The sequence below is a fragment of the Barnesiella sp. An22 genome, assembly GCF_002159975.1.
GTDB lineage: Bacteria > Bacteroidota > Bacteroidia > Bacteroidales > Barnesiellaceae > Barnesiella > Barnesiella merdigallinarum.
Map to the genome: position 1 here is coordinate 1 of NZ_NFJR01000014.1, position 56,806 is coordinate 56,806.

A 56,806-nucleotide genomic window follows, 5' to 3' on the forward strand; every position below is an offset into this window, starting at 1 on the left:
GGCGCGACGTCTTCATGGCCGACTCGAGCTATGTGCTGCAAATGGCCCAGACCGATTTCCCCAAAATCAAGTTCCACTTCACCTCCGAGTTCTAAGTCCGGGGGGAGGCACGGCATCTGCCCCGGGCGGGAAAAGCACAGGGGGCCGTGCCGAAGCACAGCCCCCTGTGTGGAGTGGAGTATCGTTCTTTCCGCCTCCCCCCGGACTTAGAACTCGGAGGTGAAGTGGAACTTGATTTTGGGGAAATCGGTCTGGGCCATTTGCAGCACATAGCTCGAGTCGGCCATGAAGACGTCGCGCCCGTCGCGGTCGACACTCATGAACTGGTGCTTGCGTTTCTTGAAGGCCTCGAGGGCCTCGGGGTCGTCGCTCTCGATCCAGCAGGCCTTGTAGAGGCTGATGGGCTCCCAGCGGCACTGGGCGCCATACTCGTGGAGCAGTCGGTACTGAATGACCTCGAACTGCAGCTGCCCCACGGTGCCGATGATCTTGCGGCCGTTGAACTGGCTGATGAAGAGCTGGGCCACGCCCTCGTCCATGAGCTGGTCGATGCCCTTGTTGAGCTGTTTCGACTTCATGGGGTCGTCGTTTTCGATATACTTGAACATCTCGGGCGAGAAGCTGGGGAGCCCCTTGAAGTGGAGCTCTTCGCCGCAGGTGAGGGTGTCGCCGATCTTGAAGTTGCCGGTATCGGGCAGACCCACGATGTCGCCGGGGTATGCCTCGTCGACGACCGATTTCTTCTGGGCCATGAAGGCGGTGGGGCTCGAGAATCGCATCATCTTGTTGTTGCGCACGTGCTTGTAGTTGGCGTTGCGCTCGAACTTGCCCGAGCATACCTTGACGAAGGCGATGCAGCTGCGGTGGTTGGGGTCCATGTTGGCGTGAATCTTGAAGACGAAACCGGTGAAGTTCTCCTCCTCGGGACGCACCAGCCGCTCCACGGCCTGGACGGGGCGGGGCGAGGGGGCAATCTTCACGAAGCAGTCGAGCAACTCCTTGACACCGAACATGTTGAGGGCCGAGCCGAAGAAGACGGGCGCCGTGCGGGCGGCCAGGTAGTCGTCGACGTTGAACTCGGGGTATACCCCCTCGATGAGCTCGAGGTCGGCCCGCAGCTTCTCGGCATCCTGCTCGCCGATGTAGGCTTCGAGTTCGGGGCTGTTCACGTCGTCGAGCTCGATGCGCTCGGTCACCACCTGCTTGTTGGGGGTGAAGAGGTTGAGGTTCTGCTCGTAGATGTTGTATACGCCCTTGAACTTCTGGCCGATGTTGATGGGCCAGCTGAGCGGGCGGACGTTGATTTTGAGCTCCGACTCCAGCTCGTCGAGGATGTCGAAGGGGTCGCGCCCCTCGCGGTCGAGCTTGTTGACAAAGACGATAACGGGCGTGTTGCGCATGCGGCACACCTCCATGAGCTTGCGGGTCTGGGTCTCCACGCCCTTGGCCACGTCGACGACGATGATGACGCTGTCGACCGCCGTGAGGGTGCGGTAGGTGTCCTCGGCAAAATCCTGGTGGCCGGGGGTGTCGAGAATGTTTATCTTGTAGTCGCCGTAGTTGAAGCCCATGACCGAGGTGGCTACCGAGATGCCACGCTGTTTCTCGATCTCCATCCAGTCGGATGTAGCGGTCTTTTTGATTTTGTTCGACTTGACCGCCCCGGCAATGTGGATGGCACCGCCGAAAAGCAGCAGCTTTTCGGTGAGGGTGGTTTTACCGGCATCGGGGTGGCTGATGATGGCGAATGTTCTGCGTTTACTGATTTCCTCTGTAAGTGTACTCACGATGTTAACGGGTTTCTTGTAAAATTTCTATGCAATGCGACAGGCTCTCGTACCAGTGGGGGATGGTGATGCCGTAGGTCTGTTTGATTTTGCTCTTGTCGAGCACGCTGTAGAAGGGGCGGTGTGCCCGGCTGGGGTACTCGTCGCTGCGGATGGGTTTCACCCGGCAGGTGATGCCGGCCAGACGGTGGATGGCGACGGTGAAGTCGTACCAGCTGCAGGCCCCTTCGTCGGAGAAGTGGTAGATGCCCGGCACGAAGGTCTCGGCCGTGAGCACGGCGAGGATGGCGCGGGCCAGGTCGGCGGCACAGGTGGGGGTGCCTATCTGGTCGGCTACGACCGAGAGCTCGTCGCGTTCGGTGCCCAGCCGCATCATGGTCTTCACGAAGTTGTTGCCGTAGGGCGAGTAGAGCCAGGCGGTGCGGATGATGGCGCTCTGGGGGCAGAGGCGCATCAGGGCCTGTTCGCCCTCGAGTTTGGTGGAGCCGTAGACCGATTGGGGGTCGGGCGTCATATCCTCGGTGTAGGGGCGGTATCCCCGTCCGTTGAATACGTAGTCGGTCGAGACGTGTATCATGCGGGCCCCGCAGGCTGCGGCGGCACGGGCCAGGTTCTCGACGGCCGTGGCGTTGATTTTGCGGCACAGCTCCACGTTGTCTTCGGCCTTGTCGACCTGGGTATAGGCGGCACAGTTCACGATGTAGTCCACGCGGTTGTCGGCGACAGCCCGGTTCACGGCTTCGGCATCGCAGATGTCGAGTTCGGCTACGTCGGTGAAGATGGCTTCGAAGCGGTCGTCGCCATCCAGTACGTTGCGCATCTCGTGGCCCAGTTGGCCGTTTGCGCCGGTAATAAGAACTCTTTTTGTCATGGTTCGTATCTGTTTTTTAATCGTTTTCGAGTTTCAGTTCGCCCGCCTTGTCCTGCTTGTATTTTTCGGCCAGGAGCGAGAGGAACGACGATATTTGCTGGATGGCCTTCAAGGTGTCGGGCTTGATCTCCTTCTTCTGCAGCCGCAGCAGCAACACGCCGTAGAGGGCGTTGAAGCAGGTCTCCAGCTCGCCGGCTTTCTCGTCGCCCGACTTGGCCCGCAGCTCGACGATGTAGGGGAGGGTCTTGAAGAAGGCCGCGCCGTAGAAGGGCTCGCGGGGCGACTTGAGCAGCCGCAGGTGCAGGTCGGTGAGGTCGATGAGCACGTTTTTGTTCAGTTGCAGGTGGCCCTTCTGTTCCACCCCCTCGGCGTGCATCATGTCGATGAGCGACTCGTACCACTCGCGCATCGCCTTCTTCTGTTCGGGCGAGATGTCGTAGGGGTCGATAATCTGTTGCTGTATGCGGTCTATGTCCAGCCCGTAAGCCCGTATGAGGTCTTCGATCTGCCACATGTACAACAGGTATTCGGCGATATTCTCTTTTTTCTTTTGGCTGGCGATAATCATGTTGTTGCCTTTCTTTGCAAGTTGACCCTTCGGGGGGGGGGTGAGCGGCAGCCCCGCGGCAATGGCCGGAGAGTCGTCCCCGAAATTGGCTGCAAAGTTAATACAAATCGTTTGCTGTCGCAATGTTACCGGGTAAAAATAAACGATAGTCCGCTCGCCAGCGCGTGCACGCGAGCGCGAGGGTGGGGTATGCGAAAAAAAAGAAAACCGCCGTTGAACAAAAATGTACAGCGGCGGTTTTTGATTATTGACGAATAAGTTTTGTCAAATGTTCCGGATTCGGGTCTTTGGCGATGATAACACCCTCGGGCGAAATCAGATAACTGGCGAATCCTTTGCTCAGACGGTAATTGTCGAATATATCCGACCGTGAGCCGTCTTTGTCATAGAATTGGGTAGCTGCGTTCAAGCCGTCTCGTTTGATGGTCTCTTCGAAGACCTTGCGGTTGGTATCGAACGATACCGACACGAGGCTGATGTTTTCGAGTCCGCTCTTGTCGATTTCCCGGGCGTAGCGTATGTTCTCCATACGCGAGGGGGCGTCGTAGCCTGCCCAGAAGTTCAACAGTACGTACCGGCCTTTCAACGATTGGAGCGAGACGCTGTCATCGGCGTTTTGCAGGCTCAGCTGCGGGGCTCGCTCACCCTCTTTCAGACCCGTTTTGTTCGGGTTGAAGGCCGAAGAAAACAACAAAATCAACGCCAGCATACCAATAACTGACTTGGTTTTCTTCATACTGAAGTGTTATGGTTCATACTAAATCTGACGTTGGGGGCATCACACCGAAACGGCAGACCCCGCTGATTTTCAGCGGTTAGTTCCTCTTGCTCGGGACGCTTCCTTTGCTGACGGGAACCCATAAATTCGACGGCAAAGTTGAAGGTTTTTAGGGAATTAACCAAATATTCTCGGGTATTTAACATAGTATAATTCGTAGTGTATTGATATACAGTGTTGTATGGGCTGTTAACAACACTCGCTCGTGCTTGAAAAATCTCTTTTTTGAACTTCGTTTTTCTTCAGGGAACATCTGGCTGCACCGATTGGTCGGTCGAGGGGGATGGGAGGGAGCTGTTCCGTTTTTCTTCAGGGGTGGTAAAAGATGGGTTGTCGCCGCGAAGTCTGGGAGAAAACTCTTTGTTTCTGCCGCCGATTGCATTATCTTTGTGGCTTGGATCGATAGTCGGCAGTGCGGTCCCGGGTAGCCCGTTGGTCGGGCTTCGGTTTTTGCGGAGGGGACTGCTCTGCTTAATCTAAACAGATGTAGTAAAAAAGATGATGAAACCAAAGGCAGAAATTATTCTTATCAACATATCGGGCGATGACAAGCCGGGTGTAACCACGGCATTGACCGAAGTATTGGCGCGTTACGACGCATTCATTCTGGACATCGGCCAAGCCGATATTCACCACACCCTCTCGCTGGGTATCCTCTTCAAGACCGACGAGACCAAGTCGGGCGACATTCTCAAAGACCTCTTGTTCAAGGCTTATGAGCTCGACGTGAATATCCGCTTCTCGCCCATCAGCGAGGAGGAGTACAACAGCTGGGTAGGGCTGCAGGGCAAGAACCGCTACATTATTACCATCCTGGGGCGTTGCATCACGGCCCGCCAGATAGGCGAGGTGACCCGCATCGTGGCCGAGCAGGGGTTGAACATCGACGCCATCCAGCGGCTTACGGGGCGTATCCCCCTCGACGAGAATGTGCGGCCGCCCAAGTCGTGCATCGAGCTGTCGGTGCGCGGTACGCCTAAAAACAAGGTGGCCATGCAGTCGTCGTTCATGCAGCTCTCGTCGCAGTTGGGTATCGACATCTCGCTGCAGGAGGACAGTATCTACCGCCGCTGCCGCCGCTTGATATGCTTCGATATGGATTCGACCCTGATCGAGACCGAGGTAATCGACGAGCTGGCTATGCGCGCCGGGGTAGGCGACGAGGTGAAGGCGATTACCGAGTCGGCCATGCGGGGCGAGATAGACTTCTGCGAGAGCTTTACCCGCCGGGTGAGCCTGCTCAAGGGTCTGGACGAGTCGGTGATGAAAGAGATCGCCGAGTCGCTGCCGGTGACCGAGGGGGTAGACCGCCTGATGCAGGTGCTGAAACGGGCCGGATTCAAGATTGCCATCCTCTCGGGTGGATTCACCTACTTCGGCAACTACCTGAAACAACGCTATGGCATCGACTATGTCTATGCCAACGAGCTGGAGATTGTCGACGGGAAACTGACCGGCCGCTACGTGGGCGATATTGTCGACGGCCGCCGCAAGGCCGAGCTGCTGAAACTCATCGCTCAGGTCGAGCATGTAGATATTGCCCAGACCATAGCCGTGGGCGACGGTGCCAACGACCTGCCCATGCTCAGCACCGCCGGACTGGGCATTGCCTATCATGCCAAACCCAAGGTGAAAGAGAATGCCAGCCAGTCGATTTCGACCATCGGGCTCGACGGTGTGCTCTACTTTATCGGATTTAAGGATTCGTTTATCTCCGAAACGAAATAACGTATAATATTGTCGCATCTCGAAATTGTTGCGATTGGCTATGAAACGAATTTGGTTGCTACTGTTAGTCTCGTTGTATGTCTGGGTGCATGTGCCGGCCCAGACGGTTGGTTTGGTGTTGAGTGGTGGCGGAGCCAAGGGTATAGCGCATATCGGTATCATCAAGGCGCTCGAAGAGAACAATGTGCCTATTGACTATGTAGCCGGTACGTCGATGGGGGCTATCGTGGGTGCCTGGTATGCCATGGGCTACACGCCCGACGATATGCTGAACCTGATTCTCTCCGACGACTTCAACCTGTGGTCGCGGGGTATCTTCGACGAGCGCTATGTCTACTACTTCAAGAAACCCGACCCGACGCCCGAAATCGTTACGTTCAACGTCGCTTTGCAAGACTCCACCAAGTTCGAGCCGCATTTCCTGCCCAACAGCCTCATCAATCCGTTCCCCATGAACTACGCCTTTATGAGCCTGTTTGCCCCCTATTCGGCCCAGTGCGACGGGAATTTCGACAACCTTTTCGTACCTTTCCGGGCTGTGGCTTCCGATGTCTATCACAAGCGCGAGCTGGTGCTGCGCGATGGCGATTTGGGCGATGCCGTGCGGGCTTCGATGAGTTTTCCCTTCGTTTTCAAGCCCATCGAGATTGACAGTGTGCTGGTTTACGACGGGGGTATCTACAACAATTTCCCGGTCGATGTGATGAAGTCGGACTTCAATCCCGATATTATTATCGGCAGCATCGTAGCCTCTAAAATAGATAAACCCAAGGAAGACGACCTCATCAACCAAATCGAGAATATGGTTATGCAGAAGAGTGACTATACACTCGATCCCGAGGATGGTATTCTGATGCGGTTCAATCTGAGTGATGTGGGACTGCTCGATTTTCCCAAAGCCCGGCAGATTGCCAAAATCGGGTATGACTATGCCATGGAGCTGATGGACTCGATCAAGAGTCGTATTCCCCGAGAGTTGTCGCAGGAGACCCGGCAGTTGCAGCGCATGGTATTCAAGAGCAAGACTCCCGACCTGGTGTTCGACAGCGTCTCGGTCGAGGGGGGAAATCACCAGCAGAAGGAGTATATCAGGCGTCAATTCGAGACCGGCAATCGTTTTACCGACGAGGATGCCAAGGCGGCTTACTACAAGACTATCTCCGACGGGAAAATATCCGACCTCATACCCCACGCTCGCTACGACAAGGCGAGCGGCCTCTTCAATCTCGACCTCAAGGCCAAGGTGCACGACCAGTTGTCGGTGGGGATGGGAGGCTTTATCTCGTCGACCAGTTCGAACCAGATTTGCATCGGAGCCCATTACCGCACCGTGAGCCTCAACTCGCTCGATGTCGACCTCACGGGGCAGATAGGTCAGTCGTATACGTCGGGGATACTCTCGGCCCGGTTCGACCTGAAGACCGCCATTCCCATGTACCTCAAGATGCAGGCCGTCGCGTCGAAACAGAAGTTCTACCAGAACGAGACCCTTTTCTACTCCGACCGCATGCCCTCGTTTGTCACGCAGTCCGAGCAGTACGTGAAGCTGCGTTTGGGGTTGCCCTTCCTCACCAGTTCCAAGGCCGTCGTGTCGGTAGGCTATGGCTCGATGACCGACAAGTATTACCAGTCCAATACCGTAGACTTCTCGACCAACGAGCAGGACCGCAGCCTCTACAATCTGTTTGTGGCCTCGATGAAGTTCGACCGCAACAACCTCGACAGCTACATGTATCCCACGGCCGGCACCGACTGTTCGGTGCTGGGGCTGCTTGCCTATGGCAAAGAGCGGTTCCGCCCCTACGACACCACTTTGCAGTCCAACTCGACACAAACCCTCTCGTGGCTGCAGCTCGAGGGCAACATACACACCTATCTCCCGATAAGCAATAAATTCGTGCTGGGCCTTCGCGGTAAGGCTGTCGTCTCGAGCAAGGGGCTCCTGAGCAACTATACCTCGACCATAGCCCAAGCTCCGGCCTTTACCCCTACGCCGCACAGCCAGACCATCTTCAACCCGGCCTTCCGCTCCACGCAATATCTGGCCGCAGGTGTCATTCCCATCTGGAAGATTATGAACAACCTGCAATTCCGCAACGAGTTCTACCTTTTTGCTCCTTTCCGACAGATATACGAAGGGGCCAATTACGAGCCCTATTACGGGCGGGCTTTCTCCAAATATCACTTTATGGGCGAGAGCTCGGTGGTGCTGAATCTCTCGTTTGCCTCGATAGCTCTCTATGCCAACTACTACGATTATCCTGCTCGCAACTGGAATTTCGGTATCAATATAGGTTTGTTGGTATTCAGTCCCAAGTTCCTCGAGTAAAAAAAATGGAGTTCTATGCGCCTGAAAATAGGACCGATAGCAGTTTCTGCAAAAAAAAGCGATAAAAAAACTCGAAAAAAAGATACACGCGAATAAAATTATACTTATCTTTGCATCCGCAAACGGCTCCATAGCTTAACTGAATAGAGCATCTGACTACGGATCAGAAGGTTACAGGTTTGAATCCTGTTGGAGTCACTCAGAGCAAAGCCGTCCGAGCGAGGGCGGTCGATATGAAAAAACAAAATTAAGGATTGGCTCCATAGCTTAACTGAATAGAGCATCTGACTACGGATCAGAAGGTTACAGGTTTGAATCCTGTTGGAGTCACTCAAGAGATAGTCGCTCTCACGGGTGACTATCTCTTTTTTTATACCTGTCGTTTCCCGCTCTCCTCTGTTTGCAAAATCACACCTCCCGATTATTTCGGGCTTCATATCTGCCTCTACTGGCTTTCCCGCCCGTTTCTGGTCTTGACGCAAGCGGCGAGATAGACTTCTCGTCGGCGAGTTCTTATGTATATCCGGGTCACCCGGTATCGGTCGGCTTCATTTTTTACAGAAGCTGTCGAGCTGGGAGCGTGAAGAGGCTTATAGTTTCAAATGGAATTATTATAATAGTATATAAACTATTTTATTAGTTTGCTTTCATAAGTCGGCTTGATGTCGACTGACCCGTAAAGAGCAAGGGCTGCATCCGATGTTTCGGGTGCAGCCCTTGGGAATAGACTCTTTTTTTAGTTTCCTTAGAATACGATAACCTTAACACCGTTCACCAGATAGATACCGGCCGGCAGGGCAATAGGTGTGCTGCCGGCAGCCACAGTGGTGCGGAGTACCTGGGCTCCGGTGAGGGCATAGACCGCAATCTCGGTCTCCTGGTCGGTGAGAAGCGTGATTTCGCCTCGACCGCTGATTACCTTCAGACCCGAGAGGGTAGTCTCGTCGACCGAGCCGGGAGTCTGGTTCGACAGAATCAAGTCGGTGAGCGACCATTGCGAAGCTTCTTCGCCACAGGTATATTTGAAGGCGACACGAACGGGAGCCGTCAAGCCCGAGAGCGTGATGGTACCCGAGGCTACGGTTTCGCCCGAACCTTCGGCCGGCCAGTTGGCCTGGTCGGTGATTTCGGTCCAGGTTGCCTCGGCGGGGCTATCCATGGCGTTGGGGTCGAAGTTTGTCGAGTAGAGCAGGAAAAGGCCGGTGCCTTCGCTGCCGGTATACTTCGTGTAGGCCGAGAAAGCCAGGTATACCGTCTCGTTCGATACAGCGGGCGATACCAGCCAGGTTTCGCTGGTTCCCTTGTTGTAGCCGTTGATTTGGGCACCGTAGTTCTCGTGCGACTCCCAGGGCAGGGTGCCGGTTGCGCAGTAGTTGAGCCAGTCGCCCAGACCGTTTTTGAAACTGGTCACATAGGGCAGTTCGGCCGACGGGTTGACTACGGTCAGTTTGTAGCTGACGGCGGCACCTTCGTAGGTGTCGTTGGCGGCCACTTCGGCTTTGATTTCGGTCTCACCCACACCTTTGAGGGTCACGGTGCCGCTGTTGTCGATGGTGGCGACAGCCGTGTTGGAGCTGCTGTATGCGATGGGGCTTGCCGATTTTGAAGAGGCTGTGCTGCTGAAGGTATACCCCTCGGCAAAAGTTTTGTAGCGGTCTTTCCCGTTGTCAAAGGCCAATTCGGGCGAGATGCCGTTGTCGGCCTTCTTGAACAAGGTGAGGGTGAAGTAGTCCGAGCTGTTTTCGTTCGAGCTGGCATAGACACCGAAGGTACCCGACGATTCGCGCAACATGATGTAGCGGGTGTTGGTGTTTACGTTTTTCACGATGATACCTTTCGTGCCATCTGCGGCCGTCCACTGTTCCAGTGTGGCATCCTGAGCGTGGCTGGTGTTGAAGGTAAACTCGGTACCGTCGCCCTTGTAGGCCACGATGCGGTCGCCGTTGGTGATGGTGAGGGTACCGTTATCGGCTACGATGTCGAAGACGATGCTGGCATCGGGGTCGGTAATCGATGTTTTGGTACCGTCGGCATAAGTGAGAGCTACGGCTGTGAAGCGTTTGTTGAAGTCGTTGCTCATGGCTTGATCGTTGGCCATGAATACGTATGACCCCGTAGTGATTTCACTGGCCGAAGCAATCTTGTTGAAGGTGCCCACCCCCGAATAGGCGGCTTGCAGACTGAATGAGCCGGTAGAGAGAGCGGCCAACAGGAGAAGAGTAGAAATTTTTTTCATAAGCAGTTATTTTATTTAAGGTGAATATGCAGGACTGACACTGATACAATCGAGAAGTGAAGGATTAGGGTTCAATGAAAGATTGTGTTTTTCATCATTCGATTCCTTCTGGTTTTTCTGTCTTTTACAAGGATAGCGAGAGTTGAGTGCAGAGGCCAACCGGAACAGGGGTCTGGGTTGGGCAATGTCGAACCGCCTCCTATCTTTTACAAAGATACGAAAAAAAGGAAACAAATGCACCTTTCGAGGGCATTTATTTCCTGTGACAAAACAATTTCTTGGATGGGTTTGGCCCGATTAAAGTCCCTTCTCGAGGGTGATGAGGGGGGTATCGGGGTGTTGGTAGAGCACGGCGTGGGTGTCGTCTATCGGGTAGAAGCCGGTCACCAGCTCGAGAGCCGCGAGCAACTGGGTCTCGGTTTCCATCTCGGGGCAGCTCTTGCGGGTAGAGGCCACCTGCGTGAAGGCAATGCCACAGGGAGTCCCGTCCAGTGCGATGTGCCCGAATATGCGGTTGCAGCCGGCAAAGCCCGAGAGTTTGGCCTCGGGTATGTCGATAACCAGTTTGGGCTGCTTTTCGGCGATGGCGGTTCCCTCGATGGCTGTCACTCGCCAGGCCCCGTTCAGCAGGTCGACCTGTCGCTTCTCGAGTGTCATTACGGTGCGGCCCCGACGATCGCACAGTCTGATGCGCAACTCGTCGCCGTGAGCCCGCTTGTAGGAGCGGGTATTGTTCAGGGCGCGGAGTACGGCGCGGTCGGTCACTTCGGGTCCGCAATCCTTTTGGGTCGAGATGAGCGACCCGAACTCCAGCTCGTTCTCGTCGCCGAGGGCGAAAGTGCCGTTCACTACGTTGCAGCCGTCGTTGCCATAGATGCGGCCGGTGGCCAGGTCGAAGGTGATTTCGGCCGGTGTTTCGCCCACCACGTCGTGGCGTTCGGCCGTGGCGATAATCCACGTCCCGCCGAACTCTTCGCGGGGGATGGTCGGTATCTTGCGGGGCTCTTGCGTTTCGGTCTCCTCCTTTTCGACGACAGCGCTCTTCTGGGTCGTTTTGCAGGCTGTAAACGACAGCAGCAACAGCACGCCCAGCGGGGTAAGCAACTTGTATCTCATGGTTCCGTATTTTATCTGTTTACAAAAAAAAGTATCGGTGTGTGACCGGGCGGTTACTCCTCGTTCCGTTTCGGGAATCGGGTAGGACGTATCAGCAGCCGCAGCGTGGCGTTATAGGTGAAGTAGTACCAGCACCAGTTGAGCAGCGTGATAATCTTGTTTTTCATACCCAGTATGGATACGAGGTGTACTCCCATCCAGGTGAACCAGGCGGGACGGCCGTAGAGCTTCAGGTGAGGCAGGTCGGCTACCGCCTTGTTGCGGCCGATGGTGGCCATGTTGCCCTTGTCCTTGTAGTGGAAGGGGGTGTCGAAGCTCCCCTTGTTCAGATTCTGGGCCAGCAGTTCGCTCTGTTGGATGGCCACCTGGGCCACCTGCGGGTGGCCTTTGGGGTAATTCTTCTCGGTAAGCAGGGCAATATCGCCGATGGCAAAGATGCGGTCGCACCCTTTCACCCGGTTGTATTCGTCGGTGATGATGCGTTTTCCTCTGGCGATAGATTCGGCCGGGATACCCTCCAGCGGTTGGCCGGTGATACCGGCGGTCCAGATGAGGGTATGGCTTTTGATTTGCTCTCCGTTGTCGAGGCTTGCCACATAGTTCTCGAACGATTTCATGGTATGGCCCGTCATCACCTCGACCTCGAGCTCTTCGAGGTATTGGCGCGACTTGGTAGAGGCTTCGGTACTCATATTCTGCAAGAGGCGGTCTGAACCTTCGACGATAACGACGCGCATATCGCTAGGACTGATCTCGGGGTATTCCCGAGCCAGAATGTACTTCTTCATTTCACCCAAAGCACCCGCAATCTCTACTCCGGTAGGACCTCCGCCCACGACGGTAAAGCAGAGCAGCGTGCGGCGCGATTCGGCATCGGCGCAGGTACAGGCCCGCTCCAAGCAGAACAATATCTCGTTTCTCAGTCTGATAGCTTCGGCAGTTGATTTAAGGGTATAGACCCGTTCCCGCAATTCGGGCATGTTGAAAAAGTTGTTGGTCGTACCCGTGGCCAGCACCAGATAGTCGTACGGGATGGTCCCGGTGTTGGTGATGAGTTCTCGTTTTTCGGTATCGACCGAGAGGGCTTCGCCCATGTGGAACCGCACGTGACGCAGTTTGCGCAACTCTTTTCGGAAGGGGAAGCAGATGGCCGCCGGCTCGAGACCCGATGAGGCTATCTGGTAAAACAGAGGCGGGAAAGCATGAAAGTTTTTCCGGTCTACCAGTGTCACCCGGTATTGTCGGTGGTCGATTTTTTTCGACAGCAGGAAGCCTGCAAACCCGCCACCCACGATGACGAGGTGCTTCAACTCATTTTCGTTATGTTTGTCTGTTGTCATGTCTGTGTAAATTTTTGGGGGTGTAAAGATAATAAAAAAGTTTGGTCTGTTCCCTATAAGACAGCCGGCTGTAAAAAATGTTCATGGCGGTGGCGAGAAAAGAAAAAACTTATAAAATTTTCACGCCCTTGCGATGATTTCTCATTATTTGCGTACATTTGTCTGATAATCATGTTACGCGTTTAATGAAACTTACAATCAAGTCCTACACCATACTATTGTTGTTCTCGCTCTCTTCTCTCTGGTCTGTGGCTCAGATCAACACCGACCGGGTGATGAATATCGGGCGCAACGCTCTCTACTTCGAGGATTACATCTTGTCGATGCAATATTTCAATCAGGTAATCAAGGTGAAACCCTATATGGCCGAGCCCTATTTCTACCGGGGTATCGCCAAGCTCAGCCTCGACGACTACAAGGGTGCCGAGGAGGATTGCACGCTCTGTATCGAGCGCAACCCCTTTATCGTGAACGCTTACCAGGTGAGGGGTATCGCCCGGCAGAATCTGGGTAATTATCAAGGGGCCATCGATGACTATACCGAGGGGCTTCGCTATGCTCCCGAAGATCGTACTTTCCTGAACAACAAGGCGATTGCTGAGGTACAGCTGAAAAAATACGACGAGGCCGAAAAGAGTTTCGACAAGCTTATCGCTCTGCATCCCAACTACTACAACGGCTACATGAGCCGGGCGCAGTTCTACCTCGAGAAGGGCGACACCATCAAGGCCATGGCCGACATCGACAAGGCTATCTCGATAGACAAGTACATGTCGGGGGCATACGCCCAGCGGGCCATCATCAAGGTGTTGCACGATGCCGACTACGACTCGGCGCTGGCCGATATGAACGAGGCCCTGCGGCTCGACCCCAAGGAGGTTTCGTACTACTTCAACCGGGCCCGTATCAAGTATCATCAGGACGATCTGCAAGGTGCCATGGCCGACTATGACCACATACTCCAGCTCGACCCCGGCAACACCATGACCCACTACAACCGCGGTCTCTTGCGCATGCAGGTGGGTGAGCGCAACAAGGCCATATCGGACTTTACAGAGGTAATCAAGGCCGAGCCCGACAACTACTTTGCCATCTACAACCGGGCCCTGCTCTACGATATGATAGGCAGTTACGGCAAAGCCATTGCCGACTTCGACGTGGTGCTGAAGCAGTACCCCGACTTTGCCGCCGGTTTCTTTGCCCGCTCCGAGGCCAAGCGTAAAATGGGCGATATGAAGGGGGGCGAGAAAGATTTCATGCTGGCCCTCGACCTGCAGAAGAAGACCAAGTACGAACCCATCGACGAGGCTACGGCTGCCGCCGGTACCACGAGCAAATCGGGACAGGCTGCCGACGAGCGTTCCGAGTCGGACAAGAACATCAACAAGTTCAACCAGATACTCGTGGCCGATGCCCAAACCGAGTACAAACCCGAGTATGAGAACAAGATACGCGGCCGGGTGCAAGACCAAAACGTGCAGGTGTCGATACAACCCATGTATGTGCTCACCTACTACGAGCGCCCCGATGCCGTGCGCCAGAACATCTACTATGTCAAGGAGCTGGAAGAGCTCAACGATACCCATGTTTTCGCCAAGAAACTGCTGCTTACCAACTCCGAGGCCGCTTTGCTCTCCGACCAGATCAACTACCATTTCTCTTCGATCAACGACTTCTCGCGTCTGATCGAGATCAACCCCTCCAACCCGTTGGCCTACTTCGGCCGGGCGGTCGACTTCATGCTCGTGCAAGACTTTGCCAGTGCGCTCGACGACCTCAACCGGGCCATTATGACCAGCCGCAACTTCACCATGGCCTACTTCCTGCGGGCTGTCGTGCGGGCCAAGCAGATTGAGTATGAAATCTCTTCGGCATCGGCTCAGAATCTCGACTTCCAGGCCCAGCGCAAGAAAGAGGGCAACGACTTTACCCCGATGGGCTTTGCGGCACTGGGGAACGAAAACCTGAAGATGGAGTACGAAATGGTATTGCGCGACTACGAAAAAGTGATTGAAGATTCGCCCCGATTCATCTATGCCTACTACAATCGCGGCAACCTGCGCTGCTCGCAACAAGACTATCGGGGAGCTATTGCCGACTACACCCGGGCCATAGAGTTGCGTCCCGACTTTGGCGACGCCTACTACAATCGCGGTCTCGTCTACTTGAGGCAGGGCAACACCGCTGCCGGTACTGCCGATTTGAGTAAAGCCGGCGAATTGGGCGTGGTGGCAGCCTACAATCTGTTGAAACGGTTGAGTGACTAAAAGATTTTTATAAATATCCGTTTCCGTAATGAAATAATTATTACTTTTGTGCCTTGGTATAAAGGTACACACCGGATGCCACCATATATGGAATAAAATTTGCGTATCAATATAGAGACGTTTTTCAAGAATTGTTGAAAAGATAAAGGAAAGAAAAGATGATTAAGATTACATTTCCCGATAATTCGGTAAAGGAATTTGAGTCTGGCATTACCCCTTTACAGATTGCCGAGAGCATCAGCCCCCGGTTGGCACAGGAAGTTCTTGCCGCAACTGTCAATGGTCAGGAGTGGGACCTTACCCGTCCCGTTACTGCCGATGCGGCCATCAAACTCTTCAAATGGGACGATCCCGAAGGCAAGCATGCCTTTTGGCACTCGTCGGCTCACTTGCTGGCCGAGGCCCTGCAAGAGCTCTATCCCGGTATCAAATTCGGTATCGGTCCGGCTGTTGAAAATGGTTTCTACTACGATGTAGACCCGGGCGAAGCTACCATTACCGCTGCCGATTTCCCCACCATCGAGGCCAAGATGCTCGAGCTGGCCGGTCACAAAGACCCCATCGTACGGAAAGAAATTTCCAAAGCCGATGCCCTCGACATGTTTGGCAAACGCGGCGAAGAGTATAAGGTCGAACTCATCAGCGAACTTGAAGACGGAACTATCACCACCTATACGCAAGGCGCATTTACCGACTTGTGCCGTGGCCCGCACTTGCCCAACACCGGGCTCATCAAGGCCGTGAAGATTACTTCGCTGGCCGGTGCCTACTGGCGCGGCGACGAAACGCGCAAACAGCTGGTGCGCGTCTACGGTATCTCCTTCCCCAAGAAGAAGATGCTCGACGAATACCTCGTATTGCTCGAAGAGGCCAAGAAACGCGACCACCGCAAGATTGGCAAGGAGATGGAGCTCTTTGCCTTCTCGCCCAACGTAGGTCCCGGTCTGCCTTTGTGGTTGCCCCGCGGTACCCAGTTACGCGATCGCCTCGAGGCCATGCTGCGCAAGGTGCAGAAACGCTTCGGCTACCTGCAGGTAATCACGCCGCACATCGGTAACAAGATGCTCTATGTAACATCGGGCCACTATGCCAAATACGGCAAAGACTCGTTCCAGCCCATCCACACTCCCGAGGAGGGCGAAGAGTATCTGCTCAAACCCATGAACTGCCCGCACCACTGCGAGATATATAAAGTATCGCCCCGTTCGTACAAAGACCTGCCGCTGCGTTTCGCCGAGTTCGGTACGGTATACCGTTACGAACAGAGCGGCGAGCTGCACGGCTTGACCCGTGTACGTTGCTTTACGCAAGACGATGCCCACATCTTCTGCCGTCCCGACCAGTTGAAAGAGGAGTTCCTCAAGGTGATGGATATTATCTTCATTATCTTCAAGGCCCTGAAGTTCGACAACTTCGAAGCTCAGATTTCGCTGCGTGACCCCGTTCACCGCGAGAAATATATCGGTAGCGACGAGAACTGGGAGAAGGCCGAACGTGCCATCGTAGAGGCTTGCGAGGAAAAAGGGTTGAAAGCCCGTGTAGAGTATGGCGAAGCCGCCTTCTACGGACCGAAGCTCGACTTCATGGTCAAGGATGCTCTGGGCCGTCGCTGGCAGCTGGGTACGATTCAGGTCGACTACAACCTGCCCGAGCGTTTCGAACTTGAATACACCGGCAGCGACAACCAGAAACACCGCCCCGTCATGATTCACCGTGCCCCCTTCGGTTCGATGGAGCGTTTCGTGGCCGTGCTCATCGAGCACACCGGCGGTAAATTCCCCTTGTGGCTCACCCCCGACCAGGTAGCTATCCTGCCCATCAGTGCCAAGTACAACGACTATGCACAACAGGTAGCCAGCCAGTTGGCCGAGCAAGATATTCGTGCCATCGTCGACGATCGTAACGAAAAGATTGGCCGTAAGATTCGCGACAACGAGATGAAACGGATTCCCTATTTGCTCATTGTTGGTGAAAAAGAGGCCGAAAATGGTGAAGTTTCTGTAAGAAAACAGGGCGAAGGTGATAAAGGTTCGATGAAAATTGCTACCTTTGCCGCAAATTTAAATGCAGAAGTAGAAGAATTACTCAAAGAATGGTAATCTGAATGGAGAAAAAACCACAACCACAACCGCAGTCCGGTAGGCCTAACAGACCTATGCCTGCAAAAAAGAATGACATTAAAGATCAATATCGTGTCAACGAACGCATCCGTGCCAAAGAGGTGCGTCTGGTCGGCGATAATGTAGAGCAGGGTGTTTACACCATACAGGAAGCTATGCACATGGCCGACGAGCAAGGTCTCGATTTGATCGAGATTTCTCCCAATGCAGTGCCGCCTGTATGCAAGATTCTGGATTATCAGAAATTCCTCTATCAGCAGAAGAAACGGCAGAAGGAGCAGAAGGCCAAATCGACCAAGATTGTGGTGAAGGAGATTCGTTTCGGACCGCAAACCGACGATCACGACTACAACTTCAAGTTGAAGCATGCCATCGGCTTCCTCAACGAAGGTGCCAAGGTGAAAGCCTACGTATTCTTCAAAGGCCGCTCGATTCTTTTCAAGGAGCAGGGCGAGGTGCTGTTGCTGCGTTTTGCCAACGACCTGGAAGACTATGGCAAGGTAGAGATGATGCCGGTTCTCGAGGGGAAGCGCATGATTATCATGATAAGCCCCAAGAAAAAGTAAGAAGAGATAGGACAGACTATTCATTCAATTATAAAATTAAAATTTAGTAAAATGCCAAAGATTAAAACTAATTCCGGTGCCAAAAAGAGGTTCGCCCTTACCGGAACAGGAAAAATCAAGAGAAAACATGCTTACAAAAGCCACATTCTGACGAAGAAGACGAAAAAGCAAAAAAGAAACCTCACTCACATGACTACGCTGAAGACGGTCGATGTGAACAATGTAAAAGCATTGCTGGGCTTGAAATAATGCTCGACGGGTTTCCGAAAAATTTTCTCACACAAAAGAGTAGTTTCAAAATTTATTAACCGAATGTTTTTAGCTTGAAGTTTACCTTGAACGGTAGCGCTAACATTCAAAACAAAAAAAACTATGCCAAGATCAGTAAATCACGTTGCTTCAAGAGCAAAAAGAAAAAAGATTCTTAAACTTACCCGCGGTTACTATGGTTCGCGCAAAAACGTCTGGACCGTTGCCAAAAATACTTGGGAAAAAGGTTTGACCTATGCTTACCGTGACCGCAAAAACAATAAGCGTAATTTCCGTGCATTGTGGATTCAACGTATCAATGCAGCCGCTCGCCTCGAAGGCATGTCCTACTCGAAACTGATGGGCGCCCTTCACAAAGCCGGCATCGAAATCAACCGCAAGGTTCTCGCCGACCTGGCCATGAACAACCCCGAGGCTTTCAAGGCTATCGTCGAGAAAGTGAAATAAGAGAGACGCATAATCTTCTTTTATTATAGCTGTTTAGGGATTCCCGCACAGGGGGTCCCTAAATTTTTTTATCGAAATATTTTGTTTATTCAAAGGAATTGTATAGCTTTGTATCAAAGAGAAAGAGAAAGCCCGGTCGTATCAGAGTAGATTGGGAAACTCATCAAAAATTATGAAATGCCGAGACACGCTTTCCGTTCCAATGGCGGGCCACAACCTTTCGAGGTTTGCTTTGCACGGTGGATTACAAAGGAGCGGGGGCCCTCAAATCCTGTCTATCGGAGTTTCATCGCATCCTTTGATACGACCCCTTATATAGTCCGGTTCCCTGCACGGAGTCGGGCTTTTTTATAGGGGACTATTATTCGTTGAATATCATAATTATAAAGGGAAATGAAACGTATGTTTGCAAGCCTCGTACTCGCTCTCCTCTTGAGTACGGCAACGGCTTGGGCCGAGTCGCTGGCTACTCTCCAGCAACAGGCCGAAAGCGGAAACAGTGATGCACAGTACGATTTGGCCATGTGCTACTGGAAGGGGGAAAAGGGGGCCCCGAAAGATGACAGCAAGGCTTTTTATTGGGCCAAGAAATCGGCCGAGCAAGGCGATGCCTATGCCCAGTCGTGGGTAGGCTATTTCTATGAAAATGGTTACGGCACCGCACGGGATTTCGGTGAAGCGGCGTACTGGTATCGCCGCAGCGCCGACCAGGGCAACCGCTTCTCGCAGAACAATCTGGGCGAGTGCTACTACTACGGACGGGGTGTCGAGCGGAACTACGAAAAGGCGGCCTCGTGGTACAAGAAGGCGGCCGACCAGGAGTTCCCTTCGGCCTGCTACAACCTGGGCTGGTGTTACGAAAATGGGGAGGGGGTTGCCTCCAACCGGTCGCTGGCCATCAGTTACTATCGCAAGGCGGCTGCGAGCGGCAATGAGGATGCCCGCCAGCGGCTGTCCAAGCTGGGCCTGTCGGCCGACGGCAGTTCCACAACGTCGGCCTCGACGGCATCCACTTCTTCGTCATCGTCGGGCTCGCATGTCGACCCCTCGACGTTGGCCAATGCCCAGTCGGGAATCGATGTGTCGCAGTATGTGCTGGGGCAGCAGTATTTTGACGATGGGAACTACGAGCAAGCCGTGTACTGGTGGCGTCAAGCCGCAAAACAGGGATATGGCAAAGCCTCGTTGCAATTGGGCGAGTGCTACTACAACAGTTTGGGTGTGGACCGCAACTATAAGACAGCTGCCTACTGGTATACCGAGGCTGCCGAGCAGGGCGAGAACGATGCCTGTTTCAAACTGGGCGTCTGTTATGAAGAGGGTATTGGTGTAATCCGGGATTACCAGATAGCCTTCAAGTATTACGAGAAGGGCAATTTCATGCTGGCGGCAGCCCACTGTTGCCGCAAGTGGCTGCAGCAGCAGAACCGTACGGATCTCAACTACCTCACGCTTTCGATTGCCGAGCTGCTGTTGATGTCGAGCAAGGGCGATGCTTTGGCACAATGCTATATGGGCCTTTCGGCATATATCGATAGCGACCTCTCCAAAGCCAAGGCCTGGTTCCAGAAGTGTGTGGACAATGCCAACGCCACCTCTTTGAGTCGGACGATAGCCCGCAAGTATATCGCTTCGATCGAAGAGGGCGAGGAGGAGACCGATGCGCTGATGGAGTTCTTCGGCTTTTAGCGCGGAGTGGGTGGGGGAGAGAGCACCCTCTCCCTCGGACTAAATATCAATCGCCATTTGAGTGCAAGTTTTAGGAATAAATTGTAACTTTGCAGGGATAAAAACCGCACATGCCGGCCGAGGTGTAAGGTTCTCGTGTTCGAGGCTTTGGATACTGGTGCCGGGGTGAGTTAAAAAAAAAGATTAGTTATGGCCGATACGGTAGCGCAATTTGAGCATGTAATATCTATTTGTCGGGATCTGTTCGTCAAAAAGCTGAAAGACTATGGCGCTTCGTGGCGCATCCTGCGTCCGCAGTCGCTCACCGACCAGATTTTTATCAAGGCAAAACGCATCAGAAGCATCGAGACGAAGGGCGAAAGCAAAATCGATGAAGGCATTCGCTCCGAGTTTATCGGCATTGTCAACTACGGTATCATCGGGCTCATCCAGCTGCATCTCGGCTATGCCGATACCGAGGACATCAGCAACGACGAGGCCCTGGCCCTCTACGACAAGTACATGACCGAGACCAAGACCCTCATGTATGCCAAGAACCACGACTACGACGAGGCGTGGCGCAGCATGCGCATCAGCTCCTATACCGACCTGATTCTGACCAAAATCTGCCGGACCAAGCAAATCGAAGACAACGAAGGCAAGACTCTCGTCTCGGAGGGTATCGATGCCAACTACATGGATATGATCAACTACTCGCTGTTTGGCCTTATAAAGATAGAGTATGGAGAGCAAGACGATTAACGAGAAACGCAAAGCCCTTCTGATACAGTGGCTTGTTTTTCTCTCCCGTCTGATTGTCGGGGGAACATTCGTCTTTTCGGGCTTTGTAAAAGCCATCGACCCGTACGGTACCGCCTATAAGTTTGAAGACTATCTCGCCGCATTTCACCTCGAGTTTCTCTCGTCGTTCACTCTGCTCTTCTCGGTAGCCCTCTCGGTGGTCGAGTTTTTGCTGGGTGTTCATCTGCTGTTCGGGTCGTACCGCAAGTCCACGCCGCGGCTGGTCTTCCTTTTCCTCTGCGTGATGACTCCCCTCACGCTCTATCTGGCCATTGCCAACCCCATATCCGATTGCGGCTGTTTCGGCGATGCCGTCCATCTGAGCAACTGGGCCACCTTCTTCAAGAATGTCGTTCTGTTGGGTGGTGCCATATTTCTGCTCTATACCAACAAGCGGTTGCGAGCCCTCTACAACAAGGAGGTGCAGTGGCTCACGGGGCTCTATTCGCTGGTCTTTGTCCTCTTCTTTGCCTATGTCGGCATCAATTACCAGCCCTATCTCGATTTCCGTCCCTACAAGATTGGGGTCAACATACCCGAAGCTCTTGCCGCCAGCGAGCCTCAGCACGAGTTTATCTTCATCTATGAAAAGGATGGGCAGCAACAAGAGTTTTCCCTCGACAGTCTCCCCAGCGAAGAGGAGGGGTGGACCTTTGTCGACCGGCGCGAAAAGGTGATTGAGAGCACCCGGCCGCAGGCTCCCGCCATCGACGAATTTACCATCTATCGGGGAGCCGACGATATTACCGACGAAATCCTCGGCGACGACAACTACCGCATCCTGTTGCTTTCGCCCGACCTCGAGCGGGCCGACGACAGCGAGGTAGACCGCATAAACGAGCTCTACGACTACTGTGTGGAGCGGGGTTACGCCTTTGCCTGCGTCACCGCCTCGAGTCCGCGGGGCATAGTGACCTGGCTCGAGAATACCGGGGCCGAGTACCCCTTCTACTTCATGGACCGAACCACCATTCGCACCATAGCGCGGGGCAACCCTTGCGTGCTGTTGCTCAAGGGGGGAACCATCTTGCGCAAGACCGCACCCTCGCAATTGCCCGACGAGACCCAGCTCACCCAGCCGCTCGACCAGCTCGACTACGGTCACCCCGAGGTATACCGTCCTCAACGCCGCATCGGCTTCATCGTGCTGCTCTATGTCATACCCATGCTCTTCTTGCTGTTGACCGAGAGAACCGTGGCCATGATTATCGGGCGGGTGAAGCTGTGGCGGCTCAATCGCATACGCCGCCGGCGCAGGGCCGAGCACGAAGCTCTGAAGGCCGCAGAAGCTAAAGCGGCAGGGGCATCGCCTCGACCCGAAGAGACCGACCCAACCCCGACCGACGTAGCCGCTGCAAACGAAGAGCCTGAGGACAATAGCGGGAAGCCGGTGGCCGATGAGGAGGCAGCCCCGGCAGCAGAATCGTCTGAGCCTGCGAGCGAACCGAAAAACGAGAATAAGAAACAAAACGAAATACAATAATTTTTTTAACCTCTAAAAAAGATTTGTTATGAGAAAAAACATTGTTGCAGGAAACTGGAAAATGAACACGACCGTACAAGAGGGCGTGGCTTTGGCTAAAGAAATCGATGCCGCTCTGGCCGGTGTAACCACCAAATGCGATGTAATCATCGCCACTCCGTTCACTCACCTGGTATCGGTTGTAAATGCTATCGACACCAAACGTATCGGTGTAGGTGCCGAGAACTGTGCCGACAAGACCGAAGGCGCATTCACGGGCGAAGTTTCGGCCAAGATGGTCGCTTCGACGGGTGCACAATACGTAATCCTCGGCCACTCCGAGCGTCGTGCCTATTATCACGAAACTCCCGAAATCCTGAAAGAGAAAGTCCTCCTGGCTCTGGCCAACGGTCTGACTCCCATCTTCTGCATCGGCGAAGTTCTGGAAGAGCGCGAAGCCGGCAAACACTTCGATGTCGTAAAAGCACAGGTAGAAGAGTCGCTCTTCAACCTCTCGGCCGAAGACTTCGGTAAAATCATCCTGGCTTACGAACCGGTTTGGGCCATCGGTACCGGCAAGACTGCTACGGCCGACCAAGCCGAAGAGATTCACGCCTTCATCCGCAAGACCATTGCCGAGAAGTATGGCAACGAAGTAGCCGAGAACACCTCGATTCTCTATGGTGGCAGCTGCAAACCCAGCAACGCTGCCGAGCTCTTCGCCAAACCCGACGTAGACGGTGGTCTGATTGGTGGTGCTGCCCTGAAAGCCGACTCGTTCATGGGCATTATTACTGCATTCTAATAAAATAGATTTTCACAGAGGCTGCAAAAGTGGGAATAAATTCTTATTTTTGCAGCCTCATTGTTTTTGAAAAGTTGTAGGTTATGCGCAAATCACATGTAATACTGGCCCTGCTCGTGATAGGAGCGGCAGGCGCGACGGCACAAGCCCAGGTCGCAGTCTCCGACACCTCGATAGTACAGTACCTCGAGCGTCCCGAGACCGGTGGCAAAGTGAAAGTGGTGCAACCGGCCGAGCTGGCCAAGCGGGTAAGCCGGGCCGAAGGCGTGGTCAAGTACGACGGCAACAAGGGCTATGCCCAGTCGTCGGGATTCCGCATTCAGGTCTTCTCCGACAACGACTACCGCACCGCCAAGAACAATGCCCTCTACAAGGAGGGGCTCATCCGGCAGGCCTTCCCCGAGCTGGACACCTATGTCACCTTCACTTCGCCCTTCTGGCGGCTGAGAGTAGGCGATTTCCGTTCCTACGAAGAGGCCGGCAACGCCCTGCGGGAGTTGAGGCGGGAGTTCCCCCAGATGGCTCGCGAGATGCGAATTGTGCGCGATAAGATACAAATACAGATACATCAAGGATTTACCGAATAATTTGTTGATTCATGGATGAACAGGTTATGAGCCCGGAAGAGCAACAACGGGTTTGCAAGGAACTGGCCGAACACTATCGGGCCATAATCTCTTTATTGGGCGACGATCCCGATCGGGAAGGGCTGCGAAAAACTCCCGAGCGGGCAGCCAAGGCAATGATGAAATTGACCAAAGGCTATCGCCAGTCGGCACACGACGTCATATCTTCGGCCATATTCGAGCACACCGGTTCGCGCATCGTCATTGTACGCGACATCGAGTTCTACTCCTTCTGCGAGCACCATCTGCTCCCCTTCTTCGGGAAGGTGCACGTAGGCTATATCCCCACCAAGGGCATCGTAGGGCTCAGCAAGGTAGCCCGCCTGGTCGAGGTATATGCCCGCCGCTTTCAGGTGCAGGAGCGTCTCACGGCGCAAATCTGCCACAGCTTGGCCGATACCCTCGAGGCCGAAGGGGTCATCGTCATGGTCGAAGCCCGTCACCTCTGCATGCAGATGCGGGGCGTCGAGAAGCAGGGAGCCGTCACCGTTACCTACGATTGTACCGGTAAATTTGAGCAACCCGAGTGGCGCCGCGAATTTTATTCGCTCATCGGTAAAAATTCTTGCGAGCAATAACCAATTATTTATCAAACAGTAACCCGTTTTGATGAAAAAAATGTTTGAGAAAATTTCGCAAAGCTCTTGCATAAGTCAAAAAGAGGGTTTATCTTTGCACTCGCAATCGCGAAAATAGCTCAGTTGGTAGAGCACAACCTTGCCAAGGTTGGGGTCGCGGGTTCGAGTCCCGTTTTTCGCTCGACCATCGGAAAGCGTTCCGAAAAAGGCTTTGAAATGATGAAATGCGAAAATAGCTCAGTTGGTAGAGCACAACCTTGCCAAGGTTGGGGTCGCGGGTTCGAGTCCCGTTTTTCGCTCCATCGGTATCTCTATCGATGAACAATAAATGCCCAGGTGGCGGAATTGGTAGACGCGCACGTTTCAGGTGCGTGTGTCGAGAGGCATGCAGGTTCGAGTCCTGTTCTGGGCACCAAGATGAGAGACGAGATACCGTATGTCCGGGTGGTGGAATTGGTAGACACGCTACTTTGAGGGGGTAGTGGGCGTTGGCTCGTGTGAGTTCGAATCTCATCTCGGACACTCGAAAAGGTCGGTAATCTTGCGGTTACCGACCTTTTTGTTTTTGTGCCCTTCTGGCCCCGTATCCCCTGCGAGGGGACTCGCCTGTCATACCGCGCTACGACGCGGTATCCAGAAATACCCAGCCCGTCATTTCGCATTCGACGCGGAGGTTTGGGGCATACCGCACTTGATGCGGTATCCAGAAATTTTCTCAAGCCTATTCGGTGGTCAATCTGTTGGAGGTTATTGTGCGGGGTGGGGTAAATCCGGTAAGTCTATTTGTGGCAAGGAGAGGAAGGTCTATATCTTTTTTTTCCGATTTCTGTAAAGGAGAAAAATGAATGGCTGAATAGCAAAAGCGGTGTTATTTATTTTGTATTTTCTTAATTTAATCTATATTTGTAGATGATTTGAATTTACAGGGACTGTATTTCAGGGGACGACAGACGTATCATTTATCATAAAACCCGACGACCATGTGGAAGTGGATATTCAAACCGATAGTTTGGATTTTTTCGAAATTCCTGAAGCTGCCGCTGTGGGGGCAGATGGCTATTCTTGTGGCCGTTTCGGTGATTACGCTCGTGCTGATGACTGCCAGTTTCGGGCACAAGGCCGATTACCGGACTGTCGCTGTGGCCGAGGGGCCGATGTTTGTGGGGCGGGGAGGTGATCTCTCCGATACCTTGCATATTTCGCCGGGCGATTCGCTGCGACTGTTGGCCCGTCAGGGCGAGATGGTCTGGGCCGAGACACCCGACGGCCGTTTCCGGGGCGTGATTCCGGCCGGGGTGGCGGTGGCTCCCGAGGGGTTGCCGGAGCGCTCACTCAAGCAGGACCGTAAGATTTCGTTCCGTAAATACCTCCGAATGATTGACGACCCGGATTTTTCGATGGAGCGGCTGTACGATCGGGTGACGGTCAACAGCGTGAAGACGACACCCGACTCGATTGTGGTGGTGCCCAATCTGGTGCTGCTCGACGACTGGTGGAACATGTTTCGGGTCTCATTTACCTTTAACCCCGACGGCTCGTTTGCCGGGTCGCATTATTGGCCTACCTCTTTCCGACATTGGCTTTCGGCGGTTACCTCGCACGAACCGATGATGGGGGGCGATGGCTTGCGGGCTCATATCACCGACCTCTTTTCGTGGGTCATTTCGCGCCCCGAATTTCCGGCCGTGATGTCGACCTGGCTGCTGTCGGGGATATTCCTGAATCTGGTTCCCTTCCTGCCGCTTTGTCTGCTCATGGGGCTGCTGGCGTTGCGTCGCCCGCTCTACTATGTGCCCAACTGGGCGGTCAATCTGCTGATAGCGGCCTGCATTCTTTTCGGTTTCTGGCTGTGGCCCAAGCTGATGCTGTTGCGGGGCTATCCCTTTATCTCGGCCTATCCGCTGGTATGGGTCATTACCATTCTGGTCGTGGGGCTCTTCTGGGGGCTCTACCGAGGGTTGAGGTGCCCTCGCTGCAAGCGGCTCGAAGATCACGAACTGGTGAGTACCGAGGTGCTCAGCCAGCGGTATAGGGACCGGAAGGGCGAGGCGGTGAAGCGCCGCACGCATACCGGCACGACGACCGCCTACACCGAGCGTACACGCAACGGGCAGGTGGAGGGGCGTGAAAAGGAGTGGGAAGAGAAGCACTTCGACGAGGAGGTCGAGACCTGGGTCGACCGGGTGCGCATCGACAAGGTGAGGGAGCTGTACCGATGTCGCCATTGTGGTCACGAACGGGTGAAGATACGACGCAAGGAGTCGTGGGTGAGCCGCCGCGATACCGGTAGCGAGAATCGCAAGACCTCCGATTTCAAACGATTTTGAAGGAACTTCCCGGGTGTACGGCCTCAGGCTGTTGCGTTCGGGAGTGTCAGCCCGCTGTCCCGTTCCCTGTTGCAGGGGGCGGGACATTTTTTGTGTCTCGGGCGCTGTCGGTCGGGGTGGTCGGGAGGGTGTCGGGTGCGGAGGTGTGAGGATAGATGGCCTGCCCCTGCCAGCGGCCGGAACTGCGGTAGCCCAGGTCGTTGACCTGAAGCAGAAGTCGGGCGGGGGCTTGAATGTCGAGCGAGCGCAAGGTTTTGGTAAACTGCTCGCGGCGAGCCAGTACGTCGACCGTTTCGAGGGCTTCGCGGAAGGGAGCCGACTCGAACGAGAAGGCCATCACTCCCGGGGCCGAAAGGGTGTGCAGGAAAGTACCGTTGCGCAAAGGATAGTGGCGCACGGATATTTCGTCATGCGTTTGGCATACAGGTCGATAGTCGTTTGAGAGCAGACGGGGCAGCCGCCGGGCAAGACTCTTCTGCTCTTGTGGGGAGGTGCGGTACCACAGGGTCACATTGCCGTCGCGGGTGAACGAAAGTACGATGGTATCGACTTCGGGCAGGGCCGATGCCGTGCGAATCTCTTGCCACAGGCGCACCAGCGTGCGGGCGCGTTGCCAATAGGGCAGGGCGGCGGTCGAGTCGGGCGGCAGGGCCGGGGTGGTCTCGAGAATGGCCCGGCTCTCTCCGGCCGGGATGTAGTCGTAGGGCGAGGCTGTTTGGCAGGCTTGGGCGAGCCGGTAGTTTTGCCGCGCGATGTAGCCACCCGCGAACAAGATGCACAGGACGATGCACAGTATGCTGATATGTCTGGGATTCACCCTATTGGCCTGCATGATTGACAAATATAGTGAGAATTCGCGAAACTATGGCAATAAATGGGGAATAAAGTAATATGTTGAGAGTTAGGAGAGATCGGCATTGTTCGTCCGAAGGGTGCTTTCGGCGGAAAATTCGGTTTTTGGAAGGGTTAGGAGATTGAATCGCTACCTATCCGTTGCCTTTTTCCTGTCCGGAATTCCGGTCTTGAAGACGGTTTTGCCGATGGATGATTATCCCTGTCTTATGCCATAGAACCCGCTTGTCAGGCATCTTTGCTACTGCAAATTTAGCGATTTTTCCCGGCAATGCGAAGAAATATAGGCTCCGGGATGGCATCTGTGATTCCTATTCGTGGTTCCGCTACGTTTTGCATACCTACAAATGACTCTATATCAGTTAATTTTGCAAACAAAGAATAGAGTTATGAAAAAGAGCGGATTAAAGGTTTCGTTCTACCTTAAAAAGAGCGAGATATCGGAAGACGGCCTGTGCCCGGTGATGGGGCGCATAAATGTCGGCAGATACTCCGAGGCGGCTTTCAGCGCGAAGCTCTCGGCATCGCCGAAGGCATGGATGCTCGGCCGTGCCACGGGCAAGAGCGCCGCGTCGAGGGAAATCAACCGCCAGCTTGACGAAATCAGGGCAAGCGCACTTTCCGTCTATCAGGAACTGTCGGCTGTCCGCATGGGCGTGACTGCCGATGATGTGAAGTGCCAGATACAGGGCATGGCTTTCGGACAGGAGACACTGATGGGATATTTCAGCACGTTCATAGAGAATTTCTCAAAGCGTGTCGGCGTGAACCGGGTCCATGCCACTTTGAAATCCTACCATTACACATACAAATGCCTGGCAACATTTCTGGAAACGGAATATAAGTTGTCCGACATTCCGTTTACGGCTATCGACCGTTCCTTCATAGACAAGTATGACATCTACCTGCGTACACAGCGCCGACTCGCTATATCCTCCGTGAAATTCCATACCACACGGTTGAAGATGATAGTGTCGGAGGCTATCACCGACGGCATAATAACCGCAGATCCTTTTGCCGGATACGAGGCGGAGAAGCCACAGCGTGAGCAGAAGTTCCTTACTTCGGAGGAACTCCACCGGATTATGACGACACCGCTTCATGACAGCCGTCTGTACCATGTCCGCGACCTCTTCCTGTTCTCCTGCTATACAGGCATTCCATACGGCGATATGTGTCTTCTGACTGAGGATAATCTTGAAACTGCCGAGGACGGTACGGTTTGGATAAAATCCTCGCGCAAAAAGACGAAGATGGAATATGAGATACCGTTGCTTGAGTTGCCGTTGAGGATTATCAAGAAATACCGTGGAATGGCACCTGAAGGGAAACTTCTGCCGATGTACAGCAACTCCACCCTGAACACATATTTGAAAAGGATTGCCAAGATATGCGGCATAGAGCGCAGACTGGTCTATCACTGCGGGCGTCATACCTACGCCACCGAAATCACGCTGGCGCACGGTGTGCCGCTTGAGACCGTCAGCCGTATGCTGGGACATAACCGGATTACCACGACGCAGATCTACGCGAAAGTGACCGATGACAAAATCGGCACAGACACACAGAACCTTGACAGCCGGATAGCGTCACGCTTCACTGTCGCCATTTAATAAACTAAAACTCACATAGTCATGAAAAAGGATAAAGACAACAATACACCCAAACGGCGCAGCACATTCGCCATACTCTTCTACATCAACCGGACAAAAGTCCGCAAGGACGGGACATGCCAGCTTTTGTGCAAGGTCAGCATAGACGCCGAATGGGAGCAGATAGGCACGAAAGTGTCTGTGAATCCTGATATCTGGAACCCCGAAAAAGGGCGTGCCGACGGACGCAGTGCCAATGCCGTGACCGTGAACCGCGCCATAGACTCGCTGACAGTCGAGATAAACGAGCATTATGAGGATATAAGGCGCAGTCTTGGCTTCGTCACCGCCGAGCTTGTGAAGAACGCCATGAAAGGCATCGGTCGCAAGCCATCAACCCTTCTGGCCCTTTTCCGCGAGCATAACGAGGAGTTCCACAAGCGTGTGGGAGTAGACCGCACTAAGGAATCATATGAGAGCTATCTCAACTCCTACCGGCATCTGTCGGCATTTGTAACCGGGAAACGGAATATGGAGGATGTTCCGCTCCGCGCTCTTGACAGGGCTTTCTATGACGACTTCGAGGTGTTTCTCGGCGCAGACCGTGGGCTAAAACCCAAATCTGTCCATGAGCACCTTTACCGTCTGAAGAAGATGACGACGCGAGCCGTCAGTCAGGGTACACTCCGCCGTGACCCTTATGCGAGACTCCATCCCCCGTTGCCACGGCGCAAGAGCCGCCACATGAGGCTTGACGACTTGAAACTGCTTATGGAAAAGCAGATTGACGCCCCCAATCTCCAAAGAGTGCGCGACTGGTTTATCTTCTCGACATTCACCGGCCTTGCATACGCGGATCTCAAACAGTTGTCGGAGGATGACATATCCCAGGCTCCCGATGGCACATGGTGGATACACGTCAACAGGCAGAAGACCGGCAGCCGCTCGGCGATACGTCTGCTTGACATCCCAATGCGGATAATGGAGAAATACAGGGATGAGCGCCAAAACGGGAAGATTTTCAATCTATATTGCAGGAACCACTTGATAAGGTTGACCAGACAACTTGGCGAGGAATATGGATTTTACCTTACCTTTCACAAGGCGAGGCATAATTTCGGAACGCACATCACGCTGTCGATGGGCGTTCCTATTGAGACAGTCAGCCACATGATGGGACACAAGAGCATTACCACAACCCAGATATACGCCCAGGTGACTGACCGCAAGGTGGATGAGGACATGAAGCGTCTGCGTATGCAGGCAACCGGTTCTGAAATAACCTTGATTGACGAAAGCATGGATAAGGCAATGGAAAAGAGAAGGAAATATAATTTCAGGAACAAGGCGGGAAACGGCCTGTGATTGCAGACCGTTCCCGCCTATGTCTGATAGTGGCGCGCATATTGCGGAAATCAGCGGCTTTTACAGCCACTTCTGTTCCTCCACGCATTTCCGGTGCGCCTTTTCAAGAAGGCTCTGTATCTCGGATTCCCGGTATAGGGCCTTTCCCTGTACAATGTAGTAAGGAATAAGACGAGCGGTGCGGTATTCCTGCAAGGTGCGCCGGCTCACTTTCAGCAGGCGAGACAGTTCCTCGTCAGTGAGGAACCTGTCCCCCTTGAACATGGGACGTGCTACCGATTCAACTTGTCCGAGCGCCTGCCCGATGTTTCCGAGGCGGCGCAACAGGTCTGCCACACGCGGATCCTGCCTGTCGATAAAATAATGGCTCATAACTGTGATGTGTTGGGGTAATACGATGATTGGAGCAGTTTCTCTACATCCTCCGGACGGTAGAAGAGCTTGTTTCTTATACGGCTGAACGGTAGGATACCCTTGTCGCGGTAGGTCTGCAAGGTGCGCTTTGAGATTCCGAGAATGTTGCATACATCCTCATTGTCGAGCCATTTCTTAAGGCCGATGTCCTCGTGCTTTCGGCTCAGCAGTTCGGATTTTTCCTCGATTTCCCTGATTCTGGAGAACAGGGCGTCGAAAGTTCTGATGTCCATGCTTATTATTTCCATGATGTTACGTTTTTTAGATTTTACGATATGTGTTTCAGTGGCTCACGGCGGCGGGTAGCGACTTCCCTTTCATCTGTAGGAATTCCTGTATCTCGGATGCCTTGTAGTAGGTACGTCCGTCTATCATGTAGTAGCGGATAAGCTTCTTCTGGCGGTATCTCGCAAGGGTGCGCTTGGTGACGCCGAGCAACCGGCACAGGTCGTAATTGTCGAGCAGCGTGTCGCCGTCCAAACAATCCTTTAGCTTGTTCATCCGCTCGAATGCCCGCTCCATCTTGTCAAAGCGTTCCATGAGCGAGGTAAACATCTTATGCACTGTTTCGTTATATAGCATAATCGGTTCTTTTTGATGTAAATGAATTGGTTTGTTCTACACCGTGTTGCGCAATCGGTTATACTACATATATTGGCTAATGCCGTGCCACCGCCACCAAAAGGCATGACAAGACACCGATATTCATCAGAATATCAGTGCGATAAAAATATTCAAGCGTGAAATGATGGAAATCAGATGTATTGCAAAATGCAAGACTTTCCGGCGGTATGCAATAGTCTATTGCGAGATTATCGCGCTTTGCGCCGGTAGATGTTTCGGCAAATCCCGTTCTTTAACCGGCTGGATTTGCTTAATATCCACCCTGACGGCACGCCGTTTTGAAAGATATGGGTTCCTGTTCCTGCAATTTCAGGCAAAATATGGATTACCAGTTCGTCTATTATATTGTAACGGAAGAGCCGTGTCATAAGCTCCATCCCGTCCAGATCCGATACTTCGGCGGTGTATATGCAGGATTTGTCGGTGCTGTCCTTGTCACATACAAGATCAAGGACCGGGTAATCCGCTTGGAGTGTGTATGTGCCTATGTCATGCCAGTGCCGGAACCCTTTGGCATCGGTCATAAGCCAACGCATCCGGGGATTGTCGGCATCCGGGAGGAAACCGTCGATAGTCATTGCTGTTATGATGCGTACCGTTGCCATGTCGTTTCATTTCTCTGTTACATTGCAAAAGAAAAAGCGCGATGTCCACGCACTCAGACAGCGGTTCTGGCAAAACCGTAAGGAGAATACGCAACACCACGCTATGCGATACGCACAGCATAAGTATTACGCAATGATTCTCCTTAAACATCAACTGCCAGATTTCTGTCTGAGACTCTTGCGAACTTATGTATGTAACGGCAGGCATATCGGAATACGCCTACCTGTGTTTTCTATTTCACGCCCCAAAGTTACAAAAAAGTAGCGAGAAGGGCTGTATGTCAGGGCATAAATGTTACTCTATACCGTATTTGTTCATCTTGCGATATAATGTCGTAGGATTGATGTTGAGCATTTTCGCCGCCTTTGTCTTATTGCCATTGCTTGATTCCAAAGTGCGGATGATCAGTTGCTTTTCAGCTTCATCATCCTTTATGGGGCGCAAATCGGGAACGACTTTTGTGACATTATCACTTGTGGATTTACGGATATTCAAATCCGAAGCTGCGATAACAGGTGCTTTGGAAATAAGCACAGCCCGACGCACCCGGTTTTGAAGCTCGCGTATGTTGCCGCTCCATGAGTGTGCCAGCATAATCCGCTCGGCATCTGCGCTGAATCCGGATGTCTCCTTGTGAAGCTCATCAGAGAACTTCTTGCGGAAGAACTCGGCCAACGGGAGGATATCTTCGGGACATTCCGCCAGAGATGGCTGGTGTATCTCGAACTCACAAAGACGGTGATAAAGGTCCTCGCGGAAACGACCTTCGGCTATGGATTTCTCCATATTCTCGTTGGTTGCCGCGACTATGCGCACATCGGCACGGCGTTCGGTGTTTCCTCCGACCGGCATATATACATTCTCCTGCAATACCCTAAGCAATGATGATTGAGTGTGATAAGGGAGCGTGCCGATCTCGTCAAGGAACAGAGTGCCGCCTTTCGCGGCATCGAAATATCCTTTTCTGTCGGAATCCGCTCCTGTGAAAGCGCCTTTGACATGGCCGAAGAACATGGAGGCTATAAGTTCCGGCGGTATGGCGCCACAGTTCACCGCGACAAACGGCTCGTCTTTTCTTGGGCTGTTGAAATGAATGGTACGGGCTATGGACTCCTTGCCGGTTCCGTTGGCGCCGAGAATAAGCACCGATATGTCGGCAGGAGCTACAAGCTTCGCCAGGTGCAATGCCTCACGCGCCTTCGCGCTGTCACGCTTGAAAAGCCGTTCAAGAGAATGCTGTATGGTCACAGCCGGATGCATCAGCTCCTTCACAATCTCGAACAGTCGCTCACGGTGTACCGGTTTTGGCAGATAATCCTTCGCGCCCATCTTTATGGCTTTGACGGCATCGGGATATGAGGCATATTCCGTCATAATGATAACAGGAATGCCCGGCTTCTCTTTTTTCAGCCAAGCAAGCAGTGACAGACCGTCCCCTTCGGGCAGGCGTACATCAGAGAGTATCAGGTCAAAATCCGTTCTGCGTATATGCCTGCGTGCCACGATTGCATCTATTGCAGTCATGACGTCATATCCCTCGCGTGTGAGCCAGTCCTTCTGCATCTGGGAGAGGGTCACGTTGTCCTCAACTATCAGTATCCTGCTCTTCATTCTTTATTGTTTCCAGTTCTTCGTTTATATTCTCAATCAGATTCTCCATTGCCGAAATCACATCTGACATGAGGATTTCAATATCAGCCGTGGTTGTACTCCGTTTCTTGACAGCATTTCTTAACGGTTGAAGCACGCTTTCAATGCCAACCATTTCCCATACAGGTTTTATTCTGTGCAACACGGATGAAATGGCTTTTCTATCGTTTTTAGCGACAGACTCTTTCAGTTCTGCAATGTCATCGTATGTTGAATCTGCAAGTCCCTGCAATATGACTACGGGATTGGCGACATTTGCAATCAGTGGGGAAAAGTCAATCCGGTCTCCATCAAGCGGCAATGATTTGGCCATTATAATGGATATGCGCTCAAGCAGTTCCTGCATGGAGAAAGGTTTGAATATACAGCCGGAGAACCCGCATTGAATCAGCGGTCTGGTCTCGTCATCATCCCTGGCTGTCATTGCCACCACCGGGATTGTCCTTGAATTTCCTATATTGGACTTGCGCAACAGTTCAAGCAGTGCGAATCCGTCGGTGCCGGGCATATTTATATCGGTAAGCAGTATATCGTAGTCGCGTTCACGCATTGCCTTCACCACATCAGAGGCTGTGGCGCATACCTTACACGAAACAGCGTTGCGTTCAAGCATCTCGCTTATGATATCACGCTGGAGCGGATCATCGTCTATAACGATTACATTATGCGGCAGACGCAAAACACCGACAGGCTTTACTTCCGGAATGCTGGATGATTCTATATTCCCGGTCAGTTCAAGCGGTATGGTGATATGGAAAGTTGTGCCTTTGCCGACATTGCTTATCACGTCGATAGTTCCTCCGAGCATAATTACCAGTCCCTTGGTGATGGAAAGTCCAAGTCCGAACCCCTCCACATGCTCCACGTTGTCGGCACGCTCGAACGGCCTGAATATGCGGTCCACGGTTTCTTCCGACATACCGATGCCTGTGTCGCTGATATCCATTACAAGCCGGCCGTCGTCGTATGATGCCGCGATTCCGACGGATCCGGATTGTGTGAACTTGACGGCATTCGACAGCAGGTTGTCGGCAATCTGCTCTATTCGGTCCTCGTCTCCGATTACTGTCACGTCGATATTCCTGTAATCGTGCTTGAACAGCAGACCCTTGTCATTGATTATCTGCGCCGCACCGATGGCTATCCTGTCAAACAGTACGTTCAGCCTGAACGGGACATTGTTCGGGGTCTCTTTCGCCTCATTGAGCCGGTAGACATCCAGCAGGTTGTTGAGAAGGTGAACCACGTGGCGGCAAAGGTACCGTGCATTGTTCAGGTAGCCGTCACGCTTCCTTTTGTCGCGGGTGTCAATGGCAAGTTCTGCACTGCCGCTTATCACGTTTAGCGGACCGCGTATGTCATGGGATATGGTGAGGATTATTTTCTTACGCATTTCAAGCAGCGACCGGTTCTGCCGTATGCTTTCCTCCAGTTTGTGCTTATTCCGGTCTCGCCGCTTCATATCGCGGTGTATTATGACATAAGAAACGAACAGCATCAATAGGGTGATGGCTGTCAGTACACCTATATCACGATATGACTCTTCACGGGTAGCTGCAATCTCAAGTTCCTGCTGCCGGAGATCAGCCTGGGCCTTACCGTCAAGATAACTTATAAGATTCTGCAAGCGGACGTTAAGATTCCTGTTTTGCCGTGACAGGCTGTCTGCATGGGCTTTAAGGCTTTCGTTCTGCGCCCTGCGCTCAGCCATGAGACCACGGTTGAAACTGTACAGCATGGTCGTGGTGGCAGAGGGTTTTGGTTCTTCCTTTTTGCCGAATAAACCGAGGAAGCCTTTGCGCTTAGGTTTCTTTGGCTCCTCTTTGGCGCTCTGGCGAGCTATCACAGGCAGTTTGTTGGCCATCTCGTCACCGAGAGCCTTTTGACGCCGGTATATTTCTGCAAGCTGGAGCAGTTTCTTCTCCTTGTCCTCAAGAAGAATACGGAGGCTGTCTATGTCGGCTGCCTCCGAAATGAAGATCCGGCTGAACTCACACAGTGTGCTGTCGATATGGAGTCTCTGGCGATGATATCTGTCCCGCTCCATGTCAGTCCACTCCATCGCGGTTTCGCCCATAAGCGAGAGTGCTGTCATGTGCATGTTAAGTTCGTTTATTTCCCGACGCAGCTCATTGGCGGAACGATTCCTCTCATCCATCAGAGATAAAGTGTGCTCCTCGTTATAATAGGCATAACCTATTGCAACAGTGAGCACAAGAATAAGGATATATCCGGATATAATCGGTATATGAGGAAGGCCCGATTTTCGAATCATATTTATTACGAGACAAATATTGGTGGAGACATTACAAAATGGTATATAATAGTCTGTTTATATGAGAAATACCGAATCTAAAAGCTATAACGATATTAGCGAAAGTTCATTGCCAACGATAGGATGCCGCAGTGAGAGGTGGGATATCAATGCAAAAGTATCTCTTGCCATCATAAATCGTCACTTTCTTCGCATTGACAGAATTGTTGGTAGCTATGATTCCTGTTGTACCGTCTGGATTTGAAAAGGCTACGAACTCCGTGTCGGCGACATTCCCGTCAACAGACGCTCTGTGTCCACCGGGTCGTGAGGCTGTCATCGCCAGGCAAATTGTATAGTAAAATGAATTATATGTTATCTTGCCATATGTCTCGATATCAATGTCAACAGCTCCGTTACCGTTAAAGCATCCTCCCGGACGATACGGTCCATGATTGTTATCAAGTATCATATTCCACACTATCGCACCGCGCCCCCAGTTGTTGACAACATCAAAAATCAGATTTTTCACATCTTCGAGAATTCTTGCATGATCCACTCGCAGGTACCATTCTCCTGCCGTCCATTCCGTAAAAAGCAATGCCATATCAGGATTGGCGTCGTGTATTGCGGTCATTTCCGAAGCATCCCCGCTATAATTATGATATGCGGCTCCAGAAATATATTGTTTGGCTTGAGAATCGGAATATATCAGACTGGGATAACCTATCTGTCCCTCCCAATTATCGTAGCTATAATTATGGTCAAACACATAAATTTTAGTGTCGATATTATTGTCTCTGAACGACGGACCAAGGGCTGTCTTGATGAAATCGCGTTGCTCTTCCCAAAGCATAAACATCGAAGCGCTATTACCTCCATGGAGAGGTTCGTTCTGAGGGGTGACAGCAGTAATGTGGATGCCATTTTCAGCAAAAGCCTTTATCCATTTCACGAAATACAAGGCATAATCCTGATAACATTCTTCACGTAGATGACCTGCTGTCCATTCTCCGTTAGTTTTCATCCAGCGGGGGGCAGTCCACGGGGCGCCGATAATTTTGATATCGGGATTAATCTGCAATATTTCCTGCAACACAGGAATAATATAACGAGTTTCTTCGTTAGTGAGTGCAAAATTCTCGATACCGGGTGTATCACAGCATGTATAGTCGCTCAACGAAAAGTCGCTGCAACCTATGGGCACCCTTAAATAAGAGCATCCATAACCGACATTCTCATCGGGCGAGAATGTACGGACAAGAAAATCGTGGCGTCGATATGCTTCCATCTTGGATAGATTGTATGATGCCGAGCCGGTGATGGCAAAGCCAAAACCGTCGATTTCCTGATATAATTGATTGGTGTTTATGTTTATCATACCCTCTGACTTGTCCCGGCTGCTGTCGTCAAATTTCAAGTTTTCGGTCGACAGCAGCTTCGATCCATCATATGATACATAACAGGCTTTTATATCTGCCGGCGTTGTATCGTGTTCTATAAGCAGAGTTGGATTGGGAAGATAATGATTCTGACACACCGCACCGGCGGTACACATTATCAGACAGAGGTGCGTAAGAATACTGTGTAATGTCATTCTTTTCATCGTATATATATTTTTTCGCTTATCTGATTGTTATGACGGATATAAATGCCCTTTGTGGGGCGATTGACTTTCATTCCCTGAAGATTGAAATAGTCATAATGTATTTCGGAATTAGTAATCAGTGGTGGCTCTGTTATTGAGGTTGGCTTATTGCCTATGCCATCTGCTTTTAGAGTCATTCTCAGACGAGTGTCGGAATTCGCATTATCAATGCCGTCAAAGCGGATGTTGTCTCCCACGGTGGCGGCATAGTCAAGACAGAAGTTCTTGCCCGCTTCTATTTGTTCTTGCGTCTTTGTCCCCAACTGGATATTCCACTCGCGGTCTACTATCTTGAAATCTCCGGTGAAGTGAGGCGTGTTAAGAGTATATGTTCCGTCATTGTAATCGAACGCATAGAATGGCAGTATGGTCCAGTCGTTAAAGTCGCCGACGAGATAAAGCATCGGCATTCCGATACATGACAGAGTGAGGTTGTTCATATCAAGTGTTATGGCCACTTCCTGAGCAATCGGTTCCTCGAAATACATGTTGCACTCGTTTTGGGCAGATTCAAGTGGTATCACTTCATTGTATTTAATACCCTTAACCATTGATCCAAATTGCCATTTCCAATCGGGTGTGGTGATTTTGAACTCACCGGTGAGGCGTGGAATCTTCAATTCATAAATTCCCTCTGACCCGATGAAACGCATCCGTTCATCATGAGGATTCCAATTATTGAAATCGCCGGTAAGATAGTATGTCAGATTTCCGGAGATATCAGAAAATTTATTGACTGTCAGTCGATTGTTTACTTTGTTAAATACCAGTTCAATATCGCCGAGAGGATTTTCAATCGTCATATCACAGCCATCGCGTTGTAATTGATATGTCCTGCCTGATTTAATCGATGCCACGCCACCATATTGCGCATCCCACTCTGGAGCAACAGCGGCAACAATCTTGAATCGGCCATTTAAATCTTTTGTCCGCAGCACATAGGAATCGCCCTCTTTGATAAATCTGTATCCTTTCTTGTGATTGCTCCAGTCAGTGACATCACCGGCTAGATATATGTCAGGACACACTGTCAATGTTGGTGCCGAAGGATTGCTATAATCAAACAGAAGTGTCGCGCCGTACACGGTCGTCGAATTTCCATTGATCTGTTTTACACGGAAATTGTTGCCATAAGCATTGATGCAGGCCATTGGCACATCAAATTCAAAAGTGTCTGTCGAACCATATTGAAGCGAGTAATCCTCCGTGCATATCTTGAATGTGTAGACCGACGACAGTTCATCGATGTAGAGTGAATATACGCCGTTATCATTTACCATCCTGTATTTTTCCTGAACGGTCCAGTCATCGGAGATTCCACGGACATATAGTTCAGGTGCTTGTGCGAATGTCGTATGGTAAGCCAGGAATGGCAGACATAATTTCAGCATCACGATAAGTGTTCTAAATCTATACATAATAGTTCTAACGTATTGAAAATGAATATACAGTCTCAGTATGGTACTTTTCTCCGGGATTAAGGCGCACAGATGGCCAATCTAAGTGATTAGGGCTGTCAGGATAGTGTTGTGTCTCAAGGCATAGAGCAGACCGTTTCGGATAGGCAATTCCATTCTTTCCACAGACCTGGCCGTCGAGGAAATTACCTGAATAGAACTGTAAGCCTGGCTGATCTGTGCTAACAGTCATTACAATACCACTCACGGTATCATAAAGCTGCGCTGCAAATGGGCAACTCTTGTCAAGGACAAAGTTATGGTCATAGCCCATTCCATTGATGATTTGCTCGTCGTCAGCATTGATGTTTTCTCCAATAGCGTGCATGTGGTTGAAGTCGAATATTGTTCCCTTGACGGAACGGATTTCTCCTGTCGGCATAAACGTCGAGTCGATAGGGGTAAAACCTGAAGCCTTTATTGTCAGCAGTTCATCGGTTATCTCTTTTGTATGGTCTCCGCTAAGATTAAAATAGCTGTGGTTTGTGAGATTGATGATGGTCGGCTTATTGGTATAGGCGGTATAGGCGATTTTCAATCCACAATCGGAAGTTAAACTATATACAACTTCGACGTTTAGGTTTCCCGGGAAGCCGGCATCGCCGTCAGTGCTGTGCAGTGTAAGTACAAGTGTGGTGTCAGTTGTCTGGGTGGCACTCCATATTGAATGATGAAAACCTATCGGCCCACCATGGAGACAATGCCCATAGTTGTTCTGTGGCAGTTGATAAACTATTGAATCGAGCGTAAAGCGGCCTCTGTTGATTCGGTTGCCGTATCGTCCGATAATCGCTCCGAAGTTGCCGTCGATCTCGAGATAGTCACGGATGTTGTCATGCCCGAGCACGACATCGCGTGGTCGGCCGTCTTTATCTGGAACCATAAGCGACACAATTCGGCCTCCGTAGTTTGTGACGCAGACTTCCATATCGCCGTTGTGCAAGGTGAACAGGGATATTTTCTGATTGTTGACAATGGTGTCAAAATCATTTTTGTCAAGGCCTGATAAAGTCGTCTTTTGATTTGATGCGCAGCCAACCATTATCAGTGCGGCTGCGAAATAGATAATATGTTTCATTGTTTTATTCGGCATAAAAAATCAAGGATTGAAGATCCTTTGAGTCTGGACCCACCATAACGCGGAATTCACCCGAATCATAACCATATTTCAGCTCGTTGTCATAATATTTGAGCATGTCGCTGTCTATCTCAAAGCTGACATTCACGGTCTCACCCTTCGGGATGAATACCCGTTTATAAGATTTCAATTCTTTGACAGGACGGGCTATCCGGGCAACTGGATCATTGATATACAATTGCACAATTTCGTATCCATCGTAATCCCCGGCATTGCTGACATCTATTGAAAGCGATATAGCCCCTCCTTTTGCCAATCGGTCGGTGCTTATATATGGTTTTGAATAAGCGAATGTGGTATAGCTGCATCCATAACCGAACGGATAAAGAGGTTCGTTGCTCACGTCGATATAGTTGCTTCGATAGGGGTTAAACTGCGTGGAATCAAAGTCGGGATGACTTGAGGGCAGATGATTGTAATACAGTGGTATCTGGCCGATTGAACGCGGCCATGTGGTAGTCAGTTTCCCGGACGGCACCTTTTCGCCGAAGACAACGTCCGCTATGGCATCGGCTGCCTCGCTGCCTCCGAACCACACATTCAGTATGGCTGGAATGTGATTGTCCTCCCAGTCAAGCACAAGAGGACGGCCGGTGAAAAGCAACAGTATTACAGGCTTCCCGGTAGCGTATAACTGTTTGAGAAGATCGCGCTGAGTATCGGGGATTGTGATTTCCGCACGGCTCGACGACTCACCGCTCATTTCCGCGCTTTCGCCAAGCGCACAGATTATGATATCTGCGTTATTTGCAATTTCTATGGCCTGACGATGCATCTCGTCATCGTTCCCGCGAGCGATAGAACGGCCCCAGTCGCAATTTCGTTGGGTAGTCTCATCATAGTAGATATTGCTTCCCTGCGCATAAAGCAGTTCAGCATCGGTGCCGAGGGCGTCGCGGAAAGCGTCAAGCAGCGACTTGTGATTTTCAGGCTTGCAATAGCCGCTCCAAGTCCCGCTCATGTTGTTTGCGGCATTGGCGAGAGGACCGATAAGCGCAATCCGACCTTTCTTTTGCAAAGGAAGGAGATGCTTGTCGTTTTTAAGCAATACAAAGGTTTCGGCGGCGATATCCCGGGCAATCTTGCGATGTCGGGGCGTGTACATATCTTTAGCCAGACGCTCAGGCTTGCAATATTTATATGGATCGTCGAATAGTCCGAGCCGTTGTTTGGCAATCAGGATGCGACGGCACGCGTCGTCTATCATCTTTTCAGTAACAAGTCCGCGCTCAAGAGCACCTTTTAAATCGTTGAGATATCTGCCTGTAACCATATCCATATCTGTGCCGGCCCTTAATGTGACAGCGGCGGCGTCTTCTTTGTCTGCCACTCCCATAATCGGCAGCTCGTCTATTGAGCCGTAGTCAGTGACAACAAAACCGTCAAAATCCCAGTCGTTACGCAGAACCCCGTTGATAAGCCACTCCGAGGCAGTGGCGTGCTGACCGTTGATAAGATTGAACGATGTCATCACCGAACCGACACCGGCATCCGCGGCAGCCTTATAAGGGGGCATATAATAGTTGAACATACATTCGCGGCTCATGTCAACGCCGTTGTAATCGCGTCCACCTTCCGCAGCTCCATATAATGCGTAGTGTTTCACACAAGCCATAAGGGATGAGTCAGAACGCATCCCGTCGCCCTGATATCCATGAACATACGCTTGGGCGAGAACACTTCCGAGATACGGATCCTCGCCGGATCCTTCGGCGATACGGCCCCAACGCGGGTCTCGGCAGATATCGACCATCGGGCTATAATTCCAGTTTACACCGTCGGCTGTAGCCTCGATAGCTGAGATACGGGCCATTTCGGCTATGGCGGTGCTGTCCCATGAACACGACAATGCCAAAGGGATTGGAAAGACTGTCTCATAACCATGCACCACATCAGCTCCCACGAGCAAGGGTATGCCGTGCGGACCTTTCTCAACTGCTAACCTTTGAAAGCGGGCAACCGCATCAACTCCTTTGACATTGAAGAAGCCGCCAATTTTTCCTTGCATGATAAGAGAGTCGAGCACGGCTGCCTGTGCTGTTCCTGACACCACATCTCCGCCGACGGGCAAATTCAGCTGCCCGATTTTCTCCTCAATGCTCATCTCAGCCATAAGACTGTCGATGAAGCCGTTGTTATCTGTATCACGAGCCTGAGCGGTAGCGGCATAGAGTAAAAGCAGGACGGCTGTGGTTATATTAGAATGATTCATACTATTGCTTCGGTTGGTTCAGAATTTTGTTGCTGGCACCCCTGTGAAAGTCATCTTCACGGGGCGTATTCTGCCATTTGAGTCGAAATGAAGCTCATCGACGCATGTGACGCGGTCGTTGCCGTCGGTCGCTCCGAGCGGATGGCGGTGGTAGACGATATAGTATTTGCCCGTTTCGCCAGACCGGATCACGGAATGATGTCCCGCGCCGGTTCCTATTTCCGGGTCTGATTCCAGGATAGTGCCTACCCGTTCAAAAGGACCGAAAGGAGAATTGGCGATTGCATAGGCCACCCGGTAGTCGTCTTTGGTCCAGTCGCCCTCGCTCCACATGAAATAATATTTCCCGTCCTTAACAAGCATGAACGGCCCTTCTGTATAATCCTTTGGAGTCACTTCTTTGTAGAGCGAGCCGTCGGGGAAAGGGACAAGAGATTTGAAATCGTCGGCGAGACGGACCATGTTGCAGTGTCCCCAGCCTCCGTAATACATATAATAACTCCCATCCTTGTCTTTGAAAACGAACTGGTCGATTGGCTGCGCCCCGTTCACTATCTCATTTATCAGCGGTCGGCCAAGCAGATCCTTGAACGGACCTGCCGGCTTGTCGCTGACTGCGACACCAATACCGCCGATTTCGCCCTCGTGGACATCGTTTGCCCCGAAGAAAAGATAATACTTCCCGTCCTTCTCAAGCACTGCCGGAGCCCACATCGCACCCCAGGCCCATTTGACATCTTCTGTACTGATGATGTTTTCATGTTTAGTCCAATGGATGAGATCGGTGGTAGAGAAGCAGTCCATTGCGGTCTGCTCCTTGAAAGGAAGGCTGCGCGTAGGATATACGAACACCGTGTCGCCATACACGATTCCCTCCGGGTCGGCATACCACCCGGGGAAACAGGGATTTCCCCCTATATCGGTCGCACTATCATATTTCACAGCGACTTTATGTGGCAGGTCGGCTGATGACGAGCCTACGGAAAAGACATATTTACCATCCAGTATACGTTCAGAAGCCGTTTCCTCATCATAATAAGCCAAAGAAGAGAACGGAATGTCAACAGACACACTGCGGGTTTCGCCCGGTGCGAGATCCACTTTTGAAAAACCAACAAGTTTCTTCTTTTCCCTAAGCAGTCCTTTCAGTTTGGGAGCCGAGACGTATACCTGTACCGTTTCTGCGCCGGATGTCGAACCGATATTCGATACATCCATTTTCAGGTTATAGCCAATACCAGTCCGGGTCACGACCGGTTTACCGATGTTAAAATCAGTATAACTCAGGCCGTAGCCGAACGGAAACAACACCGGAAGTCCATTGTAATCATACCAACGATATCCTATAAGAATATCTTCGTCATAATATATGTCATAAATGTCGGAATCAGCCCGTCGGATTCCCGGATAACGGCGCTCACCATTAGTAGGCAAGTCCTCAATGCGCTTTGGGAAAGTAAATGGCAATTTCCCCGACGGGTTGACTTTGCCGGTAAGGACATCGGCAAGACTGTTGCCAGCCTCACTGCCGAGATACCAGTCCTGGACAATAGCGGCCACTTTATCCGCCCAGGGCATCAATACCGGTGTGCCTGAAATATTTACCACAATCAGATTGGGATTTATATCGGCAATAGCTGAGATAAGTTCGTCCTGTCCGTATGGAAGCTGCAAAGTCTTACGGTCGGAATTCTCGGTGTCCTGGCAGAGGGAGTGATTCAAGCCGCCAATGAATATCACGACATCGGCGTCTTTCGCTTTTGCAAGTACATCGGTTTTAAGTTGCTCGGGAGTTCGCTCTTCGGCCAACATCTCGAAGTCCTGACTTTTCACATTGTCGAATACCGTGCTTCCCGCTCCGATATATCCTCGTTCCCAGTCAACAACCACATCATGTAATGCCGACTTCAATCCGGCCAATGGAGTAACTTCATGCTGTACCTTCAGAGAAGCCGAGCCACCTCCGACGGTCATCATCTTCACTGCGTTTTCACCTACTACAAGAATTTTGCGGATATCTTGTTTCAAAGGGAGTATACCGTTGTTTTTAAGGAGAACAATTCCTTCGGAGCCGATTTTGCGGGCTGTGGCATAATGTTCGGGGCAAGTGAAGCGGCCTTTCCAATTGGAAGGAGCCATTGACGTGCGGAAAATTGTGCGGAGTATGCGCCTCACTCTGTCATTGAGATCGTCAACGGATTCACGACCATCCCTCAGTCTCTCGAGATAGGGGTTGGCCATATAATAGCTGTCGTAGGCATTCATATTTACCGACACACCGTCAGTGCCGGTACCCATTTCAAGGTCAAGCCCACCTTCAAGAACAGCGTCGGTGTTGTGCACACCTCCCCAGTCGCTGACTGCGACACCGTCGAATCCCCATTGTTGTTTCAATATGTCTTTCAAAAGTCGCGGGTTCTCGCAGCAGTTGCGGTTTTCAAAGAGATTATAAGCCGGCATAATGGCCCATGCGCCGCCGTCTACGGCAGCTTTGAACGGTTTGAGGTATATTTCATGCAAAGCACGTTCTCCGACATGTACATTCGTCGTATAACGGTTGTCTTCGTTGTTATTCAGAGCAAAATGTTTGACACATGCCGCAACATTATTGCTTTGAACGCCCTGGATATAAGGCACGACCATTGTTGACGTAAGAAACGGGTCTTCGCCCATATATTCGAAACTACGGCCGTTGAGAGGTGTACGCATCATATTCACTCCGGGGCCAAGCAGAATGTCTTTGCGGCGATATCGCGCTTCCTCGCCTATGGCTCTGCCGTATTCACGGGCTAATTCCGGGCGCCATGTGGCAGCCAGGCAGCTTAGAGCCGGGAATGCAGTGCAAGAGTCATTGGTCCACTCGGCGCTGTTCCATTCGTCCCAGAATACTTCCGGACGAATGCCGTGAGGCCCGTCAGTACACCATAGTTCCGGGATTCCGAGACGGGGAACACCGGCAGAGGAGAATTTCGACTGGGCATGAACCATCTTGACTTTTTCCTCAAGAGTCATACGCGAAAGTGCATCCTCGATACGCTCTTCCAGTGGAGCCGAATAGTCGAGGTATTTCGAATCAGTAGCATGTGCAATGCCTTGTGCACAAATAATTGAACCAAGACATAATATTAATGACACTACGACGGCCTTGAAATGGTATTTCATTGCGATATATATGATTTGATTGGCAGAAGGTAGTTTTTTAATATTATTTGCCCAGGTCGACCCAGACTTTCATTTTACCTGGCTTGCGGTTATCCCACGCGAAATATGGTATGAATGTGATATTTCCTTCGTTTGTTTTTAGAATCTTGAAATTACGGAGCAATCCCTCCCCGTCTTCAACACAAAATTCAGAATCGTGATTAATGGTGGCAGCATCGTAGCAGGGATTGTCACATTCCTCCATGCAATAAACCAAAGGGCCACGCATAACAGCTCTCTTGCAAAGATTCTCTTTTACCTTCGGGTCGGCCGCCATAATATTGACGGGCATTGCCATACTGAGTTCTATGTCTGCTCCCATCTTATCAACAGGAATAGTCACGTATCCGTTTTGTTTCGTAAATTTTCGGTTCTCACCATTGATTTTTAGCGCATACTCATCGCACCATCCGGGAATTCGCAGCTTTATGTTTCTCGGCAGGCTTCCTTCCGGTTTAACTGTAATCTTGACATCCCCTGCAAAAGGATATCCGCCAGATATCGACATATGCACAGGCACGCTGTCTACGTCAATCTCTGTTTTATTTCCGATAAAAAGATTGACGTAAATATTGTCTTTGTCAATCCCATAGATATAATTCCCCATAGAAGGTAGGAAGCGTGAAATGTTACTCGGGCAGCAGGCTGTCCCATACCATTCCTGACGATGGTGTGAACCATCCGATTCGAGAGGATTCACATAAAAGAATTTTTCACCTCCTAATTGGACACCGGCAAGAGCGGCGTTATACATTGTCCGCTCTAGAACATCGATATATCCGGCATCTCCAAAAAGACGGTTCATCCGCGATGCCCACATTATAAGACCCACCGAAGCACAGGTCTCGCAGTAAGCTTCACGATTGGGTAGGTCATAGTCTTCCGTGAAACCCTCGTTATGGACTGAGGATCCAATACCCCCGGTGACATACATATTGCGCTCCGTCACATCTTCCCATACCAGCTGAAGCGCGTCGAGATAAGTTCTGTCAGCTTTTTTAGCGGCAACGTCAGCCATACCGCAGAACAGATACATGGCTCGGACGGCATGCCCCGTGATGTCTGTTATCTCCCTTACTGGTTTATCATCCTGGCAATACTCGGTTCCCCATGGCGCACCGTTGCCATGCGATCCGTAACCGTGACCTCTCTCTTCAAGAAGCCAATGGGCAAAATCGAGGTATTTTTTATCTCCTGTAGCATCTGCCAGACGCACAAGGGCGAGTTCCACTTCCTCGTGTCCAGGCACCCAGTGTCGCTTATCCGGACCGAAAGTCTGCATCATATGGTCGGCAAATCGTTTCGCAACATTGAGAAAGGACTGTTTGCCGGTTGCGGAATAATAAGCAACAGCAGCTTCAAAGAGATGGCCTCCGCAATACATCTCGTGCATTATCATATCTGTCCATCGAGGAGTTGGAGCTACGATGGTATAATATGTGTTCAGATAGCCGTCATCCCATTGCGCATCTGCAATCATATTGATCCAGGTTTCCAGTTTTCTCTCAATTATCGAATCCGGATTATTGATGAGGCTGTAGGCCATTCCTTCCATTGCCTTATACACATCGGAATCATCATAACATAGTCCGGAATGCTCGCCATGCCCCTTTGCGGCATTGATAAAGTTACTCATTCGTAATGTCTTATTCTCAATCTGATCAATGCAGTGAGGAATGGTTTTATTTGCCAGATCATCCAACCTCGGCGACCAGAAAGAATCGCATATCGACACGTGTGAAAAATCAATATTATCAATCTGTGACATATGCCGGTCGGCCTGTGCTGTAAATGCTACTAAAAGGGCTGATGCTATGACGAAATGTTTTATGGCCATGGTAAAAATACGTATTGTTTGTTTCGTGAAATGGAAATAACAAGGATTGCAGTTCATGCTCAGTCGATGGACTGCAACCCCCGATATTGTATTATATCCTTTTGTTAGCGGATGATAACTTTTCTGACTGTAGTCCCGGTTCGCTGAATGTATACTTCCCCGGCAACAGGATTCATTACACGGATACCCTGAAGGTTAAAGTATTCGCAGGTGGCATTGCCGCCATCTTGAATGATTTCTGTTATTGATGTCGCGGGTTCGTTGTTGGCTGAGACTTTCATTTTGTTGAGATCGAAGCGGATTTTGTAAGTGCCCGGTTCTTTGGTTGTCCAGTTGTAATCTTCGTTCTGATCCATCTTGATATCCAGACCGTACTTGTTGTCGATTGCCAACTCAGTATTGTCTATTTCGGGGCGAAGATGTGTTCCCCATACGGGAGCCATCGATGCGCGGAATCTTTTGCCAGACTCGCAGTTGTCGAAAGTCGCCTCAAAGACGTTAGGCGAAACCTGTTCCATTGGCTGGAAAGACCAGTTTGTAAGGTCGCCTACCATATAGAGCTGGTTAGCGATAACTTTGTCGCTGAGGTATTCTGCGCTCATCTCCATGTTACGCAAATCAAGCGTAATCTTGTATGTTCCAGCTTCAGATACAGTCCACTGGTTGTCATTCAGGTCGGCTCCGCGGAATACTTCTATGGCGCATTTTTTCAAACCTTCTGCACCAATGGTGATATTCTGCGCCGGATGAATCCAGTTTCCATCCCACTCCTTATCATTGCGCAGGCTGAACTTGAAAGCACCGCCCTTCATATATGTCTGATATGTGAAAATGTAGGGATTAGTCGCGTCCAGGGTCAAAGGAGTGCCTTCGGCCGGATTCCAGCCTCCGATAGTGGCATCGCCCACTGCGTATACGCTGGGAGTAATCACGGGAAGGACTTCGCTGAAGTCCGAAGTGATGGAAACGATGGCCTTATCAAGGTCGAATACGATACGGTAGTTGCCGCTTTCGGCGATATACCAGTTCTTATCGCCGCCTTCCATGTTGTTATAGTCGATGTTGGCAGTCGCCGATGTCGCGGGGCTGAGGAGAGTCTTGTCCTCGACGGCATGAACCTGAGGACCGTTGAATACGACATCAGCACCCCATGCACTGGCACGGAAGCGTCCGGTGGAGACACCGTCGCCGCCTTCCACCTTGCCTTGATAGAAGAAGACATGATCAGATGTTTTGACGAGTTCGAATGCACTCCATTGGGTAGGATCTCCTACCATGAAGAGCTCGGAAATTTCCGACAGGGTTGCTTGAGCTGATGCAGTGCCTGATATCGACAGGGTTGCAACAGCAGCTAACCAACAGATTTTTTTCATGATTAATTGTTGTTTTTCGGGGTTGAACTATTTATATTATTTGGAAAGCCTTACTATTTTGCATCCATGGGGCTCGATTTGCGCGTTGATTGCCGAGGCGGTGCCTTCATCGGCATGCTCCCAGAGGTCTCGCACTTTCATAGGACTGCTGATTCCCAAGTCCGCGAAAGCTACATTGAAGACTTTAGGATTGTCCTCTCTGTTAAAAAGACCTACGATGTAATCGCCGTTGCTCATTTGGCCATACCACACATTACTGCCTTCAGAATTAACTACATCTGACAGCGGTTTACCAACAAAACGATCATGGTTCAGTGCCAACATTTCATCGTTTGTGTAGTATTTTAAATTATCACCAATGGTACCGGGTTGGTCTGCAACAGCTATCGGTCCTCCGGCCATCAACTGTATGGAGATGCAGAATTTCTTCTCAGCATCGGTTTCAAAACTATGGGCAATCGTGAAATCGCCGTCAAGTATGACCTTGTCGCGGCCGCTCAAGTGGCTCCAATAAGTGAAACCGTCAAACTGGTTATTGAGATTCGACCAACGGTTATAGATTTTGCCGCGGTCATGAGAAGATGTATGCAGCCAACCCCCGGTCCAAGTGTCACGGACTATACGTATCATATGGCCATAACGTTTTTCAATCTCGGCATCATTATATAAATGTGGCATTACAAGCGAAACCATAATGTCTTGTTCTTTGGCTTCCAATGCAATAGTCTCCAATAAATCGGCATAGTTCTGACGGCCATATCCTTTGCCGACAATATTATTCCTGTCGAAACCATCTTCGTAATGACTCAGATAATCAAATCGAAGGAAATCCGCTCCAAGCTCTTTGTAATATCTAATCAGTGCCCGGATATATTCGCGTGCTCCCGGATGCGACATAACTATATATTTATACGGCTCATTAGCCTTCGGATTTATAACTTCATCAATGTCGGGATTATATAGAAGGCTGCCCATGGAATATTCAGTACCGGGAACCTTATCGCGTTCTGCGCAGGTATATGTCATCGGAATATCATATATTCCGACTTTCAGACCTTTGGAATGTGCATAATCGATTATATCCCTGTAAGCAGTACCTCCATAATGTGTTTTGAAGATACCATCTACACATTGCGTATCAAGGAAGCCATCAGTGCATACCATATCGTATCCATGAGGTTTGAGTTCAGTCGCAACCCAATCGATAACCTCCTTCCATTGCTCTAAAGAAAAGTGCTGTTTTTCAACGGGCAGATCCTGTTGGTCGAGACACGCTTCATATATACTCCAATATAATGGGGCTTTGTAAGAATGGAAGCCTGCGATGTCTGTCAGTTCGGGATGTTCATGCACATCCGGACGATTCATAACATAGTTCGGATCGTCTGAACATCCAGCCATCATGATGACAAGGATGTTCAAAATCGTGAAGAATAAGTATTTTTTCATGCTTCAGTGAGTGTTTGTCAATCTTTATATTCGGCTTTAATTGTCCAATGTTCGAGGTCGAAAGTTAATTTATAGTTTCCAGCTTTCTCTACGTTCCAGTTATAGTCTGGATTCGCAGTATATATGAATCCTGATGACGCAACTCCGTTGATGCCAATGGGTGAGTTATCAGATTTCGGCCTAACATGAATTCCCCAGTCCTTGACAGGAGTCGCACGCATGCGCCCGGCATTGAGATGCCCATCATACACGAAAATATACTTTGATACTCGTGTGACGGGGGTGGGATTATATATATCCCATCCAGAAGGAGCGGCGTCTCCCAGAATGAAGAATTCTTCGGTCTCAATCGGGTTTACCGGTATCTCGATATCTTCAAGGGTACCGAGATAGCTGCAGCTCATCGTCCATTTACTTAGATTTAAGGTCAGACGATACTTCCCGGCATCTTTTACAACCCACTTGTAGTCAGGGTTAAGAGAATAATCGAATTCTTCTTCTGTTATGTCAGTCTTAGTAATCGGCCTGTTTCCGCCCAACGGTCGGATCGCATCCCACGACGGATATTCATCTCCGCTTTTGGGATAAACCTTGAACTCTCCGGCATAAAGATTGCCCTCATAGGTGAAAACATGGCTGTCTGACGCATCACGAGTCAATGCCGTCATGGCATCACCGTTCCATCCATTCACAGTAGCATCGCCGACCATAAACAATGTAGAGGTCTCAATAGGTTTTTTAACCTCCGGGTCGGGATTCTCTCCACCAAGGAATTCGGTTTTAAGAGTCCAATTCTCAAGGTCGAATGTCAGATGATAATTGCCTGGATCGGTGACAAGCCAATTGATGTCGGGATCCCAAACATACATGAAGTTTTCATTTTCTATTCCGTCTTTCCCGATTTTGACATGGTCTGTTACCGGGCGAATATGATAGCCCCAGGCTCTTTTAGTGGTGGCGCGAAGTTCACCTTCGTTCAACCAACATTCATATTCAAAAATATATTTGCTTTTCTTAGCTGTCTCGGGAGCATTCCCTATGTTCCAACCGATTGATGTGGCCGATCCAACAATATAGAGGGTCTCCGTTTCGATAGGCGCAACCTCCGGCTGCACGAATTCACCGAGATATTCGGTGCTCAGTGTCCAGTCGCGCAGATTAAAAGTGAGTTCATAGGTGCCGTTGGCGACAACAAGCCATTTTTCATCAGGGTTGTCGGCATGCATCTGGAACTTGACCGCTTCAAGCGGTTCCTTACCTATTTCCTGGCCATAATAAATCGGACGGATGAAATCCACATCAAGACTTGATGTCGGTGCGAGACTCACCTTGAATTCTCCCTCATGCAGTTGGCCCTTGTAAACGAATATATATGGATCCGTCTCGGAGCATTGCATCGGAGTTGGATCTTCGAATGACCAGCCGGTCGGCACTGCATCACCTACAAGATACAGTTCTTTAGTATGTATCGGACTTTTAAAGTCAGATACAATCAAATCCTTCTCTCCTTCACAAGAGCTCATTACGCATAATGTGAAGAAAAACATCAGGACTTGAGATTTTTTAATTCTATTCATAGTTCTATTGATGAGTGATGGATTTGTTAATAACCTTTGTTTTGCACCAGATGTGGATTAGCCTGAAGTGCTTTGAATGGTATAGGGAATATATCCGTATGGTTGTCGACGTCAGGAGTTTTATCCCACCATTTGCCTGAACTGAATTTGCCATATCTTACCAGATCTGTTCTTCTTCGAGTTTCGGCAAAGAATTCACGCCCCCATTCGTCAAGCATTTCCTGCATATCCAATTTCGCGCTTCCTTCAGGCTCATACAGGACTTCTGAAAGATTTTCAACCGGATAGTTTCTGCGTCTGACGCTGTTCAGAAGCGCAGCGGCATCCGGGGTGTTTCCGGAACGGAGCTTGCATTCGGCGAGCATATATATAATTTCGGGGAGACGAATTTCGGCATATGCCGCTTCCAATTGGTGTGGGTCATCATCGCTGTACATGGGATATTTCACATAATGCCATCCTGAATTATGATCGCCGGTTGTCATAGAGCTGGTTTTGTTTGATGGCCAAAGTTCAGGATCGAGGTTCTGGAAATCACCAACTGCGTCACGGATATATAAGTCATAGTCACGCTCCGGAGCACGAACCTTCTTAACTTTACCATTATCATCAGTATATTCAAGATAGCCATAAAGGAATAAACCTTCACGCCTACCATTGCCGAGATTCTTGTAAAGTTTCATTCGTTCATCGCCGGGGTATTTACGGAATTTCTGAATAGGCATTCCCAATTCATCGGTATAAAGCTTGCCTGTCAAGTCATATGAGGGAGCGGCGGCATATTTGGTGTTGTGTCCACCTGCTTTGCACTTTTGATCTTTAAGGTATAGATGGGCATTCGCAGGAACAGTCCACCAATATGTATTTGCATGATAATTCCAATATTCATTACCACCGGGATAATTCGGGAATGCAAATATGACCTCATCACAGGTATTGTTGTCCCAATCAAATGCAGCGTCCCAACGATTTGCCACTTCATAGGTTCCATATACACCGTCAAGAATATCCTGGCAGAGTTTAGCGCAATCTGTGTATCGCTCTGATCCAACATATACCTCGGCATTCAGATATAGCCTTGCAAGTAGGGCTGCCGCACCTGCTTGAGTCCATTTGCTTAGAAATTCCGATGATGTGCCGAGAGCTTCTTTCTTTGGCAGCTTGGGTATGAGTGTTGATAGCTCAGTTTCAATAAAATTGAAAATCACCTGTGGTTCCACTTGCCCCTCAGTGTTTTTAGTCTGATCCTCGAATGACACTACATAGGGAATGTTCCTGAAACCATCGAGCAGGCTAAGATAGCAGAATGCCCGCAATACACGCAATGAAGCTATGTAGCCGTCAATCTCTTCCTGGGTGAAATTAAATTTCGCCTTATCGATTTTTTCAAGTTCTTCTATGCCGAAATTGCACTGACCGATGCCTTCGAAGCCACTGTTCCAGAGAAACTCGAAGTAATCATCCTCCGCAGTCCATGTATGATAGTGATAACGCCGCCATCGGCCACCGTCATCCCACCATCCATCGCGAGACGGAGAGATAATCTGATCGGAGGGAAGCTCCTGAAGGAAGTGGCGGAATTGCAGCATATGATAACAGTGCTCGAAGGGTCGTGCTACAACTCTTTCAACGTCCTTTCGTGTATTGTAGAAGTTGTTCGATTCAACCTGGTCATAGATGGTTTCGTCGAGGTTTGTGCATGCTGATAGAAACATGATCCCTAAAACGATGCACAAGGATTTTATGATGTTTTTTTCCATGATGTCGATCATTTTTGTTAATTAGAATTCAATCTGTGTACCGAGGATAAACTGCCGGGTTGTCGGATAGTACATACACGACCCTTGCGCTCCCGGCGTAAGGCCATTGACAGGATATGTACTGGGGTCAACCCCGGAAAACTTGGTAATCGTAAAGACATTTGTTACCGCTCCGTAGATTCTCAAGCTATTCATATATTTTGCCTTGGGGACATTTAAAGTATAGCCAAGAGTGATTTGGTCAAGTTTGAAATAGTCGCCTCGTTCAAGGAAATAGTCAGTTACGGCATGAGAGCCGGTTGAACTTATTTTAAAATTCTTACCATATGCTTTCTTCAACATATTTCCACTATACTTGCGTGTGCCATAATAGAAATCGTGGATATTGAACAAATCAAATCCGAAAGCGCCACGGAAGAAAAGGGCAAGGTCGAAGTTTTTGTAACGGAAATTATGAGTCGTTGACATGGTGAATTTTGGCAGACCATTGCCAACTTTCACTTTATCCTCTTCAGTCGCACGGCTGGCCGAAATCACATCTCCGTTTCTGTCATAAACCAGCCATTCGCCGTTGTGATCGATTCCATGATACTTCCACATATAGAAATTTCCAATCGACTGACCTTTTTCAATGCGTTGCAGATAATAGTACGGAAACGGATTTTCCGTCTCACACATGTTGTAGAAATCCTGGCCGATATATTTTGAGTTACTGAAATCGATAAATTTGTTTTTTATCGTGGAGCCGATGACATTGAAGCTGTAGGTAAAATCGCGTGTCTGCACGGCATTTACATTCAGATCAAACTCAAAGCCAGAATTCTCCATCGTACCGACGTTCACAAAAGCCGTAGGCCACATATAAGGAGGGACCGAGACATTGTAGTCGCCGAGCAGATCTTCCGTTCTTCTGCGGAAGTAGTTCAACGATCCAGAGAACCGGTTGTTGAACATCGAGAAGTCAAGTCCGACATTCCAGTTTTTCGCACGTTCCCATTTCAGATCAGGGTTAGGATTCTTAGATGCTCCCCATCCTTGCAGAAAATGGCCATTTATATAAGCATAGCCGTAGCCGCTCATTGTTGCCAACGACATATAGCTGTCGAAATTCTGATTACCGCTTTCGCCGTAGTCAGCACGGATTTTCAAATCATTCAGCCACGAGCGTGTCGATTCCATGAAATTTTCATTACTTATGCGCCATCCAACTGAAACGGCGGGAAAATTGCCCCATTTGTGGTTTTTGCCAAATTTTGATGAACCCTCGTGTCTTATTGATGCAGTCATAAGGTACTTGCCATCCCAGTCATAGCTGACACGACCAAAAAAGGCAATGAGTTTACTGTCATTTTTATAACTACTCATCCCGATAATACCTTCATCTTTAGCGTATTCACCAGAACCAAGATTATCAGCACCTAATCCATCATTCGGGAAATCGCTGTTTTCAGCGCTGAAACCGGAATTTTGAAAATACTGGTATGAATAACCAAGCATTAGCTTTACATTGTTTTTACCAAATTTACCGGTGGCATTGCCTATCCATTCCAAAACATCCTGCCTGCTCATTGAATAGGAACGGCTAGCCTGACCTTCAAAACCTTCGTTGACGGCCAATGTGCTTGTTGACGGACGGAACCATGTTTGGTCATATGTATAACGGTGTTCTGCAAACGTAATCTGAGTATTCAATGTAATTGGGCACTCCCTACTACCTGTCCAAAGAAGAGGCAACAGATTGAGTTTCACAGTGCCATCCATATCAATCAATTGGGTATCAGTATGATTTTTCTCTAATTTCTGTACTTCCACCGGGTTATAGGCACTTGTCTGACCAAAGAAATTGTAATAGCGGGTCGGATCTTCTCTATCCATCAACGGGGTTGTCGGATTCGCTGAAATTGCGTTTCTGAATACGTTCCAATCAGCAGCATCACTGGAAATAATTCGTGGCGCAAGATTGATATTCAGGTTAAAAAGCCCACCTTTGGAATTCAGTCCGGCGGAAGCTCTACCTCCGTACTCTTCTCGTTTTGAACGTAAATCTACGCCGTGTGAATTTTTATAATCCCCACTGACACGAAAGTTAGCACGTTCATTTCCACCTGAAACACTAATATTATGTTTATGGCCAAAGCCTGTGCGGCTAACTCCATCAAACCAATCGTAGTTTCCTCCAAGGTCTGTTCCATTGTCACCCCAAGGAAGACGGACATTCCTATAATCATCGGCACTCATCATATCCAGATCCTTATTTACTTTATCCCATGAAAGAGTGGTTGAATATGTAACATTATATGTGCCGTCCTTACTTGCTTTCTTTGTAGTTATAAGAATAACGCCATTCGACCCCTGTGTGCCGTAGATTGCTGAAGCCGCACCGTCCTTTAACACATCAAAAGACGCGATGTCATTCGGGTTCAAATTTGCCATACTTCCACCTGGTACACCGTCAATTACGATAAGGGGATTTAGACCTGCTGAGCGGGAGGAAACACCTCTGATCTGGATGCTTGAGGTGTTGTTGGGGTCGGCTGCTGCAGTATTTGAAATCGACATTCCGGATACTTTTCCCTGAATCAAACGGGCTGGGTCTGATGAACTGATAGTCAAGAAGTCTTTCTCGCCAACATGGCTTATCGCCGACGTCAGTTCTTTCTTATCCATTGTGCCATAGCCGATGACCACGAGTTCACTTAACAGCTGAGAGTCTTCGGTTAGAGTGACATCCAGTACCCCGCTTTTCTCTGCTTTCTTTTTTTCGGAGCAATAGCCTACGTATGAAAATAGAATGTTACTGCCGGCAGGCACTTCTATTTCATATCGGCCATCAATATCGGTTGATACACCGACTGCTGAAACGTCACTCCTTACCGAGGCTCCAATCAGAGGCTCCCCGGAGGGGTCCGATACAATACCTGAAACTTTAATCTTATTACCTTTGGATGCAGAGTCTTTTTTATTTACCTTAGTCGACCTACTGTTGAGTACAATTTGTTTTTTGTCGATAACATAGCTTATACCATGATTGGCAAGAAGTTTATTAAGGACTGATGTCAAGGCTTCATCCTTGACTTTGAGTGTTACGGGAACATTTACATTTATAG

Annotated in this window: 41 protein-coding genes and 6 tRNA genes; 22 read left to right on the forward strand and 25 right to left on the reverse strand. The window is 50.5% G+C overall.

The window, feature by feature from the left end:
- Positions 1–206: 206 nt before the first annotated feature.
- The 4 genes from B5F38_RS11715 to B5F38_RS11730 all read right to left on the reverse strand — a co-directional run bounded on the left by B5F38_RS11715 (position 207) and on the right by B5F38_RS11730 (position 3,962).
- Entirely contained in the window at positions 207–1,787 is a 1,581-nt protein-coding gene (locus tag B5F38_RS11715) for a peptide chain release factor 3 (RefSeq protein WP_087409414.1), read from the reverse strand.
- Positions 1,788–1,791: 4 nt separating this feature from the next.
- On the reverse strand, positions 1,792–2,658 hold the full coding sequence (gene rfbD / locus B5F38_RS11720) for a dTDP-4-dehydrorhamnose reductase (RefSeq protein ID WP_087409415.1): 867 nt from the start codon (positions 2,656–2,658) through the stop codon (positions 1,792–1,794).
- A 16-nt stretch (positions 2,659–2,674) separates the two neighbouring features.
- Positions 2,675–3,226: a DUF4924 family protein gene (locus tag B5F38_RS11725; protein WP_087409436.1), complete on the reverse strand. Its 552-nt coding sequence runs from the start codon at positions 3,224–3,226 to the stop codon at positions 2,675–2,677.
- Positions 3,227–3,470: 244 nt separating this feature from the next.
- Positions 3,471–3,962, reverse strand: coding sequence for a TlpA disulfide reductase family protein (locus B5F38_RS11730; RefSeq protein WP_087409416.1), 492 nt, complete (start codon positions 3,960–3,962; stop codon positions 3,471–3,473).
- 543 nt (positions 3,963–4,505) lie between these two features.
- Between B5F38_RS11730 and serB the strand changes: the two genes are divergently transcribed.
- The 4 genes from serB to B5F38_RS11750 all read left to right on the forward strand — a co-directional run bounded on the left by serB (position 4,506) and on the right by B5F38_RS11750 (position 8,391).
- Positions 4,506–5,732 (forward strand): phosphoserine phosphatase SerB, encoded by a 1,227-nt coding sequence (gene serB / locus B5F38_RS11735; RefSeq protein WP_087409437.1) that lies wholly within the window; start codon positions 4,506–4,508, stop codon positions 5,730–5,732.
- 40 nt (positions 5,733–5,772) lie between these two features.
- Positions 5,773–8,061 (forward strand): patatin-like phospholipase family protein, encoded by a 2,289-nt coding sequence (locus B5F38_RS11740; protein ID WP_087409417.1) that lies wholly within the window; start codon positions 5,773–5,775, stop codon positions 8,059–8,061.
- 124 nt (positions 8,062–8,185) lie between these two features.
- Positions 8,186–8,259, forward strand: a tRNA-Arg gene (locus tag B5F38_RS11745).
- 58 nt (positions 8,260–8,317) lie between these two features.
- Positions 8,318–8,391 (forward strand) — tRNA-Arg (locus B5F38_RS11750).
- 415 nt (positions 8,392–8,806) lie between these two features.
- Here B5F38_RS11750 and B5F38_RS11755 read toward each other — a convergent pair.
- The 3 genes from B5F38_RS11755 to B5F38_RS11765 form a co-directional block, all read right to left on the reverse strand.
- Positions 8,807–10,297 (reverse strand): hypothetical protein, encoded by a 1,491-nt coding sequence (locus B5F38_RS11755; RefSeq protein WP_143240974.1) that lies wholly within the window; start codon positions 10,295–10,297, stop codon positions 8,807–8,809.
- Between the two features lie 297 nt (positions 10,298–10,594).
- Positions 10,595–11,413: an META domain-containing protein gene (locus tag B5F38_RS11760; RefSeq protein WP_087409419.1), complete on the reverse strand. Its 819-nt coding sequence runs from the start codon at positions 11,411–11,413 to the stop codon at positions 10,595–10,597.
- A 53-nt stretch (positions 11,414–11,466) separates the two neighbouring features.
- Positions 11,467–12,753: an NAD(P)/FAD-dependent oxidoreductase gene (locus B5F38_RS11765; protein WP_087409420.1), complete on the reverse strand. Its 1,287-nt coding sequence runs from the start codon at positions 12,751–12,753 to the stop codon at positions 11,467–11,469.
- Between the two features lie 185 nt (positions 12,754–12,938).
- Between B5F38_RS11765 and B5F38_RS11770 the strand changes: the two genes are divergently transcribed.
- The 16 genes from B5F38_RS11770 (at position 12,939) to B5F38_RS11845 (ending at position 26,690) form a co-directional block, all read left to right on the forward strand.
- Complete coding sequence (locus B5F38_RS11770; RefSeq protein WP_087409421.1) at positions 12,939–15,020, forward strand: tetratricopeptide repeat protein; 2,082 nt, start codon at positions 12,939–12,941, stop codon at positions 15,018–15,020.
- Between the two features lie 158 nt (positions 15,021–15,178).
- A complete protein-coding gene (gene thrS, locus B5F38_RS11775; RefSeq protein ID WP_087409422.1) occupies positions 15,179–17,119 on the forward strand; it encodes a threonine--tRNA ligase in 1,941 nt (646 codons plus the stop codon).
- A gap of 56 nt (positions 17,120–17,175) precedes the next feature.
- Entirely contained in the window at positions 17,176–17,706 is a 531-nt protein-coding gene (gene infC, locus B5F38_RS11780; protein ID WP_087409423.1) for a translation initiation factor IF-3, read from the forward strand.
- 51 nt (positions 17,707–17,757) lie between these two features.
- Entirely contained in the window at positions 17,758–17,955 is a 198-nt protein-coding gene (rpmI, locus tag B5F38_RS11785; protein ID WP_087409424.1) for a 50S ribosomal protein L35, read from the forward strand.
- Between the two features lie 123 nt (positions 17,956–18,078).
- A complete protein-coding gene (rplT, locus tag B5F38_RS11790) occupies positions 18,079–18,423 on the forward strand; it encodes a 50S ribosomal protein L20 (protein ID WP_008860709.1) in 345 nt (114 codons plus the stop codon).
- Between the two features lie 393 nt (positions 18,424–18,816).
- Positions 18,817–20,112: a tetratricopeptide repeat protein gene (locus tag B5F38_RS11795; RefSeq protein WP_087409425.1), complete on the forward strand. Its 1,296-nt coding sequence runs from the start codon at positions 18,817–18,819 to the stop codon at positions 20,110–20,112.
- A gap of 189 nt (positions 20,113–20,301) precedes the next feature.
- Positions 20,302–20,853 carry a DUF1599 domain-containing protein gene (locus B5F38_RS11800; RefSeq protein ID WP_087409426.1) on the forward strand — a complete coding sequence of 184 codons (552 nt, stop codon included), beginning with the start codon at positions 20,302–20,304 and terminating at the stop codon, positions 20,851–20,853.
- The gene (locus B5F38_RS11805; protein WP_206422493.1) at positions 20,834–22,375 is read left to right on the forward strand and encodes a BT_3928 family protein; all 1,542 of its coding nucleotides are present in this window, start codon (positions 20,834–20,836) and stop codon (positions 22,373–22,375) included. Before B5F38_RS11800 ends, B5F38_RS11805 begins: the two co-directional genes overlap by 20 nt.
- 28 nt (positions 22,376–22,403) lie before the next feature.
- Complete coding sequence (tpiA, locus tag B5F38_RS11810) at positions 22,404–23,159, forward strand: triose-phosphate isomerase (RefSeq protein ID WP_087409427.1); 756 nt, start codon at positions 22,404–22,406, stop codon at positions 23,157–23,159.
- Positions 23,160–23,242: 83 nt separating this feature from the next.
- Positions 23,243–23,746 (forward strand): SPOR domain-containing protein, encoded by a 504-nt coding sequence (locus B5F38_RS11815; RefSeq protein ID WP_087409428.1) that lies wholly within the window; start codon positions 23,243–23,245, stop codon positions 23,744–23,746.
- Positions 23,747–23,772: 26 nt separating this feature from the next.
- Positions 23,773–24,363 (forward strand): GTP cyclohydrolase I FolE, encoded by a 591-nt coding sequence (gene folE, locus B5F38_RS11820; RefSeq protein WP_162611682.1) that lies wholly within the window; start codon positions 23,773–23,775, stop codon positions 24,361–24,363.
- A 108-nt stretch (positions 24,364–24,471) separates the two neighbouring features.
- Positions 24,472–24,544 (forward strand) — tRNA-Gly (locus B5F38_RS11825).
- A 45-nt stretch (positions 24,545–24,589) separates the two neighbouring features.
- A tRNA-Gly gene (locus B5F38_RS11830) sits at positions 24,590–24,665 on the forward strand.
- A gap of 28 nt (positions 24,666–24,693) precedes the next feature.
- Positions 24,694–24,778 (forward strand) — tRNA-Leu (locus tag B5F38_RS11835).
- A gap of 23 nt (positions 24,779–24,801) precedes the next feature.
- Positions 24,802–24,885: transfer RNA gene (locus B5F38_RS11840), tRNA-Leu, on the forward strand.
- 458 nt (positions 24,886–25,343) lie between these two features.
- Complete coding sequence (locus B5F38_RS11845) at positions 25,344–26,690, forward strand: hypothetical protein (protein WP_087409430.1); 1,347 nt, start codon at positions 25,344–25,346, stop codon at positions 26,688–26,690.
- 46 nt (positions 26,691–26,736) lie between these two features.
- Here the strand turns inward: B5F38_RS11845 and B5F38_RS11850 are convergent, their stop codons facing one another.
- The gene (locus B5F38_RS11850; protein ID WP_143240975.1) at positions 26,737–27,507 is read right to left on the reverse strand and encodes a hypothetical protein; all 771 of its coding nucleotides are present in this window, start codon (positions 27,505–27,507) and stop codon (positions 26,737–26,739) included.
- Between the two features lie 424 nt (positions 27,508–27,931).
- Between B5F38_RS11850 and B5F38_RS11855 the strand changes: the two genes are divergently transcribed.
- Together B5F38_RS11855 and B5F38_RS11860 are read left to right on the forward strand one after the other, a co-directional pair.
- Positions 27,932–29,155 carry a site-specific integrase gene (locus B5F38_RS11855; protein ID WP_025279191.1) on the forward strand — a complete coding sequence of 408 codons (1,224 nt, stop codon included), beginning with the start codon at positions 27,932–27,934 and terminating at the stop codon, positions 29,153–29,155.
- A gap of 21 nt (positions 29,156–29,176) precedes the next feature.
- Positions 29,177–30,499 carry a site-specific integrase gene (locus tag B5F38_RS11860; protein ID WP_087409432.1) on the forward strand — a complete coding sequence of 441 codons (1,323 nt, stop codon included), beginning with the start codon at positions 29,177–29,179 and terminating at the stop codon, positions 30,497–30,499.
- Between the two features lie 60 nt (positions 30,500–30,559).
- On the opposite strand, the gene B5F38_RS11865 is transcribed toward B5F38_RS11860, so the two are convergent.
- From B5F38_RS11865 to B5F38_RS11945, 17 genes are all read right to left on the reverse strand, one after another.
- A complete protein-coding gene (locus B5F38_RS11865) occupies positions 30,560–30,871 on the reverse strand; it encodes a helix-turn-helix domain-containing protein (protein WP_016273983.1) in 312 nt (103 codons plus the stop codon).
- Positions 30,868–31,161, reverse strand: coding sequence for a helix-turn-helix domain-containing protein (locus B5F38_RS11870; RefSeq protein WP_025279189.1), 294 nt, complete (start codon positions 31,159–31,161; stop codon positions 30,868–30,870). The genes B5F38_RS11865 and B5F38_RS11870 overlap by 4 nt, the downstream gene beginning before the upstream one ends.
- 34 nt (positions 31,162–31,195) lie before the next feature.
- Positions 31,196–31,495, reverse strand: coding sequence for a helix-turn-helix domain-containing protein (locus tag B5F38_RS11875; RefSeq protein WP_025279188.1), 300 nt, complete (start codon positions 31,493–31,495; stop codon positions 31,196–31,198).
- 230 nt (positions 31,496–31,725) lie between these two features.
- Positions 31,726–32,142, reverse strand: a complete 417-nt coding sequence (locus tag B5F38_RS11880; protein WP_025279187.1) for a hypothetical protein — start codon at positions 32,140–32,142, stop codon at positions 31,726–31,728.
- Between the two features lie 295 nt (positions 32,143–32,437).
- The gene (locus tag B5F38_RS11885) at positions 32,438–33,754 is read right to left on the reverse strand and encodes a sigma-54 dependent transcriptional regulator (protein ID WP_025279186.1); all 1,317 of its coding nucleotides are present in this window, start codon (positions 33,752–33,754) and stop codon (positions 32,438–32,440) included.
- On the reverse strand, positions 33,729–36,068 hold the full coding sequence (locus tag B5F38_RS11890) for a hybrid sensor histidine kinase/response regulator (RefSeq protein WP_038534361.1): 2,340 nt from the start codon (positions 36,066–36,068) through the stop codon (positions 33,729–33,731). The genes B5F38_RS11885 and B5F38_RS11890 overlap by 26 nt, the downstream gene beginning before the upstream one ends.
- 106 nt (positions 36,069–36,174) lie before the next feature.
- Positions 36,175–37,653, reverse strand: a complete 1,479-nt coding sequence (locus B5F38_RS11895; RefSeq protein WP_025279184.1) for a glycoside hydrolase family 30 protein — start codon at positions 37,651–37,653, stop codon at positions 36,175–36,177.
- Positions 37,650–39,089, reverse strand: coding sequence for a hypothetical protein (locus tag B5F38_RS11900; RefSeq protein WP_143240976.1), 1,440 nt, complete (start codon positions 39,087–39,089; stop codon positions 37,650–37,652). Before B5F38_RS11900 ends, B5F38_RS11895 begins: the two co-directional genes overlap by 4 nt.
- Positions 39,090–39,120: 31 nt before the next feature.
- Positions 39,121–40,230 (reverse strand): aldose epimerase family protein, encoded by a 1,110-nt coding sequence (locus B5F38_RS11905; RefSeq protein WP_025279182.1) that lies wholly within the window; start codon positions 40,228–40,230, stop codon positions 39,121–39,123.
- Between the two features lie 4 nt (positions 40,231–40,234).
- Positions 40,235–42,502, reverse strand: a complete 2,268-nt coding sequence (gene bglX / locus B5F38_RS11910) for a beta-glucosidase BglX (RefSeq protein ID WP_025279181.1) — start codon at positions 42,500–42,502, stop codon at positions 40,235–40,237.
- 18 nt (positions 42,503–42,520) lie between these two features.
- Entirely contained in the window at positions 42,521–45,664 is a 3,144-nt protein-coding gene (locus B5F38_RS11915; RefSeq protein WP_087409433.1) for a glycoside hydrolase family 3 C-terminal domain-containing protein, read from the reverse strand.
- Between the two features lie 43 nt (positions 45,665–45,707).
- Complete coding sequence (locus B5F38_RS11920) at positions 45,708–47,540, reverse strand: beta-L-arabinofuranosidase domain-containing protein (protein WP_084547047.1); 1,833 nt, start codon at positions 47,538–47,540, stop codon at positions 45,708–45,710.
- A gap of 104 nt (positions 47,541–47,644) precedes the next feature.
- A complete protein-coding gene (locus B5F38_RS11925; protein WP_087409434.1) occupies positions 47,645–48,913 on the reverse strand; it encodes a SusF/SusE family outer membrane protein in 1,269 nt (422 codons plus the stop codon).
- A 36-nt stretch (positions 48,914–48,949) separates the two neighbouring features.
- Positions 48,950–50,362 carry a hypothetical protein gene (locus B5F38_RS11930; RefSeq protein ID WP_025279177.1) on the reverse strand — a complete coding sequence of 471 codons (1,413 nt, stop codon included), beginning with the start codon at positions 50,360–50,362 and terminating at the stop codon, positions 48,950–48,952.
- 17 nt (positions 50,363–50,379) lie between these two features.
- Entirely contained in the window at positions 50,380–51,939 is a 1,560-nt protein-coding gene (locus B5F38_RS11935) for a SusF/SusE family outer membrane protein (RefSeq protein ID WP_087409435.1), read from the reverse strand.
- A 26-nt stretch (positions 51,940–51,965) separates the two neighbouring features.
- Positions 51,966–53,699: a RagB/SusD family nutrient uptake outer membrane protein gene (locus tag B5F38_RS11940; RefSeq protein ID WP_087409438.1), complete on the reverse strand. Its 1,734-nt coding sequence runs from the start codon at positions 53,697–53,699 to the stop codon at positions 51,966–51,968.
- Between the two features lie 21 nt (positions 53,700–53,720).
- The coding region (locus B5F38_RS11945) for a SusC/RagA family TonB-linked outer membrane protein (protein ID WP_343210777.1) at positions 53,721–56,806 on the reverse strand (3,086 nt) is incomplete at its 5' end.

Excerpts from the sequence above, each read along its gene's own strand:
- thrS (WP_087409422.1), top strand. The coding sequence starts at position 15,179 with ATGATTAAGATTACATTTCCCGATAATTCGGTAAAGGAATTTGAGTCT.
- B5F38_RS11940 (WP_087409438.1), bottom strand. The coding sequence starts at position 53,699 with ATGGAAAAAAACATCATAAAATCCTTGTGCATCGTTTTAGGGATCATG.
- rplT (WP_008860709.1), top strand. The coding sequence starts at position 18,079 with ATGCCAAGATCAGTAAATCACGTTGCTTCAAGAGCAAAAAGAAAAAAG.
- bglX (WP_025279181.1), bottom strand. The coding sequence starts at position 42,502 with ATGAATCATTCTAATATAACCACAGCCGTCCTGCTTTTACTCTATGCC.
- B5F38_RS11770 (WP_087409421.1), top strand. The coding sequence starts at position 12,939 with ATGAAACTTACAATCAAGTCCTACACCATACTATTGTTGTTCTCGCTC.
- B5F38_RS11765 (WP_087409420.1), bottom strand. The coding sequence starts at position 12,753 with ATGACAACAGACAAACATAACGAAAATGAGTTGAAGCACCTCGTCATC.
- B5F38_RS11930 (WP_025279177.1), bottom strand. The coding sequence starts at position 50,362 with ATGAAAAAATACTTATTCTTCACGATTTTGAACATCCTTGTCATCATG.
- serB (WP_087409437.1), top strand. The coding sequence starts at position 4,506 with ATGAAACCAAAGGCAGAAATTATTCTTATCAACATATCGGGCGATGAC.
- B5F38_RS11885 (WP_025279186.1), bottom strand. The coding sequence starts at position 33,754 with ATGAAGAGCAGGATACTGATAGTTGAGGACAACGTGACCCTCTCCCAG.
- B5F38_RS11730 (WP_087409416.1), bottom strand. The coding sequence starts at position 3,962 with ATGAAGAAAACCAAGTCAGTTATTGGTATGCTGGCGTTGATTTTGTTG.
- B5F38_RS11915 (WP_087409433.1), bottom strand. The coding sequence starts at position 45,664 with ATGAAATACCATTTCAAGGCCGTCGTAGTGTCATTAATATTATGTCTT.
- B5F38_RS11870 (WP_025279189.1), bottom strand. The coding sequence starts at position 31,161 with ATGGAAATAATAAGCATGGACATCAGAACTTTCGACGCCCTGTTCTCC.
- B5F38_RS11795 (WP_087409425.1), top strand. The coding sequence starts at position 18,817 with ATGAAACGTATGTTTGCAAGCCTCGTACTCGCTCTCCTCTTGAGTACG.
- B5F38_RS11860 (WP_087409432.1), top strand. The coding sequence starts at position 29,177 with ATGAAAAAGGATAAAGACAACAATACACCCAAACGGCGCAGCACATTC.
- B5F38_RS11880 (WP_025279187.1), bottom strand. The coding sequence starts at position 32,142 with ATGGCAACGGTACGCATCATAACAGCAATGACTATCGACGGTTTCCTC.
- B5F38_RS11800 (WP_087409426.1), top strand. The coding sequence starts at position 20,302 with ATGGCCGATACGGTAGCGCAATTTGAGCATGTAATATCTATTTGTCGG.
- B5F38_RS11890 (WP_038534361.1), bottom strand. The coding sequence starts at position 36,068 with ATGATTCGAAAATCGGGCCTTCCTCATATACCGATTATATCCGGATAT.
- B5F38_RS11935 (WP_087409435.1), bottom strand. The coding sequence starts at position 51,939 with ATGAATAGAATTAAAAAATCTCAAGTCCTGATGTTTTTCTTCACATTA.
- B5F38_RS11875 (WP_025279188.1), bottom strand. The coding sequence starts at position 31,495 with ATGCTATATAACGAAACAGTGCATAAGATGTTTACCTCGCTCATGGAA.
- B5F38_RS11760 (WP_087409419.1), bottom strand. The coding sequence starts at position 11,413 with ATGAGATACAAGTTGCTTACCCCGCTGGGCGTGCTGTTGCTGCTGTCG.
- rpmI (WP_087409424.1), top strand. The coding sequence starts at position 17,758 with ATGCCAAAGATTAAAACTAATTCCGGTGCCAAAAAGAGGTTCGCCCTT.
- B5F38_RS11865 (WP_016273983.1), bottom strand. The coding sequence starts at position 30,871 with ATGAGCCATTATTTTATCGACAGGCAGGATCCGCGTGTGGCAGACCTG.
- folE (WP_162611682.1), top strand. The coding sequence starts at position 23,773 with ATGAGCCCGGAAGAGCAACAACGGGTTTGCAAGGAACTGGCCGAACAC.
- B5F38_RS11805 (WP_206422493.1), top strand. The coding sequence starts at position 20,834 with ATGGAGAGCAAGACGATTAACGAGAAACGCAAAGCCCTTCTGATACAG.
- B5F38_RS11755 (WP_143240974.1), bottom strand. The coding sequence starts at position 10,297 with ATGAAAAAAATTTCTACTCTTCTCCTGTTGGCCGCTCTCTCTACCGGC.
- B5F38_RS11815 (WP_087409428.1), top strand. The coding sequence starts at position 23,243 with ATGCGCAAATCACATGTAATACTGGCCCTGCTCGTGATAGGAGCGGCA.
- B5F38_RS11920 (WP_084547047.1), bottom strand. The coding sequence starts at position 47,540 with ATGGCCATAAAACATTTCGTCATAGCATCAGCCCTTTTAGTAGCATTT.
- B5F38_RS11855 (WP_025279191.1), top strand. The coding sequence starts at position 27,932 with ATGAAAAAGAGCGGATTAAAGGTTTCGTTCTACCTTAAAAAGAGCGAG.
- B5F38_RS11845 (WP_087409430.1), top strand. The coding sequence starts at position 25,344 with ATGTGGAAGTGGATATTCAAACCGATAGTTTGGATTTTTTCGAAATTC.
- B5F38_RS11925 (WP_087409434.1), bottom strand. The coding sequence starts at position 48,913 with ATGAAAAAAATCTGTTGGTTAGCTGCTGTTGCAACCCTGTCGATATCA.
- rfbD (WP_087409415.1), bottom strand. The coding sequence starts at position 2,658 with ATGACAAAAAGAGTTCTTATTACCGGCGCAAACGGCCAACTGGGCCAC.
- B5F38_RS11740 (WP_087409417.1), top strand. The coding sequence starts at position 5,773 with ATGAAACGAATTTGGTTGCTACTGTTAGTCTCGTTGTATGTCTGGGTG.
- B5F38_RS11725 (WP_087409436.1), bottom strand. The coding sequence starts at position 3,226 with ATGATTATCGCCAGCCAAAAGAAAAAAGAGAATATCGCCGAATACCTG.
- B5F38_RS11895 (WP_025279184.1), bottom strand. The coding sequence starts at position 37,653 with ATGAAAAGAATGACATTACACAGTATTCTTACGCACCTCTGTCTGATA.
- infC (WP_087409423.1), top strand. The coding sequence starts at position 17,176 with ATGCCTGCAAAAAAGAATGACATTAAAGATCAATATCGTGTCAACGAA.
- B5F38_RS11905 (WP_025279182.1), bottom strand. The coding sequence starts at position 40,230 with ATGAAACATATTATCTATTTCGCAGCCGCACTGATAATGGTTGGCTGC.
- tpiA (WP_087409427.1), top strand. The coding sequence starts at position 22,404 with ATGAGAAAAAACATTGTTGCAGGAAACTGGAAAATGAACACGACCGTA.